The organism is Enterobacter asburiae, assembly GCA_011754535.1.
GTDB lineage: Bacteria > Pseudomonadota > Gammaproteobacteria > Enterobacterales > Enterobacteriaceae > Enterobacter > Enterobacter cloacae_N.
Map to the genome: position 1 here is coordinate 287,608 of JAAQVN010000001.1, position 57,671 is coordinate 345,278.

Below are 57,671 nucleotides of genomic sequence, written 5' to 3' on the forward strand. Positions count from 1 at the left end.
GTTACTGCGAAGGGGGGACGGAGAAGGCTATGTCAGCCGGGCGACGGTTGTCCCGGTTTAAGCGTGTAGGTGTGTGTTCCAGGCAAATCCGGTTCACTTTAACACTGAGGCGTGATGACGAGGCACTACGGTGCTGAAGTGATAAATGCCCTGCTTCCAGGAAAAGCCTCTAAGCATCAGGTAACACGAAATCGTACCCCAAACCGACACAGGTGGTCAGGTAGAGAATACCAAGGCGCTTGAGAGAACTCGGGTGAAGGAACTAGGCAAAATGGTGCCGTAACTTCGGGAGAAGGCACGCTGATATGTAGGTGAAGCCCCTGCGGGTGGAGCTGAAATCAGTCGAAGATACCAGCTGGCTGCAACTGTTTATTAAAAACACAGCACTGTGCAAACACGAAAGTGGACGTATACGGTGTGACGCCTGCCCGGTGCCGGAAGGTTAATTGATGGGGTTAGCGGCAACGCGAAGCTCTTGATCGAAGCCCCGGTAAACGGCGGCCGTAACTATAACGGTCCTAAGGTAGCGAAATTCCTTGTCGGGTAAGTTCCGACCTGCACGAATGGCGTAATGATGGCCAGGCTGTCTCCACCCGAGACTCAGTGAAATTGAACTCGCTGTGAAGATGCAGTGTACCCGCGGCAAGACGGAAAGACCCCGTGAACCTTTACTATAGCTTGACACTGAACACTGGTCCTTGATGTGTAGGATAGGTGGGAGGCTTTGAAGCGTGGACGCCAGTCTGCGTGGAGCCGTCCTTGAAATACCACCCTTTAATGGCTGGTGTTCTAACGTGGACCCGTAATCCGGGTTGCGGACAGTGTCTGGTGGGTAGTTTGACTGGGGCGGTCTCCTCCCAAAGAGTAACGGAGGAGCACGAAGGTTAGCTAATCCTGGTCGGACATCAGGAGGTTAGTGCAATGGCATAAGCTAGCTTGACTGCGAGAGTGACGGCTCGAGCAGGTGCGAAAGCAGGTCATAGTGATCCGGTGGTTCTGAATGGAAGGGCCATCGCTCAACGGATAAAAGGTACTCCGGGGATAACAGGCTGATACCGCCCAAGAGTTCATATCGACGGCGGTGTTTGGCACCTCGATGTCGGCTCATCACATCCTGGGGCTGAAGTAGGTCCCAAGGGTATGGCTGTTCGCCATTTAAAGTGGTACGCGAGCTGGGTTTAGAACGTCGTGAGACAGTTCGGTCCCTATCTGCCGTGGGCGCTGGAGAATTGAGGGGGGCTGCTCCTAGTACGAGAGGACCGGAGTGGACGCATCACTGGTGTTCGGGTTGTCATGCCAATGGCACTGCCCGGTAGCTAAATGCGGAAGAGATAAGTGCTGAAAGCATCTAAGCACGAAACTTGCCCCGAGATGAGTTCTCCCTGAGACTTTAAGTCTCCTGAAGGAACGTTGAAGACGACGACGTTGATAGGTCGGGTGTGTAAGCGCAGCGATGCGTTGAGCTAACCGATACTAATGAACCGTGAGGCTTAACCTTACAACGCCGAAGGTGTTTTGGCGGAAGAGACAGAAGATTTTCAGCCTTGATACAGATTAACAGAATTTGCCTGGCGGCTTTAGCGCGGTGGTCCCACCTGACCCCATGCCGAACTCAGAAGTGAAACGCCGTAGCGCCGATGGTAGTGTGGGGTCTCCCCATGTGAGAGTAGGGAACTGCCAGGCATCAATCAAGAAGAACCCCGTACCGTAAGGTGCGGGGTTTTTTGCTTTTATTTTTCCTCTCTCTCCCTGAAACTTTCTCACCTTCAACTTGCAGACTCGACATTCCGATAGTTTCTGGGTATCGTTAGCTATCTGGATGTCTAAACGTTTATACGTATGCTGTGAGGATATTAAGTTATGCCGATTCGGGTGCAGGACGAGCTACCAGCCGTCAATTTCTTGCGTGAAGAAAACGTCTTCGTGATGACGGCTTCGCGTGCGACAGGTCAGGAAATTCGCCCGCTGAAGGTGCTTATTCTCAATCTGATGCCAAAAAAGATCGAAACAGAAAACCAGTTCCTGCGTCTTCTGTCGAACTCCCCGCTGCAGGTCGATATTCAGCTGCTGCGTATTGATGCCCGTGAGTCACGTAACACGCCCTCTGAGCATCTGAATAACTTCTACTGTAACTTCGAAGATATTCAGGGGGAAAACTTCGACGGACTGATTGTAACCGGCGCGCCGCTTGGCCTGGTGGAATTTAACGATGTCGCCTACTGGCCGCAGATCAAACAGGTGCTGGAGTGGGCAAAAGATCACGTCACGTCTACGCTGTTTGTCTGTTGGGCCGTACAGGCTGCACTCAACATTCTCTACGGTATTCCCAAACAGACCCGCACTGAAAAGCTCTCCGGCGTATACGAACACCACATTCTTCATCCACACGCGCTGTTGACGCGCGGGTTTGACGACTCCTTCCTGGCCCCGCATTCTCGCTACGCCGATTTCCCGGCCCAGCTGATTCGTGACTACACCGATCTGGAGATCCTGGCCGAAACGGAAGATGGAGATGCTTATCTGTTTGCCAGCAAGGATAAACGGATTGCATTCGTGACCGGGCATCCTGAGTACGATCCGCATACCCTTGCGTCAGAGTATTTCCGTGATGTCGAAGCGGGTCTTAATCCGGATGTACCGTACAACTATTTCCCGAAAGACGACCCGCAAAACAAACCGAGAGCGACCTGGCGCAGTCACGGGAATTTGCTTTTTACCAACTGGCTCAACTATTACGTCTATCAGATAACGCCATACGATCTGCGTCACATGAATCCGACGCTGGAGTAATCTTCTGCACTAAACGATCCTAAAGCGTTTCAGCTATTCAAATCAGGCACCTTCGGGTGCCTTTTTTATTTCCGAAATATCACTCACCGTTCGATCCAACTTTAATCCCAATGAAATCAATAAATTAATTGCGATAAACAATTAAAATGGAAATTGTTTTTGATTTTAGAAAAAATATAGATAGTCTTAATTCTGCTGAGCGAAAACTACCCAACGATCTTTCGTTCGCATCGGGGGCGTGATTTTGGATCTTTGATGAGGAGCAGATTAATGACTCAACAGGCAACGACGGTCGATGAACTGGCCTTTACCCAGCCGTATGGCGAGCAAGAACAGCAAGTGTTGACGGCGGAAGCGGTAGAATTTCTGACTGAACTGGTGACCCGCTTTACGCCACAGCGTAATAAGCTGCTGGCGGCACGCATTCATCAGCAGCAGGAAATTGACGATGGCAAGTTGCCTGGCTTCATTTCGGAAACCGCTTCCATTCGCCGCGGTGAGTGGAAAATCCGCGGCATCCCTGAAGATTTACAGGATCGTCGCGTTGAGATCACCGGTCCGGTAGAGCGCAAAATGGTGATCAACGCCATGAACGCCAACGTTAAAGTCTTTATGGCCGATTTTGAAGACTCGCTGGCACCAGACTGGAACAAAGTTATCGACGGGCAGATCAACCTGCGCGACGCCGTGAACGGCACCATCAGCTATACCAACGAAGCCGGGAAAATCTACCAGCTCAAACCGAACCCGGCGGTGCTGATCTGTCGCGTACGCGGTCTGCACCTGCCTGAAAAACATGTCACATGGCGTGGGGAAGCCATTCCGGGCAGCCTGTTTGATTTCGCACTCTATTTCTTCCACAACTACAAGAACCTGCTGGCAAAAGGTAGCGGTCCCTATTTCTACCTGCCAAAAACGCAGGCCTGGCAGGAAGCGGCCTGGTGGAGTGAAGTATTCAGCTACGCGGAAGATCGTTTCAACCTGCCGCGCGGCACCATCAAGGCCACGCTGCTGATTGAAACGCTGCCAGCCGTGTTCCAGATGAATGAAATTCTGCACGCCCTGCGCGACCACATTGTCGGCCTGAACTGTGGACGCTGGGACTATATCTTCAGCTACATCAAAACTCTCAAAAATTATCCCGATCGCGTGCTGCCGGATCGTCAGGTTGTGACCATGGATAAACCGTTCCTGAGCGCCTACTCGCGTCTGCTGATCAAAACCTGCCATAAGCGCGGCGCCTTTGCGATGGGCGGCATGGCGGCTTTTATCCCGAGCAAAGACGCGGAGCGCAATAATCAGGTGCTCAACAAGGTGAAAGCCGATAAAGAGCTTGAAGCCCGTAACGGTCACGACGGCACGTGGATTGCACATCCGGGTCTGGCCGATACGGCGATGGAGGTCTTCAACCGCGTGCTCGGCGATAACAAAAACCAGCTGTTTGTCACGCGCGAAGAAGATGCCCCAACGGCTGAAGAACAGCTGCTGGCTCCGTGTGCGGGCGAGCGGACGGAAGAGGGCATGCGTGCCAATATCCGCGTCGCGGTCCAGTACATCGAGGCGTGGATCTCCGGAAACGGCTGCGTGCCTATCTACGGCCTGATGGAAGATGCCGCCACGGCGGAAATCTCTCGTACCTCCATCTGGCAGTGGATCCACCATCAAAAAACGCTCAGCAACGGCAAGCCGGTGACAAAAGCGCTGTTCCGCCAGATGCTGGCCGAAGAGATGCGGGTGATCCAGGACGAGCTGGGTGAACACCGCTTCAGCAGCGGACGTTTTGATGACGCCGCGCGCCTGATGGAGCAAATCACCACATCAGATGACTTAATCGACTTCCTGACCCTGCCGGGCTACCGCTTCCTGGCGTAACTCACCACATAACAATATGGAGCATCTGCACATGAAAACCCGTACCCAACAAATCGAAGAGTTAAAGAAAGAGTGGACACAACCTCGCTGGGAAGGCATCCGCCGTCCTTACAGCGCGGAGGAAGTGGTGAAATTACGCGGCTCGGTCAACCCGGAATGCACGCTGGCACAGAACGGTGCGGCGAAAATGTGGAAGCTGCTGCACGGCGGCTCTAAAAAAGGCTACATCAATAGCCTCGGCGCGCTGACCGGCGGTCAGGCGCTGCAGCAGGCGAAGGCCGGTATTGAAGCTATCTACCTCTCCGGCTGGCAGGTCGCGGCGGACGCCAACCTGGCCTCCAGCATGTACCCGGATCAGTCGCTCTATCCGGCAAACTCCGTGCCGTCGGTGGTGGATCGGATCAACAATACCTTCCGTCGTGCGGATCAGATCCAGTGGGCCGCCGGTATCGAACCTGGCGATCCACGCTTTACTGACTACTTCCTGCCGATCGTCGCGGATGCGGAAGCGGGCTTCGGCGGTGTGCTGAACGCCTTCGAGCTGATGAAATCGATGATTGAGGCCGGTGCAGCGGCCGTTCACTTCGAAGACCAACTGGCGTCAGTGAAAAAATGCGGACACATGGGCGGTAAGGTGCTCGTTCCGACTCAGGAAGCGATTCAGAAGCTGGTTGCCGCGCGTCTGGCTGCTGACGTGCTCGGCGTGCCGACGCTGGTGATTGCCCGTACCGATGCGGACGCGGCGGACCTGATCACCTCTGACTGCGACCCGTACGACAACGAATTCATTACCGGCGAGCGCACCAGCGAAGGCTTCTACCGCACCCATGCCGGCATTGAACAGGCGATCAGCCGCGGCCTGGCGTACGCCCCCTATGCGGACCTGGTCTGGTGTGAAACCTCTACGCCGGATCTGGCGCTGGCAAAACGCTTTGCCGACGCCATTCACGCGAAGTTCCCGGGAAAACTGCTGGCCTACAACTGCTCGCCGTCCTTCAACTGGCAGAAAAAGCTGGATGACAAAACCATCGCCAGCTTCCAGCAGCAGCTGTCCGACATGGGCTACAAATACCAGTTCATCACCCTGGCAGGCATCCACAGCATGTGGTTCAACATGTTCGACCTGGCGCATGCCTATGCGCAGGGCGAGGGCATGAAGCACTACGTTGAGAAGGTGCAGCAGCCGGAGTTTGCCGCGGGTAAAGACGGCTACACCTTCGTGTCTCACCAGCAGGAGGTGGGCACCGGCTACTTTGATAATGTGACCACGATTATTCAGGGCGGCACCTCCTCCGTCACCGCCTTAACGGGTTCAACGGAAGAAGCACAGTTCTAATCTTTTCCCCCTCTCCCCTCCGGGGAGAGGGTTGGGTAAGGGGAATATATGTCGCGTGGCCTGGAATTACTGATTGCCCAAACTATTTTGCAGGGCTTCGATGCCCAGTATGGTCGTTTTCTTGAAGTGACATCCGGCGCGCAGCAGCGCTTCGAACATGCAGACTGGCATGCGGTTCAGCAGGCCATGAAGCAGCGTATCCATCTCTACGACCACCACGTGGGTCTGGTGGTGGAGCAGCTGCGCTGTATTACCGACGGTAAAAGCCCGGACGCGGAATTTTTACTGCGCGTGAAAGAGCATTACACCCATCTGTTACCCGACTACCCTCGCTTCGAGATTGCGGAGAGCTTTTTCAACTCCGTCTATTGCCGGTTATTTGACCACCGCTCGTTATCTCCTGAGCGGTTATTTATTTTTAGCTCCCAGCCGGAGCGACGCTTTCGTTCCATTCCGCGTCCGCTGGCGAAAGACTTCTTTCCCGATCGCGGATGGGAAAAGCTCCTGCACCGCGTATTAACCGATTTGCCGCTGCGCCTGCCCTGGGAGAATAAAGCCCGGGATATCGGCTATATCCACGCGCATCTCAATGAAACCTTCGGCGAGGCGGCGCTTAGCCGTAGCCATTTGCAGGTTGCCAACGAGCTTTTCTACCGTAATAAAGCCGCCTGGCTGGTGGGCAAATTGGTTACGCCGACGGCCATCGTGCCGTTTCTGTTACCGATCCACCGTACCGACAACGGGGAACTGTTTGTCGATACCTGCCTGACTACCAGCGCCGAGGCCAGCATCGTGTTTGGCTTCGCCCGCTCCTATTTCATGGTATACGCCCCGCTGCCTGCCGCCCTTGTGGAGTGGCTGCGCGAGATCCTGCCCGGTAAAACCACCGCCGAGCTGTATATGGCGATTGGCTGCCAGAAGCACGCCAAAACGGAAAGCTACCGGGAATACTTGCGCTACGTCACCACGGCCGATGAGCAGTTTATCGAAGCGCCCGGCATTCGCGGTATGGTGATGCTGGTCTTCACGCTTCCGGGTTTTGACCGGGTCTTTAAGGTGATAAAAGACAGATTCGCGCCGCAGAAAGAGATGAGCGCCGCGCACGTCCGCGCCTGCTATCAGCTGGTTAAAGAGCACGACCGCGTCGGGCGCATGGCGGATACTCAGGAGTTCGAAAACTTTGTGCTGGATAAACAGCAGATCGACCCGGCGCTGATGACGCTTTTGATGCAGGAAGCGCCCGCGAAAATTACCGATCTGGGTGACAAAATTGTGATAAGCCATCTCTACATTGAGCGCCGCATGGTGCCGCTAAATATCTGGCTTGAGCAGTCCGACGGTCAGGCGCTGCGGGATGCCATTGAAGAATACGGCAACGCGATTCGCCAGCTGGCCGCCGCCAATATTTTCCCGGGAGACATGCTGTTTAAAAACTTCGGCGTCACCCGGCACGGGCGGGTAGTGTTCTACGATTACGACGAAATTTGCTACATGACCGAAGTGAACTTCCGCGATATCCCAGCACCACGTTACCCGGAGGATGAGCTCTCCAGCGAGCCGTGGTACAGCGTTTCACCGGGAGATGTGTTTCCTGAAGAGTTTCGCCACTGGCTGTGTGCCGACCCGCGCATCGGCCCGCTATTTGAAGAGATGCATGAGGATCTGTTCCGCGCCAGCTACTGGCGCGGGCTGCAAACGCGGATCAAAAATGGGCACGTGGAAGATGTGTATGCCTACCGCCGCAAGCAGCGGTTTTGCATCCGGTTTTCTCCCTCTCCCTGTGGGAGAGGACTGGGGTGAGGGCATCAGGCCGCACTCAATCTTAACGAATCCCACCGTACGCCAGCGTCACCTCTTTTGCCGCCTTAATCACCAGCGCACCCAACTCGGTCACGCGGTCGTCGGTCATACGTGAGATGGGGCCAGAGATGGAGATCGCGGCGAACGGCTCGCGATGCTCGTCAAAAATGCAGGACGCCAGGCAGCGCAGGCCCAGGGCATGTTCTTCATCATCAAACGAATAGCCGCGCTTGCGGGTTAACGCCAGATCTTCTTTCAGATGCACCGGCGACACCAGCGTGGCGTGGGTGTAGGCGTGCAGACCTTTGCGGTGCAGCAGCCCCGTCACCTGCTCTTCGCTCAGCTGCGAGAGAAACGCTTTCCCTGCGCCGGAGGCGTGCATCGGCAGTTTGCCGCCAATCGGTGCGGACATACGCATCAGCTGCGTACACTGCACCTGATCGATGATAATCGCCTGATGGTCGCTCTGGTCCAGCACCGCCAGGTTCACCGTCTCGCCGGACTCCTCCATCAGCTTGCGCAGAATCGGATGCACAATCGCCAGCAGGTTGCGGCTCTGCAGGAAGCTGCTGCCCACGATAAACGCGTGTGCGCCCACCGCCCAGTGCCCCAGCTCGCCTACCTGGCGGACAAAGCCCAACTGCTGCATAGTGGTCAGCAGGCGGTGCGTGGTGGAGTTCGGCAGGCCAGCCTGCTGGGCCAGCTCCGTCAGTGCTACGCTGCCGTGCGACTCGGCTATCCATTCCAGCAGCTTCAAACCGCGCGTGAGCGACTGAACCTGTCCGCCAGGTTGTGCGGCAGTGGTGGCGGCAGGTTTTCTGCCGCGTTTAGCGGGAACGGTCGCGACCATGACGATCTCCTTTTTCTGTATCGTGGAAATCATTTTCGTTTTATTTGGTGGATTTGCAACCGCTTTCCTGACTGATCGGAGGAGTGATGGTGAACATGTCTCATGTTACCGCAGTGTGACTTTTCCACCCTGCGAGATTGTGCCAGTATGGAACGCAGCCTTTTGGCCTAGTTGAGCGTTGTCGGGAGCAAGTGTGAGCAGCAAAGTAGAGCAACTGCGTGCGCAGTTAAATGAACGAATTCTGGTGCTGGACGGCGGCATGGGCACCATGATCCAGGGCTATCGTCTGAGTGAAGACGATTTCCGCGGCGAGCGCTTTGCCGACTGGCCCTGCGACCTCAAAGGGAACAACGACCTGCTGGTGCTCAGCAAGCCGTCCGTGATTAAGGATATCCACAACGCCTACTTCGAAGCGGGTGCGGATATCGTTGAAACCAACACCTTTAACTCGACAACCATCGCCATGGCGGATTACCAGATGGAATCCCTGTCGGCGGAGATCAACTTTGAAGCCGCGAAGCTAGCGCGCGCCTGCGCCGACGAGTGGACGGCCCGCACGCCGGATAAGCCGCGCTACGTTGCCGGGGTGCTGGGCCCGACGAACCGCACCGCGTCGATTTCACCGGACGTCAATGACCCGGCGTTTCGTAATATCACCTTTGACCAGTTGGTTGCCGCCTACCGAGAATCGACCAAAGCGCTGGTGGAAGGTGGTTCCGACCTGATCCTGATTGAAACCGTATTCGACACCCTCAACGCCAAGGCCGCGATTTACGCGGTGAAAGAGGAGTTCGAGGCGCTGGGCGTTGACCTGCCGATCATGATTTCCGGCACCATCACCGACGCCTCCGGCCGTACCCTGTCCGGCCAGACAACCGAAGCGTTTTATAACTCCCTGCGTCACGCCGAAGCGCTCTCCTTCGGCCTGAACTGCGCGCTGGGGCCGGACGAACTGCGCCAGTACGTGCAGGAGCTTTCGCGCATCGCGGAATGCTACGTCACCGCCCACCCGAACGCTGGTCTTCCGAATGCATTCGGTGAATACGATCTGGATGCCGACACTATGGCGGCGCAAATCCGCGAGTGGGCCGAGTCTGGCTTCCTGAATATCGTCGGCGGCTGCTGCGGCACCACGCCGGAGCACATCGCCGCCATGAGCCATGCGGTAGCGGGTCTTCCGCCGCGCAAGCTGCCCGAGCTTCCGGTTGCCTGTCGCCTGTCCGGCCTTGAGCCGTTGACCATCGGCGACGACAGCCTGTTTGTGAACGTGGGTGAACGTACTAACGTCACCGGGTCTGCAAAGTTCAAGCGTCTGATCAAAGAAGAGAAGTACAGCGAGGCGCTGGACGTTGCCCGCCAGCAGGTGGAAAGCGGCGCACAGATTATCGATATCAACATGGACGAGGGGATGCTCGACGCCGAAGCGGCGATGGTGCGTTTCCTCAACCTGATCGCCGGTGAGCCGGACATCGCCCGCGTGCCGATCATGATCGACTCCTCCAAGTGGGAAGTCATCGAAAAAGGGCTGAAGTGCATTCAGGGTAAAGGCATCGTCAACTCTATCTCGATGAAAGAAGGCGTTGATATCTTTATCCACCACGCGAAGATGGTCCGCCGCTACGGTGCCGCCGTGGTAGTGATGGCCTTCGACGAAGTGGGCCAGGCGGATACCCGCGAGCGCAAAATCGAGATTTGCCGCCGCGCGTACAAGATTTTGACCGAAGAGGTGGGCTTCCCGCCGGAAGACATCATCTTTGACCCGAACATCTTCGCCGTCGCGACCGGGATTGAAGAGCACAATAACTACGCCCAGGACTTTATCGGGGCGTGTGAAGATATTAAACGCGAGCTGCCGCATGCGCTGATCTCCGGCGGCGTGTCGAACGTGTCGTTCTCCTTCCGCGGCAACGATCCGGTGCGAGAAGCGATCCACGCCGTGTTCCTCTATTACGCCATCCGCAACGGGATGGACATGGGGATCGTCAACGCCGGACAGCTGGCGATTTATGACGACCTCCCTGCCGAGCTGCGCGACGCCGTCGAGGACGTGATCCTTAACCGCCGCGACGACGCGACCGAGCGGTTGCTGGATTTGGCCGAAAAATACCGTGGCAGCAAGTCGGATGACGCAGCCAACGTTCAGCAGGCCGAATGGCGCTCCTGGGACGTGAAAAAGCGTCTGGAATACTCGCTGGTGAAAGGGATTACCGAGTTCATTGAGCAGGATACCGAGGAAGCGCGTCAGCAGGCAGCCCGTCCGATTGAAGTGATTGAAGGCCCGCTGATGGACGGCATGAACGTGGTCGGCGATCTGTTCGGCGAGGGCAAAATGTTCCTGCCGCAGGTGGTGAAATCCGCCCGCGTCATGAAGCAGGCCGTCGCCTATCTGGAACCGTTTATCGAAGCCAGCAAAGAGAAAGGCTCCAGCAACGGTAAAATGGTTATCGCCACCGTGAAGGGCGACGTGCACGACATCGGCAAAAATATCGTCGGCGTGGTGCTGCAGTGTAATAACTACGAAATTATCGACCTTGGCGTGATGGTCCCGGCGGATAAAATTCTCAAGACCGCGCGCGAAGTGAACGCCGACCTGATTGGTCTCTCCGGGCTGATCACCCCGTCGCTGGACGAGATGGTCAACGTGGCTAAGGAGATGGAGCGTCAGGGCTTCACCATTCCGTTATTGATTGGCGGGGCGACCACCTCGAAAGCGCACACGGCGGTGAAAATCGAGCAGAACTACAGCGGCCCGACGGTCTACGTGCAGAACGCCTCGCGCACGGTGGGCGTGGTCTCCGCGCTGCTCTCCGACGCCCAGCGCGACGACTTTGTGGCGCGCACCCGCAAAGAGTACGAAACCGTCCGCATCCAGCACGGACGTAAGAAACCGCGCACCCCGCCTGTTTCACTTCAGGCGGCGCGCGATAACGATCTGGCCTTTGACTGGTCCAGCTATACGCCACCGGTCGCGCACCGTCTGGGTGTGCAGGACGTGACGGCCAGCATCGAAACGCTGCGTAACTACATCGACTGGACGCCGTTCTTTATGACCTGGTCGTTGGCGGGCAAATATCCGCGCATCCTGGAAGATGAGGTGGTAGGCGAGGAGGCGAAGCGCCTGTTTAAAGATGCCAACGACATGCTCGACACGCTGAGCGCAGAGAAAACCCTCAACCCGCGCGGCGTGGTGGGCCTGTTCCCGGCGAACCGCGTGGGCGATGACGTGGAAATCTACCGCGATGAAACCCGCACCCACGTGCTGGCGGTCAGCCGCCATCTGCGCCAGCAAACCGAAAAAGTGGGCTTTGCCAACTACTGCCTGGCCGATTTCGTCGCGCCGAAGCTGAGCGGGAAAGCCGACTATATCGGTGCGTTTGCGGTAACCGGCGGGCTGGAAGAAGACGCTCTGGCGGACGCGTTCGAAGCGCAGCACGATGATTACAATAAAATCATGGTGAAAGCGATTGCCGATCGCCTGGCGGAAGCGTTCGCCGAGTACCTCCACGAGCGCGTGCGCAAGGTGCACTGGGGCTATGCGGCGAATGAGAACCTCAGCAACGAGGAGCTGATCCGCGAAAACTACCAGGGCATTCGCCCTGCGCCGGGCTATCCGGCCTGCCCGGAGCACACCGAAAAAGGCACCATCTGGAAACTGCTGGACGTAGAAGCCCATACCGGCATGAAGCTCACCGAGTCGTTCGCCATGTGGCCGGGCGCGTCCGTGTCCGGCTGGTACTTTAGCCATCCGGACAGCAAGTACTTCGCCGTGGCGCAACTGCAGCGGGATCAGATCGAAGATTACGCCCTGCGCAAAGGCATGAGCGTGTCAGACGTCGAGCGCTGGCTGGCGCCGAATCTGGGCTACGACGCGGACTAACGTCACTTTTCCTTACAACAAACAGGGCACCTCAACGGTGCCCTGTCTCTTTCTTACGTTTAAACCCTTATACTTAATCATAAAATCTATAACGATAAGGAGAACCCACTTCCGTGCTGACGTTGTTACATTTGCTTTCGGCAGTCGCACTGCTCGTATGGGGCACCCATATTGTCCGCACCGGCGTGATGCGCGTGTTTGGCGCGCGCTTACGTACCGTTCTCAGCGGCAGCGTTGAGAAGAAGCCGCTCGCCTTCTGCGCGGGTATCGGCGTGACGGCGCTGGTGCAAAGCAGCAATGCCACCACTATGCTCGTCACCTCGTTCGTGGCGCAGGATCTGGTCGCGCTCGCCCCGGCGCTGGTGATCGTGCTGGGCGCTGACGTCGGCACCGCGCTGATGGCGCGTATCCTGACCTTTGACCTCTCGTGGCTGTCGCCGCTGCTGATTTTTATTGGCGTCATTTTCTTCCTTGGCCGCAAGCAGACGCGTGCCGGGCAGCTCGGACGCGTCGGCATTGGCCTCGGCCTCATCCTGCTGGCGCTGGAGCTGATCGTGCAGGCGGTGACGCCTATCACCCAGGCGAACGGCGTGCAGGTGATCTTCGCCTCGCTGACAGGTGACATCATGCTGGATGCGCTGATCGGGGCAGTGTTTGCCATCATCAGCTACTCCAGCCTGGCAGCCGTGCTGCTGACGGCCACGCTCACCGCAGCAGGCGCGATCTCCTTCCCGGTAGCGCTGTGTCTGGTGATAGGCGCTAACCTCGGCTCTGGCCTGCTGGCAATGCTCAACAACAGCGCCGCCAATGCCGCTGCACGTCGCGTGGCGCTCGGGAGCCTGCTGTTTAAGCTGGTGGGCAGCCTGATGATTCTGCCGTTTGTACACCCGCTGGCGAACCTGATGGACAACCTCCCCCTGCCGAAAGCGGAGCTGGTGATCTACTTCCACGTGTTCTATAACCTGGTGCGCTGTCTGGCGATGGTGCCGTTTGCCGCGCCGATGGCCCGCTTCTGCGAGCGGCTTATCAGCGACGAACCGGAGCTGGACGCGCGCCTTAAGCCGAAGCATCTGGATACTTCCGTGCTGGATACCCCCGCGCTGGCTATCGCTAACGCCGCCCGCGAAACGCTGCGCATGGGCGATGCAATGGAAACCATGCTTGAAGGGCTGCAGAAGGTGATGCACGGCGAGCCGCGCGAGGAAAAAGAGCTGCGCAGGCTGGCGGACGACATCAACGTGCTGTATACCGCCATCAAGCTCTATCTGGCGCGTATCCCGCAGGACGAGCTGGCGGAGGAGGAATCCCGCCGGTGGGCGGAAATCATCGAGATGTCGCTCAACCTCGAGCAGGCCTCGGATATCGTCGAACGTATGGGCAGCGAAATCGCCGATAAATCGCTGGCCGCGCGTCGGGCGTTCTCCGTTGAAGGGCTGAAGGAGCTGGAAGCGCTCCACGAACAACTGGTGAGCAACCTCAAGCTGGCGATGTCGGTCTTCTTCTCCAGCGACGTACCGAGCGCTCGCCGCCTGCGCCGCAACAAGCATCGTTTCCGCATCCTCAACCGCCGCTATTCGCACGCCCACGTTGAGCGTCTGCACCAGCAGAACGTGCAGAGTATCGAAACCAGTTCGCTGCATCTGGGGCTGCTCGGGGATATGAAGCGTCTCAACTCGTTGTTCTGCGCGGTGGCGTACAGCGTGATGGAGCAGCCGGATGAAGACGACGAGCGGGATGAGTATTAATCTCCGGCATGTTTGATTGTTAGCCCAAGACCCAATGCTTTCATGACCGCCAGAGTGGTTTTAAGCGTTGGGTTTCCTTTCTCACTGAACGATCGATACAGTTGTTCTCGTGATAGACCCGTTTGCTGTGAAATAGTCGACATTCCTTTCGCGCGCGCGATGACGCCCAGCGCTTTAGCAATATACGCTGAGTCGCCAGTTTCTAATGCATCAGCCATAAATACGGCGATTTCCTCGTCATCCACCAGCGCGTTTGCTGGATCGTAGGATGTTAATTTATGCATGCTCATTCACTCCTGCCATTGGGATACATTGCTCAGCATTTTTGCCACATGTATGTCTCTGGCCTGGCTGCTTTTGTCACCACCACATAACAGCACGATGATGCAATTGCCCTGGTCTTTAAAATAAATTCTGTAGCCTGGACCATAGTGGATCCTCAGCTCACTTATACCTTCCCCAACGGGTTTAATGTCGCCCGCTAAACCATTTGCCAACCGAAAGAGGCGGGAAGCGATAATGGTCTTCGCTCGCCGATCTTTTAAGTTTTGCTCCCAGCGTTGGAAGGATTCTGTCTGAACAATCTCCTTCATATTACTCCCTGTAATTTATAAACTACAAATTAATTGTTTCTGGAGAGTAAAACTAAAAGGAGTTAGCACAAGGATAAATGGCCTGACGCTAAATCCTGAAAGCGTCTCGCAAACTAAAAAACCCGCTTCAGTTACCTTCAGCTAATCTTTTTTTTCGGCCCAAACCTAAGGTATATTTCGCCCTTCACAGGAGAAACTATGCTGCCAACTCAATCAACCCGATTAAACAAATACATTAGCGAGAGCGGGATCTGCTCACGTCGCGAGGCTGACCGTTACATTGAACAAGGTAACGTGTTTCTTAACGGCAAACGCGCCACCATCGGCGACCAGGTGGTCCCTGGCGATGTGGTTAAAGTTAATGGTCAGCTCATCGAACCGCGTGATGCAGAAGACCTGGTGTTTATCGCGTTGAACAAACCGGTTGGGATTGTCAGCACCACGGAAGACGGCGAGCGGGACAACATCGTTGATTTCGTGAACCACAGCAGCCGCATCTTCCCGATTGGCCGTCTGGATAAAGACTCTCAGGGGCTGATTTTCCTCACCAACCACGGCGATCTGGTCAACAAAATCCTGCGTGCCGGTAACGACCACGAGAAAGAGTACATTGTGACGGTAAATAAGCCGGTCACGGACGAATTTATTCGCGGCATGGGCGCCGGTGTGCCGATCCTCGGTACCGTCACGAAGAAGTGTAAGGTTAAGAAAGAAGCACCGTTCGCGTTCCGCATTACCCTGGTGCAGGGCCTGAACCGCCAGATCCGCCGCATGTGCGAGTACTTCGGCTATGAAGTGACGAAGCTGGAACGCACGCGCATCATGAACGTCAGCCTGTCCGGTATTCCGCTGGGCGAGTGGCGTGACTTAACAGATGACGAGCTGATTGAGTTGTTCAAGCTTATCGAGAACTCCTCGTCCGAGGCGAAGCCGAAAGCTAAAGCAAAACCGAAAACGCAGGCGATTAAGCGCCCGGTGGTGAAGGCGCCGCAGGCGGAAGAGAAAGGGCGAGGCAAGCCGGGCAACGGAAAACGCTTTACCCAGCCGGGGCGTAAAAAGAAAGGGCGCTGATTAGCGCCTGCCACGGGTTGATGTATTGGCGGACCAGGAAAAGGTCGCCTCTGCATCCGGCTTATAAGCCTGCTCTTTTTTCAGCTTGCGGGCTTTTTTGGCCGCAGCCTCACGCTGCGCCATCAGCTTATCGATGTACTCTTTTTTCACCTGATTGGTTTCGGCGTTCGTCAGCGTGCGGCCATGCGCGATGCGGGCGCGGTCGAGAAGCGTTTTAAGTTCACGCTGCTCCGCTTCCGTCATGTCTTTCTGGGTCAAACGTGGTGTAGCCATTGCTGAAGCCTCCTGATAGAGAGGCTTCAGTGTAAAGCAAGCAGCGTAAATTAACCCTGCTTCACCGCATCTTTTTTCGTTTGCTCATCAATCGGTTTGCCGGACCAGTAGCCCGCCAGCAGCGAGCCGGAGAGATTATGCCAGACGGAGAACAGCGCGCCCGGGAGGGCCGCCAGCGGCGAGAAGTAAATTTTACCCAGCGCCGCCGCCAGGCCGGAGTTCTGCATGCCCACCTCGATTGCCAGCGTGCGGCAGGTGGATTCGTCAAAGCCAAACAGCTTCCCGCCCCAGTAGCCGCCCAGCAGGCCAATCGTGTTATGCAGCACCACGGCGACGATCACCACAAAGCCTACGGAAGCAATGTGCGATGCGGAACCCGCCACCACGGCGCTAATGATCGCCAGAATGCAGACCATCGAAAACGCGGGCAGGTACGGCTCAACGGCCTTCACCACGCGCGGGAAAAGATGGTGAATGACCAGCCCCAGCGCAATCGGGATTACTACTATCTGCAAAATGCTGAGCAGCATGCCCATCACGTCCACCTGAATATGCGCATCCACGTACAGGCGGGTTAACAGCGGCGTGGCAATCACGCCCACCAGCGTGGAAACGGAAGAGATGGTAACGGAGAGCGCCACATCACCTTTCGCAAGATAGATCATCACGTTAGATGCCGTACCGCTGGCGACGCTGCCCACCAGCACCATCCCGGCGGAGAGATCGGGCGGCATCTTAAAGGCCATCGCCAGCAGCCAGGCCGCGAGCGGCATCACCAGGTAGTGCAGGAAGATCCCTGCGGCCACCGGCGCCGGGCGCGACAGCACGCGTTTAAAATCATCGATTTTCAGGTGCACGCCCATGCCGAACATAATCAGCATCAGCAGCGTGGTGACCCACGGGCCAATGCCGGTGAACGTGGTGGGCGTGTAATAAGCGAGTACCGAGAGCAGCAGCGCCCATAGCGGGAACAGCCGGGTGATAGCGGATAACATAGTGAATTCCTTGCAGTATTGTCGTGTTGTTTAGTTATAAAAAAGCCGGGTCTGTGCCCGGCTTATAGGTATTGTTTATCGTGCTAACGAATTTTATTCAAACAAATTCTGATGAAGTTTCTGCACCACCTGCTCGGCCTGATCGGCAGGGACCAGGAAGCAGAGGTTGTAGCTGGAGGCACCGTAGCAGATCATACGGATGTTGAACGGGTCGAGCACGCCGAACACCTCTTTGCCCACGCCGCAGGCGCGCGACAGCTTGTTACCGATGATGGCCACCAGCGCCAGGTCTTCTTCCACCTCCACGCGGCACAGTTCAGACAGCTCAATCAGCAGCGACTGCGTCAGCAGGGTGTCGCCGGTCGAGGTGGAGCCAGTGGTGTCCAGCGTCAGCGCAATGCTCACTTCGGAGGTGGTAATCAAATCTACAGAGATGTTATGGCGCGCCAGAATGCCAAACACTTCCGCCAGGAAACCGCGGGAGTGGAGCATATTGTGGCTGTGGAGCGTCACCAGCGTCTGGCGACGGCGCAGGGCCAGGGCGCGGAATAGCGGCGGGTTCTCGGTTTTCTTGCAGACCAGCGTCCCGCCCGCTTTTGGATCTTTACTGGAGCCAACGAAGACCGGAATATCGCTGCGCACGGCGGGCAGCAGCGTTGCCGGATGCAGCACTTTCGCGCCGAAGGTGGCCATTTCCGCCGCTTCTTCAAAGGCGATCACATCAATACGTTTCGCCGCGGAAACGACGCGCGGATCGGTGGTGTAAATACCCGGCACGTCAGTCCAGATATCCACGCGCGTTGCATGCAGGGCCTCGCCCAGCAGCGCGGCGGTGTAGTCGCTGCCGCCACGGCCAAGCGTTGTCGTGCGTCCTTTCGCTTCGCTGCCGATAAAGCCCTGGGTGATCACCATGCCTTCTGCCAGGCGCGGAGCCAGCTGCTGGTTGGTGAGCTCGGCCAACATCTCAACGTCCGGTTCGGCACGGCCAAAGCGATCGCTGGTACGCATCACTTTACGCACGTCAAACCACTGCGCCTGAACGTTACGCTCACGCATGATTTCAACGAACAGCAGGGTAGACATCAATTCACCGTGGCTGACCAGTTCATCGGTCAGGGCGGTAGAGGTGGCCAGAGACGCCGCTTCTGCCAGGGTGGTGATATTTTCCAGCAGGCGTTCCACTTCTTCGCGGATCACGTTTGGATTCTGCAGACGTTCAAGGATGTCGAACTGAATTTTGCGCAGTGCATCCAGCTTTACGAAACGTTCTGTCGCTTCCAGTCCTTCAGACAGAGAAACCAGCAGGTTCGTCACGCCGGCAGATGCAGAGAGCACCACCAGGCGGGTATTCGGATCGGCCAGCACCACATCGGCGCTGCGGTTCATGGCATCGTAATCGGCCACACTGGTGCCGCCAAACTTGGCGACCACAAAACTCGTCATAACAACCTCGTGTCAGGGAATGAATAAGCGACCTTGGCACAAGAGTGAAACGAAAACAGGTGCAGGCGCAAAATACGGCCCTATAAATAAAATGTGGGGGAGGTCCTGTCAATGCTGGGATTATGCGGATTTTTTATGGGGGGGTACCCCTGAGAAACAGGACTTATAACAGGGCCATATTTTATGCTCCATTTTACCCTGTTTTGACCAACATTTCGCCGCCCCGGGAGGGCTCTTCAGCAGCTATACTTTTCGGGTCTTTTCACCTGTGTTTGATACAGGCCAGGGCAATGGCATAAAAACCATCACAATTTTTATTTGCAGGCGCTACAATCGACCGCAGTCACAATTCTCAAATCAGAAGAGTATTGCTAATGAAAAACATCAACCCAACGCAGACCGCTGCCTGGCAGGCACTACAGAAACATTTTGATGAAATGAAGGACGTCACCATCGCGGATCTGTTCGCGAAAGATGCCGATCGTTTCACTAAGTTCTCCGCGACCTTCGATGACCTGATGCTGGTGGATTTCTCCAAGAACCGCATTACCGAAGAGACGCTGGCAAAACTGCAGGATCTGGCAAAAGAGACTGAGCTTGCCGACGCCATCAAATCCATGTTCTCCGGCGAAAAGATCAACCGCACCGAAGACCGTGCCGTGCTGCACGTGGCCCTGCGTAACCGTAGCAATACGCCAATCATCGTTGACGGCAAAGATGTGATGCCGGAAGTAAACGCGGTGCTGGAAAAGATGAAAACCTTCTCCGAAGCGATCATCTCAGGTCAGTGGAAAGGTTACACCGGCAAAGCAATTACGGATGTTGTTAACATCGGTATCGGCGGCTCTGACCTCGGTCCGTTCATGGTGACCGAAGCGCTGCGTCCGTACAAAAACCACCTCAACATGCACTTTGTCTCTAACGTCGATGGTACCCACATCGCCGAAGTGCTGAAGAACGTAAATCCGGAAACCACCCTGTTCCTGGTGGCGTCCAAAACCTTCACTACTCAGGAAACCATGACCAACGCCCACAGCGCGCGCGATTGGTTCCTGAAAACCGCGGGCGACAACAAGCACGTGGCGAAACATTTCGCGGCGCTGTCCACCAACGGTAAAGCCGTCAGCGAGTTCGGTATCGACACCGCGAATATGTTCGAGTTCTGGGACTGGGTTGGTGGCCGCTACTCTCTGTGGTCTGCAATCGGCCTGTCCATCATCCTGTCCGTGGGCTTCGACAACTTCGTTGAGCTGCTCTCTGGCGCGCACGCAATGGACAAACACTTCTCCACCACTGCACCTGAGAAAAACCTGCCGGTGCTGCTGGCGCTGATTGGGATCTGGTACAACAACTTCTTCGGCGCTGAAACCGAAGCAATTCTGCCGTACGACCAGTACATGCACCGCTTTGCGGCCTACTTCCAGCAGGGGAACATGGAATCCAACGGTAAGTACGTTGACCGTAACGGCAACGCGGTGGATTACCAGACTGGACCAATCATCTGGGGCGAACCGGGCACCAACGGTCAGCACGCGTTCTACCAGCTGATTCACCAGGGCACCAAAATGGTACCGTGCGATTTCATCGCGCCGGCGATTACACACAACCCGCTGTCCGACCACCATCCAAAGCTGCTGTCTAACTTCTTCGCACAGACAGAAGCGTTGGCGTTCGGTAAATCCCGCGAGGTGGTAGAGCAGGAATACCGTGACCAGGGTAAAGATCCGGCCACGCTGGAGCACGTTGTGCCGTTCAAAGTGTTCGAAGGCAACCGTCCAACCAACTCCATCCTGCTGCGTGAAATCACGCCATTCAGCCTGGGCGCGCTGATTGCGCTGTACGAGCACAAGATCTTCACTCAGGGCGCTATTCTGAACATCTTCACCTTTGACCAGTGGGGCGTTGAGCTGGGCAAACAGCTGGCAAACCGTATTCTGCCAGAGCTGGGTGACGATAAAGCGATCGACAGCCACGACAGCTCCACCAATGGTTTGATTAACCGTTATAAAGCATGGCGTGCGTAATTAATATGTCATGAAAAATGCCGGCGATATGCCGGCATTTTTTTATCGGATAATTCCTGATGTCTGTTAGTTAACTCAAATTCTGACTCTGAGTTTAATCTGAAAAAGGCGCTTAACCTGCTAATTACTGCGGTTTATTTTAAGAAAATACGCAGAATTAAGATAATAAAATTATATTATAACTTATTGATTTTAATTGTTAATTTATTCTAATATTTTGTTTTTCTTTTCTGTTTTATCCATTAGTCCGAAAACCATCCTCCTATTTCCCCCCACGGTAAACCCACTGCTGTAGTTGTGTATACTCGATTCCGCCTGAATTTCTTTTCGGGCAAATCTCCATTCATTCATTGAAGGGAAATTGTTATGAAGAAAGTACTGTATGGCATTTTTGCCATATCTGCACTTGCGGCGACCTCTGTCTATGCAGCTCCGGTCCAGGTCGGGGAAGCAGCAGGGTCGGCAGCGACGTCTGCGTCTGCGGGAAGTTCTACCGCAGCCAGCACCAGCACCGTAAGTTCAGCCGTGGGTGTCGCGCTGGCGGCAACCGGTGGCGGTGATGGCTCCAATACCGGAACCACGACCACTACGACAACCAGCACCCAGTAATACCGGGTGTTTTAATCATAACCACACTTCGGTGTGGTTATTTCGCCCCTTCGGAGAAGAGTCGTGAAGCGACCTGCAATCATTCTGATTTGCCTGCTGTTGCAGGCGTGCTCAGCCACCACCAAAGGGCTGGGGCATTCACTGTGGGACAGCCTGTTCGGCACACCGGGCGTGCATCTGACCGATGACGAACTTCAGAACATGCCGTACGCCAGCCAGTACATGCAGCTTAATGATGGCCCGCAACTGTTTGTGGTGCTCGCTTTCGATGAAAACGGGCAGCAGAAATGGGTGACGCAGGATCAGGCCACCATCGTGACGCAGCATGGTCGTATTGTGAAAACGCTGCTCGGCGGCGATAACCTGCTCGAGGTGAATAATCTCGCCGAAGACCCGCTCATCAAGCCAAATCAGATCGTCGACGGCGCAGGCTGGACGCGCACCATGGGCTGGACCGAGCACAAGCAGGTGCGCTACGCCACGGCCCGCTCCACCTTCCGCTGGGACGGTACGGATAGCGTGAAGGTGGGCAGCGACGAAACGCAGGTTCGCGTGCTGGATGAGAAGGTGACAACCGACCAGGCCACCTGGCATAACCGCTTCTGGATTGACGAGGAAGGGCAGATCCGTCAGTCCTTACAGTATCTCGGCGCCGGTTTCTTCCCGGTGAAAACCACCCTGATCAAGGCGGCGAAATCATGAAAACGCTCATCTACGCTGCGTTTCTCGCCAGTCTTGCCGCGCCGCTGGCATGGTCAGCAGGAACGGTAAAGGTCTACACGCCGGACAGTGAAAAACCCAAAACCTTAACCAACGCCGAGCATCTGCTCGATCTCGTCGGGCAGCCGAGGCTTGCCAACAGCTGGTGGCCGGGAGCGGTGATTGGCGAGCGTCAGGCGACGGTTAAGGCGGAGCAGGAACACCTTGCCTTGCTGGCCCGACTGACGGGTCTGGCAGAGCAGGAAGACGGCGACGATGCCGCAGCCATTAACAGCGTTCGCCAGCAGCTTCAGGCGCTGAAGGTGACAGGCCGCCAGAAAGTCAATCTTGATCCAGATGAAGTGCGCGTCACGGAAAAGGGCAACCCCACGCTTCAAGGGGAGTACACCCTCTGGCTGCCGGTGAAGCCGACGACGGTGACCGTGATGGGGCTTATCAGCAGCCCGGGTAAAAAGCCCTTTACGCCCGGCCGCGACGTGGCAAGCTATCTTGACGAACAAAGCCTGCTGAGCGGCGCGGATAACAGCTACGCATGGATTATTTATCCCGACGGGCATACGCAAAAAGCGCCGGTGGCGTACTGGAATAAACGCCATATCGAACCCATGCCGGGCAGCATCATTTTTGTCGGTTTTGCCGACCATTTCTGGACGAAGGCATATGACGGGCTTAACGCCGATATCCTTCACTCCCTGACACAGCGGATACCGGAAGAATGAAAAGAACCTATCTCTACAGCATGCTGGCGCTCTGCGTAAGCGCCGCCTGCCATGCAGAAACGTATCCGGCACCTGTTGGCCCGTCTCAGTCAGACTTCGGCGGCGTCGGTTTACTGCAAACGCCTACCGCGCGCATGGCGCGTGAAGGGGAAATTAGCCTGAACTACCGCGATAACGACCAGTATCGCTACTATTCCGCCTCCGTACAGCTTTTCCCGTGGCTCGAAACCACGCTGCGCTACACCGACGTGCGTACGAAACAGTACAGCAGCGTCGACGCCTTCTCCGGCGATCAGACCTACAAAGATAAAGCCTTCGACGTCAAGCTGCGCCTGTGGGAAGAGAGCTACTGGATGCCGCAGGTCTCCGTGGGTGCAAAAGATATCGGCGGGACCGGCCTGTTTGATGCGGAATACATCGTGGCCAGCAAAGCCTGGGGGCCGTTTGACTTCTCTCTGGGGCTTGGCTGGGGTTATCTCGGCACCAGCGGCAACGTCAAAAACCCGTTCTGTACCTACAGCGATAAATTCTGCTATCGCGATAACAGCTACAAGAAAGCGGGCTCCATCAACGGCGATCAGATGTTCCATGGTCCGGCCTCGCTGTTCGGCGGCGTGGAATACCAGACACCGTGGCAGCCGCTGCGCCTGAAGCTGGAGTACGAAGGGAACGACTACTCGCAGGACTTCGCCGGGAAGATTGAGCAGAAGAGCAAGTTTAACGTCGGCGCCATTTATCGCGTCACCGACTGGGCCGACGTTAACCTCAGCTACGAGCGCGGCAACACGGTGATGTTTGGCTTCACGCTGCGCACTAACTTTAACGACATGCGGCCGCACTACAACGATAACGCGCGGCCTGCCTACCGGCCGGAGCCGCAGGATGCGATTCTGCAGCACTCCGTGGTGGCAAACCAGCTGACGCTGTTGAAATACAACGCCGGTCTGGCCGATCCGAAAATTCAGGTGAAAGGCGATACGCTGTACGTCACCGGCGAGCAGGTGAAATACCGCGACTCGCGGGAAGGGATCGAACGCGCCAACCGGATCGTGATGAACGATCTCCCGGACGGGATCCGCACGATCCGCGTGACGGAGAACCGCCTGAATCTGCCTCAGGTTACAACCGAAACCGATGTCGCCAGCCTCAAGCGCCACCTGGAAGGAGAACCGCTCGGGCATGAAACCGAGCTGGTGCAAAAACGCGTAGAGCCGATCGTGCCGGAAACCACCGAGCAGGGCTGGTATATCGACAAATCACGCTTTGATTTCCATATCGATCCGGTGCTGAACCAGTCCGTCGGCGGGCCGGAAAACTTCTACATGTATCAACTGGGTGCGATGGCGACGGCGGATCTGTGGGTCACCGATCACCTGTTGACCACCGGTAGCCTGTTCGGCAACATCGCGAACAACTACGACAAGTTTAACTACACCAACCCGCCGAACGACTCGAAGCTGCCGCGCGTGCGTACCCGCGTGCGTGAATACGTGCAGAACGATGTCTATGTGAATAACCTGCAGGCCAACTACTTCCAGTATTTCGGCAACGGCTTCTACGGCCAGGTTTACGGGGGCTACCTGGAGACTATGTTCGGTGGCGCGGGAGCGGAGGTGCTGTATCGTCCCGTCGACAGCAACTGGGCGTTCGGGATTGATGCCAACTACGTTAAGCAGCGTGACTGGCGCAGCGCGCAGGACATGATGAAGTTCACCGACTACAGCGTCAAAACCGGCCACCTGACCGCCTACTGGACGCCGTCGTTCGCGCAGGACGTACTGGTGAAAGCCAGCGTCGGCCAGTATCTGGCGGGCGATAAGGGCGGCACGCTGGATATCTCCAAACACTTCGACAGCGGCGTCGTGGTGGGCGGCTACGCCACCATCACCAACGTCTCGCCGGACGAATACGGGGAAGGGGACTTCACCAAAGGGGTCTACGTGTCGATTCCGCTGGATCTCTTCTCGTCAGGTCCGACCCGCAGCCGCGCGGCGGTGGGCTGGACGCCGCTGACGCGTGACGGGGGCCAGCAGCTTGGGCGTAAGTTCCAGCTGTATGACATGACCAGCGATAAGAACATTAACTTCCGCTGATGCTTCACGCCGGGCGGCACTGCGTTTGCCCGGCCTACGGTTTTTGTAGGCCCGGTAAGCGCAGCGCCACCGGGCGAATGCGCCAAACATAAACAAAAAATATAGATCTCCGTCACATTTTTGCGTTATACAGGAATCTCGCCCTGGAGAATGAGGTGCTGTATGACATCCCTGACTCGCCCGCGCGTTGAGTTTATCTCAACCATCCTCCAGACCGTGCTGAACCTCGGTCTGTTGAGCCTTGGCCTGATCCTGGTCGTCTTTCTCGGTAAAGAGACGGTGCATCTGGCGGATGTGCTGTTCGCCCCTGAGCAAACCAGCAAATATGCGCTGGTGGAAGGCCTGGTGGTCTACTTTCTCTACTTTGAATTTATCGCCCTGATTGTGAAGTACTTTCAGTCCGGCTTTCACTTCCCGCTGCGCTATTTTGTCTACATTGGCATCACTGCGATTGTGCGGCTGATCATCGTCGATCATAAGTCTCCGCTCGACGTGCTGATCTACTCGGCGGCGATCCTGCTGCTGGTGATTACCCTCTGGCTGTGCAATTCGAAGCGGCTGAAACGGGAATAAAAAAATGGCGGCCCGAAGGCCGCCGAATAACAGTCACAAGTTGGGTCAATACAATACGTCTAAAGTTGAGGGTTGCAGTGGCATAACAGATGAAACTTAACCTTTCACGCCGCCCGCCGTCAGGCCGTTGACCAGCCAGCGCTGGGCCAGCAGGAACACCACGGTAATCGGGATGGCGGAGAGTACGGCCGCCGCGGCAAAATCGCCCCACAGGTAGTTTTGCGGGTTGAGGTATTGTTGCATGCCTACGGCCAGGGTGTAGCTGTTCACATCGCGCAGTAACAGTGAGGCAACCGGTACTTCGGTGATCGCCGCGATAAACGACAGGATAAACACCACCGCCAGAATCGGCACGGACAGCGGCAGCAGCACCAGACGGAACGCCTGCCACGGGGTGGCACCGTCCAGCGACGCCGCCTCTTCCAGCGAGCCGTCGATGGTTTCGAAATAGCCTTTGATGGTCCACACGTGCAGGGCAATACCGCCGAGATAGGCGAAGATCACGCCGCCGTGGGTATTCAGGCCGATAAACGGTACGTACTGGCCGAGACGGTCAAACAGAGCATACAACGCGACCAGAGACAGCACGGCCGGGAACATCTGGAAAATCAGCATGCCTTTTAGCAGCGTCGCTTTGCCCGGGAAACGCATGCGGGCAAAGGCATAAGCACAGGTGGTGGAGAGCGTCACGATGCCGATCGCGGTGATGGTCGCCACTTTCACCGAGTTCCACAGCCACAGCAGCACCGGGAACGGCGGCGGCGTGACGCGGCCATCCGCGTGCTCCACGCTGAAGCCCAACGCGAGCTTCCAGTGCTCCCAGGAGATTTCATCCGGGATCAGGCTCCCGGTGGCGAAGTTGCCCGAACGCAGGGAGATGGCGATGACCATCAGCAGCGGGAACATAATCGCCGCGATGAAAATCAGCAGGCCCAGGTGCGTCGCCAGGAGGCGCAGTTTCTGAGATTTGGGTTGTACCATTGCCATGTTCAGTGCCCTCCTTAGTCAAATTTCATACGTGTGGCTTTCAGGTTCACAATCGCCAGGGCGCCAACCAGCAGGAAGATCAGGGTGGCAATCGCTGCCGCCAGGCCGAAGTCCTGACCGCCGCCGCCCTCGAAGGCGATACGGTAGGTGTAGCTCACGAGCAGGTCGGTATAACCTGCCGGCGTCGTGGTGCCAAGGCGGTCCGGACCACCGTTGGTCAACAGCTGAATCAGCACGAAGTTGTTAAAGTTAAAGGCGAAGCTGGCAATCATCAGCGGCGTCAGCGGCTTAATGAGCAGCGGCAGCGTAATTTTAAAGAAATTCTGGAACGGACCTGCGCCATCCATCGCCGAGGCTTCATACAGATCGTCCGGGATAGCCTTCAGCAGGCCCATGCACAGGATCATCATGTACGGATAACCCAGCCAGGTGTTCACGATGATAATCATCGAACGGGCGGTGGTCGGGTCGCTGAACCAGGCCGGTTTGATACCGAACAGCGCGCTCAGCATCATGTTGATTTCACCGAAGCTCTGGTTAAACAGTCCTTTGAAAATCAGAATCGAGATAAACGACGGTACGGCGTAGGGCAGAATCAGCAGCACGCGGTAAATCGCTTTGCCTTTCAGCGACTCCCACTGCACGAGACAGGCCAGCACCATGCCCACGGCCACGGTCAGGATCACCGTCAGCACCGAGAACACCACCGTCCAGACGAAGATGGCAAAGAACGGTTTCTGGATGCCTTCGTCGGTAAACACGCGGGTAAAGTTGTCCCAGCCGATGGTGACGGTGTAGCCCGGGCTGAGCTTGTCATCACCCCATTTTCCGTCGGCGGTAATGGATTGATAGAAACCAATGTCGTTATTCGGACGGTACTTCACGCCGCTCTGGTTGTTGGTCAGCGTACCGTCATCCGCCAGGGTATAAAGCGGCTGCGTGCCGGAGAACTGGCGCAGCGAGCTCATGGTGACTTTGCTTTCGTCTGGCAGCACGGCGGTGAGCTGGGTCAGCGCCTGACGGTTCTGGGTGATGATACGCAGGTTGGCACGTTCACCTTCCGGCAGGGCCGCAGCCTCTTTTAAGGCCAGCTTCTGCTCGCCGCCAAATTTGAACGCGTCGGAAATATAGTTTTTGCCGCTCTCACCGTCGGTAAGCGCTAACTTCCACTCGTCACCCGCAGGATAAAGGCCGAAGTTAAAGGTTTTACCCGCCTGATAAGAGCGATCAAGAAGCACCTGCTGGGCGCGTTCCTGCGCAAGCTGGTTGGTGCTGCTGTAGTTGGTGAACGCAATGGCGATGGTGCAGATCAGTGGGAACAGGACAAACAGCCCCATCCCGGCCACGCCCGGGTAAACATAACGCCAGGCATAGGCTTTACGGTTGGCGAAAATATACAGGCCAGCAGAGCTCAGGATCAGCGTCATGATGGCAAACAGATATTCCCCTTGTACGTACATTAAAACAACAAGGTAACCCACCAGCAGACACAGCAGACCGATCGCTGACCACTTCAGCGCGTCGCTTTGCCACCAGTGCTTCTTTTTAATGACATCCATGGGGTTCTTCCTCTACAACGTTTGATCTTTTCTCCCTCTCCTGGGGTAGAGGGCCGGGGTGAGGGCGTGCGGATAGCGACAACCCTCACCCTAACCCTCTCCCAGAGGGAGAGGGGACTACGGCATTACTTAGTAATACGACCCTGAGCATCTTTCAGTGCGGCATCGACAGTCTGACGACCGCTTGCAGCGTTGATGACCGCAGTACGGGTGGCGTACCAGAACGCAGCCATCTGCGGGATGTTCGGCATGATTTCGCCTTTCTGGGCGTTATCCATGGTGGCCGCGATGCGTGGATCTTTCGCCAGCTGATCCTGGAAGGATTTCAGCGCAACGGCACCCAGCGGTTTGTCCTTGTTCACTTCACCCAGGCCCTGATCGGTCAGCAGGTAGTTTTCCAGGAACTCTTTCGCCAGCTCTTTGTTCGGGCTGGCGGCGTTGATGCCCGCGCTCAGCACGCCCACGAACGGTTTAGACGGCTTGCCGTTGAAGGTTGGCAGCAGCGTCACGCCGTAGTTGATTTTGCTCTTGTCGATGTTGGTCCAGGCCCACGGACCGTTGATGGTCATCGCGGTTTCGCCTTTGTTGAACGCCGCTTCCGCGATGGAGTAGTCGGTATCCGCGTTCATGTGTTTGTTCTTAATCAGGTCAACCAGGAAGGTCAGGCCTTTTTTCGCGCCCGCGTTATCCACGCCCACGTCTTTCACGTCATATTTGCCGTTTTCAAACTTGAACGCGTAACCGCCGTCGGCAGCAATCAGCGGCCAGGTGAAATACGGTTCTTGCAGGTTGAACATCAGGGCGGATTTACCCTTCGCCTTCAGCTCTTTATCCAGTTTCGGGATCTCTTCCCAGGTTTTCGGCGGGTTTGGCACCAGGTCTTTGTTGTAAATCAGAGACAGGGCTTCAACTGCGATTGGGTAAGCGATCAACTTGCCGTTGTAGCGAACGGCATCCCAGGTGAACGGGAACAGTTTGTCCTGGAAAGCTTTGTCCGGGGTGACTTCAGCCAGCAGGCCAGACTGCGCGTAACCGCCGAAACGGTCGTGCGCCCAGAAGATGATGTCCGGGCCGTCACCGGTTGCTGCAACCTGCGGGAACTTCTCTTCCAGCTTGTCCGGGTGTTCTACGGTAACTTTGATACCGGTGTCTTTTTCGAATTTTTTGCCCACTTCGGCCAGGCCGTTATAGCCCTTGTCGCCGTTAATCCAGATAACCAGCTTGCCTTCTTCAATTTTGGCGAGCGCTGGGGCGGAAATCATCATTGCTGCAAGGGCGGACAATGCGAAAACGCGTGCGCCAGTCTTGATATTCATATCTGCCATCCTTTTTGGTGATGTGCTCGTGGATACATAAGGTGGTTCAACGTGACTCAGTCTCCTTATTTGACATCCTCTTTCCATCCTCCCAACCCCTACGCCCCACCCCCTGTTTGTGTGATCTCCGTTGCATAAATTTAAGTTATGAGTGCTGGCGCACATAAAAACCCACCGAATTTTGCAGGCGGCTTCACGAATTTCGCCTCAGCCCTCCGGCTGCGGTCGCAGAGCCTGCTCTCTCATCCTCCCGCCTCCTCCCCCATAAAAAAGCCGGGGGGTGGAGGATTCACGAAAGTAATGGATACCCCATAGTGAACTTATCTTGAATGTTTCTGTCGGTGACAGGTTGTAACGAAGGGAGAAGGGCATGGCGAGCGTACAGCTGCGTAATGTAACGAAAGCCTGGGGCGACGTAGTGGTGTCGAAAGACATCAATCTGGACATCACTGAAGGCGAATTCGTGGTGTTTGTGGGCCCATCAGGCTGTGGTAAATCTACTCTGCTGCGTATGATTGCCGGTCTTGAAACCATCACCAGCGGCGATTTGCTGATCGGTGATACCCGAATGAACGACATCCCGCCTGCCGAACGTGGCGTAGGCATGGTGTTCCAGTCTTATGCACTTTATCCCCATCTTTCCGTTGCCGAGAACATGTCTTTTGGCCTGAAGCTGGCCGGGGCAAAAAAAGAGGTCATTAACCAGCGCGTTACGCAGGTGGCGGAAGTGTTACAGCTGGCGCACCTGCTGGAGCGTAAACCGAAAGCGCTTTCCGGTGGTCAGCGTCAGCGTGTGGCGATTGGCCGTACGCTGGTGGCCGAGCCGCGCGTGTTCCTGCTCGATGAACCTCTCTCTAACCTGGATGCCGCGCTGCGCGTCCAGATGCGTATCGAAATCTCCCGTCTGCACAAGCGTCTTGGCCGCACGATGATTTACGTCACCCACGATCAGGTCGAAGCGATGACTCTGGCTGACAAAATCGTGGTGCTGGACGCCGGTCGCGTGGCGCAGGTGGGCAAACCGCTGGAGCTCTATCACTACCCGGCAGACCGCTTTGTTGCGGGCTTTATTGGCTCGCCAAAGATGAACTTCCTGCCCGTTAAAGTGACGGCGACGGCGATTGAACAGGTACAGGTGGAGCTGCCAAACCGTCAGCAAGTCTGGCTACCGGTGGACAGCGCCAACGTACAGGTCGGGGCAAATATGTCCCTCGGTATCCGTCCTGAGCATCTGCTGCCAAGCCACATTGCGGATGTGACGCTGGAAGGTGAAGTTCAGGTCGTCGAACAGCTTGGTCACGAAACACAGATTCATATCCAGATCCCCGCCATCCGTCAGAACCTGGTCTACCGCCAGAATGACGTGGTGTTGGTAGAAGAGGGTGCCACATTCGCTATCGGCTTGCCGCCAGAGCGTTGCCATCTGTTCCGTGAGGATGGCACTGCATGTCGTCGGCTGCATAAAGAGCCAGGCGTTTAAGCAATCCCAAAAGAAGACACGAAACCGACAGGTGAAGTGTTCAAAGAAAAGCAATGATCTCAGGAGATAGAATGATGATTACTCTGCGCAAACTTCCTCTGGCAGTTGCCGTCGCAGCGGGCGTAATGTCTGCTCAGGCGCTGGCCGTGGATTTCCATGGTTATGCTCGTTCCGGTATCGGCTGGACGGGTAGTGGCGGCGAACAACAGTGCTTCCAGGCAACCGGTGCCCAAAGTAAATACCGTCTTGGTAACGAATGTGAAACCTATGCGGAACTGAAGCTGGGCCAGGAAGTGTGGAAAGAAGGCGACAAGAGCTTCTACTTCGACACCAACGTAGCGTACTCCGTGGCGCAGCAGAACGACTGGGAAGCCACTGACCCGGCGTTCCGTGAAGCTAACGTGCAGGGTAAAAACCTGATCGAATGGCTGCCAGGTTCCACCATCTGGGCCGGTAAGCGATTCTATCAGCGTCATGACGTCCACATGATCGACTTCTACTACTGGGATATTTCAGGTCCTGGTGCGGGTCTGGAAAACATTGACGTTGGTTTCGGTAAGCTCTCTCTGGCTGCAACCCGTTCTTCTGAAGCCGGTGGTTCTTCCTCCTTCGCCAGCAACAGTATTTATGATTACACCACCCGCACAGCGAACGATGTCTTTGACGTCCGTTTAGCGCAGATGGAGATCAACCCAGGCGGTACGCTGGAGCTTGGCGTTGACTACGGTCGCGCAAACCCACGTGATGATTATCATCTGATCGATGGCGCATCCAAAGACGGCTGGATGTTCACTGCTGAACACACGCAGAGCATGCTGAAAGGCTACAACAAGTTCGTTCTGCAATATGCAACTGACTCTATGACCTCTCAGGGCAAAGGTCTGTCGCAAGGTTCGAACATCGGTACCACCGACGATATCAACTACGGCATCAACAACAATGGTCACCTGTGGCGCGTACTTGACCACGGTGCTATTTCTCTGGGCGATAGCTGGGACCTGATGTATGTCGGTATGTACCAGGATATCAACTGGGATAACAACAACGGTACCAAATGGTGGACCGTGGGCGTTCGTCCTATGTACAAATGGACGCCAATCATGAGCACCTTGCTGGAAGTGGGTTACGACAACGTCAAATCCCAGGAAACCGGCGAAACCAACGATCAGTATAAAATTACTCTGGCACAACAGTGGCAGGCAGGCGACAGCATCTGGTCACGTCCTGCAATCCGCGTATTCGCAACCTATGCGAAGTGGGATGAGAAGTGGGGTTATGCGCCAACCGGTAAAAACTCCGTTGCAGGTTACACCCCAGGCATGGCCTATAGCGATACCACTGCGAAAAGCTTCAGCCGTGGCGACAACGACGAGTGGTCCTTCGGCGCCCAGATGGAAATCTGGTGGTAATCCCGTCTTAATCTGACGTAATGACCAAACTGAGGGGCGCAAGCCCCTCAATCCTTGGGACGGCGCGCTATTGCCTGGCTACCGCTGAACCTGTGCATTTTGAGGTGATAACAATGAAAATGAACAAAACTCTCCTTGCCCTTTGTTTATCCGCAGGGCTGCTGGCAAGCGCGCCTGCCGTGACGCTCGCTAACGTCAATTTCGTTCCGCAAAACACAACATCTGCGCCAGCTATTCCGACAGCGGCACTGCAACAGCTTGTCTGGACGCCTGTCGATCAGTCTAAAACCCAGACTACCCAGCTCTCAACGGGCGGCCAGTCGCTTAATGTTCCGGGTATAACCGGCCCGGTCGCTGCTTATAGCGTACCCGCCAATATCGGTGAGCTGGCCATTACCCTGACCAGTGAAGTTAACAAGCAGACGAGCGTATTTGCGCCTAACGTGCTGATTCTCGATCAGAACATGACGCCATCAGCCTTTTTCCCAAGCGAATACTTTACCTACCAGGAGCCTGGCGTGATGAGCGCCGATCGTCTGGAAGGCGTCATGCGCCTGACCCCTGCGCTGGGCCAGCAAAAACTCTACGTGCTGGTCTTTACCACCGAGCAAGACCTCCAGAAGACCACCACGCTGCTCGATCCGGCTAAAGCCTACGCAAAAGGCACCGGTAACGCGGTTCCTGATATTCCAGACCCGATCGCTCGTCACGTCACCGACGGAACGTTAAAGCTGAAGGTGAAAACGAACAGCGGTTCCAGCGTGCTGGTCGGCCCGCTGTTTGGCTCCTCCGGTAACGGCCCTGTGACCGTGGGCAATACCGCAGCACCTGCTTACACCGCGCCTGCTGCCACGGCAGCCGCACCGGTCGCCGCCGCAGCGCCAGCCCCGGCGAAGAAAGCAGAGCCGGTACTGAACGACACCGAAGAGTACTTCAACAACGCCATTAAGCAGGCGGTGAAGCGCGGCGATGTCGATAAAGCGCTGAAGCTGCTTGATGAAGCCGAACGTTTAGGTTCAACCACTGCCCGTTCCACCTTTATCAGCAGTGTAAAAGGCAAGGGGTAACCGTTTCCCCACAGTGCTGATTTGTTAGTAGTTTAGTGCGCCTGAGTGGGCGCACTTTTTTTCGTATCCGCCATGCTGTTGCGCCCATGTTGCGATCGTGATCGTTAAATAACGTTTGGCCCCCCTCAATCCGTGTTTCTGCGATACAATGCCATTACGTTATGTATCGGAGAGTCTGGCATGTCACACCCTGCGCTAACGCAACTGCGTGCGCTGCGCTATTTCGACCAAATACCTGCGCTTGATCCGCAGCAACTGGACTGGTTGTTGCTGGAAGATTCCATGACGAAACGTTTTGAGCAACAGGGTAAAACGGTCACGGTGACCCTGATTCAGGAAGGGTTTGTCTCTGGCGATGAGATCGCCAGCGAGCTGCCGCTGCTGCCGCAGGAGGAACGCTACTGGCTGCGCGAAATTTTGCTCTGTGCCGATGGCGAACCCTGGCTTGCCGGGCGCACGGTGGTGCCCGAATCAACGCTTTCCGGGCCTGAGCTGGCGCTGCAGCGGCTGGGGAAAACGCCGCTGGGACGTTATCTCTTCACCTCATCTGAGCTGACCCGTGATTTTATTGAGATTGGTCGTGATGCCGAACTGTGGGGGCGCCGTTCCCGCCTTCGCCTGAGCGGTAAGCCGTTAATCCTGACGGAGCTTTTTTTACCGGCATCACCGTTGTACTAAGAGGAAGAAAAAAATGGAGTGGAGCCTGACGCAGAATAAGCTGTTGGCGTATCACCGCTTAATGCGTACCGATAAACCCATTGGCGCGTTGCTGCTGCTGTGGCCGACCTTATGGGCGCTGTGGGTGGCCACGCCGGGCGTGCCGCCGCTGTGGATCCTGGGCGTGTTTGTTGCCGGCGTCTGGCTGATGCGCGCGGCGGGCTGCGTGGTGAATGACTATGCCGATCGTAAATTTGACGGCCACGTAAAGCGTACTGCCAACCGCCCGCTACCCAGCGGCCAGGTGACCGGAAAAGAAGCCCGCGTGCTGTTCATCGTTCTGGTGCTGCTCTCTTTCCTGCTGGTGTTAACTCTGAACACCATGACGATTCTGCTGTCCGTCGCAGCGCTGGCTCTGGCCTGGGTCTATCCCTTTATGAAGCGCTATACCCACCTGCCTCAGGTGGTGCTGGGGGCGGCGTTTGGCTGGTCGATTCCGATGGCGTTTGCAGCGGTTAGTGAGTCCTTACCGCTTAGCTGCTGGCTGATGTTCCTGGCAAATATTCTCTGGGCCGTAGCGTATGACACGCAATATGCGATGGTTGACCGCGACGATGACCTGAAAATAGGCATTAAATCGACCGCCATCCTCTTTGGTCGTCAGGACAAACTCATTATTGGCATTCTGCAGGTTGCGGTACTGGCGCTGATGGTCGCGATTGCGCGCCTGAACGGGCTGAACTGGGAATTTTACTGGTCGATACTGGTGGCGGGATTGCTGTTTGCCTACCAGCAGAAGCTGATTGCAAAACGCGAACGCGAAGCCTGTTTTAAGGCGTTTATGAACAATAACTATGTCGGTCTGGTGCTGTTTTTAGGGCTGGTCATGAGCTATTTTTCCTGATCGACGCGCGGTCGTGCCCTGCCGGGTATGACCGCATCATCATCCTGCATTACCGCCCTCACAAATTTAAACCGTCGTTTCATAAATTCGCGCTTTTGTGAGGCGCTTCACCTACGCTTCTCCCGGGCTAGTCTATTTTCTAAGCGTAAAAAAATAAAACACTGTTTTAACGCTGACATCACTACCCTGGAGCTGACTCAATGAAAACGACCCTCAAGCCGTTACTGGCCGCGCTGTGCCTGTCTGCTTTTGCCTGCACCGTTTCTGCCCAAACCATCAAAGCTGCCGATGTGCATCCTGAAGGCTACCCGAACGTGGTCGCGGTTCAGCACATGGGTGAAAAACTCAAACAGCAAACCGACGGCAAGCTGGAGATTAAGGTTTTCCCGGGCGGCGTGCTGGGGGATGAAAAGCAGATGATAGAGCAGGCGCAGATGGGGGCGATTGACATGATCCGCGTCTCCATGGCGCCGGTTGCCGCCATCCTGCCGGATATTGAAGTCTTCACGCTGCCATACGTCTTCCGCGATGAGGACCACATGCACAAGGTGATCGACGGGGAGATCGGCAAGCAGATTGGCGACAAGCTGACCGCGAACCCGAAATCGAAGCTGGTCTTCCTCGGCTGGATGGATTCCGGCACCCGTAACCTCATCACCAAAGAGCCGATCGTGAAGCCGGAAGATCTGAAAGGGAAGAAAATCCGCGTGCAGGGTAGCCCGGTAGCGCTTGCCACGCTGAAGGATATGGGGGCGAACTCGGTGGCGATGGGCGTCAGCGAAGTTTACAGCGGTATGCAGACCGGCGTGATTGACGGCGCGGAGAACAACCCGCCCACCTTTATCGCTCACAACTACATGCCGGTTGCTAAAAACTACACTCTTAGCGGCCACTTTATCACCCCGGAAATGCTGCTCTATTCAAAAGTGAAATGGGACAAGCTGAGCGCTGACGAACAGCAAAAAATCCTGACGCTGGCCCGTGAAGCGCAGTTCGAACAGCGTAAGCTATGGAATGCGTATAACGACCAGGCGCTGGCAAAAATGAAGGCGGGCGGCGTGCAGTTCCACGATATCGATAAGACGGTATTCATCAAGGCCACAGAGCCGGTGCGCGCGCAGTATGGCGACAAGCATCAGGATCTGATGAAAGCCATCGCTGACGTCCAGTAAGCCGGAGTACGTATGTCCGAACTCTACCTGAAGTGGATGGACCGTCTGTACCTGCTCGCCATGGCGGTGGCGGGTATTTCGCTGCTGGTGATGACGATTGTCATCCCCATCGGCATCTTTTCACGCTACGTGCTCAATCGCGGCGAATCCTGGCCGGAGCCGATCGCCATTATCTGCATGGTGACGTTCACCTTCATCGGCGCGGCGGTGAGCTACCGCGCCGGATCGCATATCGCGGTCAACATGCTGACCGACCGTTTGCCCGCGTCGCTGCAACGGCTGTGCGCGCGGGTGGTTGATCTGCTGATGCTGCTGATCTCCGGCCTGATGTGCTGGTACAGCTACTGGCTGTGCGTCGAACTGTGGGAGCAGCCGGTGGCGGAGTTCCCCATCCTGACCTCCGGCGAAAGCTATCTTCCGCTGCCGATTGGGTCGGCGATTTTGATCCTGTTTGTGCTTGAACGCCTGCTGTTTGGCTCACAGGAAAACCGTCCGGTCGTGCTGATCGGCAATCACAGTTAAGGGGTGAACGATGGATGCTTTTGTTTTGTTATTCACCCTCGCCATTTTGCTGGCGCTGGGAATGCCGGTGGCCTTTGCCGTGGGCTTAAGCGCCGTAGCGGGGGCATTGTGGATTGACCTGCCTCTGGAGGCGCTGATGATCCAGATAACCAGCGGGGTGAACAAATTTACCCTGCTGGCGATCCCGTTCTTTATCCTTGCCGGGGCGATCATGGCGGAAGGGGGCATTGCCCGACGGCTGGTCAACTTTGCCTACGTTTTTGTCGGCTTCATTCGCGGCGGGCTGTCGTTGGTGAACATCGTCGCCTCGACGTTCTTCGGCGCGATTTCTGGTTCGTCGGTGGCGGATACGGCGTCCATCGGCAGCGTGATGATCCCGGAAATGGAGAAGAAGGGCTATCCGCGCGAATACGCGGCGGCGGTCACGGCGAGTGGGTCGGTGCAGGCGATTCTCATCCCGCCCAGCCACAACTCGGTGATTTACTCGCTGGCGGCGGGTGGCACGGTCTCCATCGCCACGCTGTTCATTGCGGGCGTCCTGCCGGGCCTGCTGCTTGGCGTGAGTCTGATGGTGCTCTGCCTGTGCTTCGCCCGCAAGCGCGGCTATCCGAAAGGGGACAAAATCCCTCTCAAACAGGCGCTGAAAATCATGCTCGACGCACTGTGGGGGCTGATGACAGTGGTCATTATCCTTGGCGGGATCTTGTCAGGGATTTTTACCGCCACCGAATCAGCCGCCGTGGCCTGCCTGTGGGCGTTCTTCGTCACCATGTTCATCTACCGTGACTACCAGTGGAACGAACTGCCGAAGCTGATGTGCCGCACGGTCAAAACGGTCACCATCGTGATGATTTTGATTGGCTTTGCCGCGGCGTTTGGCGCGGTGATGACCTACATGCAGCTGCCGATGCGCATCACCGAGTTCTTCACGTCGCTGTCCGATAACAAGTACGTGATCCTGATGTACCTCAACATTATGCTGCTGCTGATCGGCACGCTGATGGACATGGCACCGATCATCCTGATCCTCACCCCGGTTCTGCTGCCGGTGACCAACTCGCTGGGGATTGACCCGGTGCATTTCGGGATGATCATGATGGTCAATTTGGGGATCGGGCTGATCACCCCGCCGGTCGGGTCGGTGCTGTTCGTGGCGAGCGCGGTGAGCAAGCAGAAGATCGAGCACGTTGTGCGGGCGATGCTGCCGTTCTACGGCATGCTGCTGGTAGTGCTGGGGATGGTGACGTACATCCCGGCGATCTCATTATGGTTGCCGGGGGTGTTAGGGATGCAGTGACGCCTTTTTATGCCGGGTGGCGGCTACGCCTTACCCGGCCTACGGTTCGATAACGATTTTATTTCCGACGCAACAGCCGCAGCGCGTTCGCCGTGACCAGCACCGTCGCCCCGGTGTCCGCCAGCACCGCCAGCCACAGCCCGGTCATACCGAGCAGCGTGGTGACGAGAAATATCCCCTTCAGACCCAGCGCAATGCCGATGTTCTGGCGGATATTGGCGCGCGTCGCCCGCGCCAGGCTAATCATCTGTGCCAGCCCGGTCAGGCGGTTATGGGTCAGCGCCGCATCGGCCGTTTCCAGCGCCACATCGGTACCGCTGCCCATCGCAATACCGAGGGTTGCGGCCTTCATCGCCGGGGCATCGTTAATTCCGTCACCCACCATCGCCAGCGGCGCGCGGCTGTTTAGCTCGGTTACCGCGCTGACCTTATCCGCAGGCAGCAACCCGGCCTTAAACTCGAGCCCCAGCTCGCCGGCAATCGCTGCCGCCGCGCGCGGGTTATCACCGGTCAGGATCACGCCCTGTACGCCTAGTTGATGCAGCTCCGCCACGGCGTCTTTTGCATCATCGCGCAGGGTATCGCGCAGTGCCAGCATGCCCAGCGGCGCGCCGTCCTGCATCACGGCAACGACCGTCTGACCGGCCTGCTCTAATGCCTCAACCTGTGGATGAGATAATGTGCCCGCCGCAACAATCAGTACCTTTTTACCGTCGACGACGGCCTCAATTCCTGACCCGACCAGCGCCCGCTGGGCGGTTGCCGAAGGGATATTCAGCCCGCGTCCCTGCGCTTCACGCACAATCGCCTGCGCCAGCGGGTGAGCGGAGCCCTGTTCCACGGCGGCGGCCAGCGCCAGCAGTTCGTCTTCACCGATCGCCTGCGGGTAGACGCCCGTCACCTGCGGCTTGCCGACGGTCAGCGTACCCGTTTTATCGAAGGCGATATGCCGGATCTGACTGAGCTGTTCCAGCGCCGCGCCGCCCTTAATCAGCGCCCCGCGACGGGCCGCCGCCGCCAGTCCCGAGGTAATCGCCGCCGGCGTGGAGATCACCAGCGCGCACGGGCAGCCGATCAGCAGCAGGGTCAGCCCTTTATAAATCCAGCCCTCCCACGGCGCGCCGAAAAACAGCGGTGGAATCACGGTAACCAGCAGGGCAACCAGCATGATAGCGGGGGTGTAAATCCGGCTGAAGCGGTCGATGAAACGCTCGACGGGCGCGCGGCGTTCTTCGGCTTCTTCAATCAGCTTCAGGATGCGGTCGATGGCGCTATCGCCCGGTTCGGACAGGACTTTGAGCTGTACCAGGCGGTCAACGCTGGTGGCACCGGCAGGGACTTTTTCGCCTGCGGCACGCTCTACCGGAATGGATTCTCCGGTCAGGGCGCTTTCGTCAAAGCTTGCGGTGGCGGTGAGCAGCGTACCGTCGGCTGGCAGGCGTCCGCCCGCGGCCACTTCAATCACATCGCCCGGTCGCAGCGTGCTGATGGCGACAGTTTCACGTTTGCCTTCATTAACCCGCGTGGCGGTTTCGGGCTTCAGCGCCATCAGCGCGCTTACCCCTTTGCGCGCCCGGCTCGCCGCCCAGCCCTCAAGCCGTTCGCCGATTAAGAACAGCAGCAGGACCATCGCCGCTTCCGCCGTCGCGCCGATAAACAGCGCGCCGATGGCCGCCACGCTCATCAGCGTTTCGATGGCGAACCAGCTGCCGCTTCTTATCAGGCGCAGAGCCTGACGGGCTATCGGGAAGAGCCCTACCAGGGTAGTGGCGATAAACGCCATGTTACCGAACGGGTGGTTAATCTGCTCCAGACCCCAGCTGACCGCCATCATGATGATGAGCGTGATAAGGGGCAGGTTTTCTTTAAACGGGGAGGTTTTTTCAGCGGGAGCCGTTTCGCTGCGCAGGGTATAGCCCGCCTTGCTGACGGCAGCTTCAACCTGCTTCATGACGTCGCTATCGGCGCTGACCAGCAGCTTTTCGGTAGCGAACAGCACCTGAACGTAGTTCACGCCCGCCACCTGCTTCACTGCATTTTCCACTTTGCGGGCGCAGGCCGCGCAGTCCATGCCGCTGACCATCCAGCTGTAGCGGTTGCCGCTTTCAGGAGGCGCCTGAGTTTGCGTTTCGCACGCGCCTTCGCAGCAGCAGTCGTCTTTCGGCGGAACCGGACTGAGCTTAAGCGCCGAAAATTGTGGAACTTTTTTAGATGTTTCTGGAGTCGACATGGCAGTCTCCGGTAATGATAATTTTCTCATTAACCGCAGCATACACTCTGGAGTCGACTCCAGAGTCAAGGCTTATTTAAATATACAGCGAACGCACAATCAGGAAATGCCCGGCAAAGTAGCAGGCGGCGGCAATCGCGTTATCCGCCCGGAAGCGGCGGCGATAGTGGCTGCCCAGCCAGACGATATTGCCGAGTAACAGCAGCGCCGCACCGAAGAAGGCGGACATCGCCGGGGCGGTTGGACGGAAGAACCATAGCTCCCCGGCCAGCCACACCATCACCAGCGTCATAGCGATAAACGTACAGACCGGCAGACGCATCTCTTCCAGACGCGACCAGATGACTGCTATCAGCAGGGCGCCAATCACCAGCAGCACCAGCGGCAGAGGCCAGAAGAAGGAGAGCGTCATCTGGCTGGCAAAATAGATGGTATACAGCAGATGCGACAGGAAGAACGCCCCCACGGCGTACAGCAGGCGCTGGCGCGGCAGCAGGGTTAAGGCATCGCCAATCAGGGAGGCACACAGCCCGGCGAGCACCAGATAGCTGATGGCGTTAAACATCGGGGCTTGCCAGGCTAAAAGCAGAAGCAACAGCAGCGTAACGGGTTTAAACAACCAGCGCTGCCAGGCTGGACCGCGATAGGACGCATCGACGTAAAGCCATGCGGAAAAACAGACAGCGATAAATGACCAAAGCATATTAACTCCCTGTAACTGTTGAGGCTGAATAATCAGTTTCTGATCCAGTGTAGTGACGCGGGCGGGCGTTTGGCAATGCCGGGGCAGGCGAGGTATCCTGAATTCCGCATAATCTGATGGGATGTTTTAATGAGCAAAATGCCGCTGTTTTTCATTATCGTGGTGGCGATTATCGTCATTGCCGCCTCGTTCCGCTTCGTGCAACAGCGCCGCGAGAAGGCGGATAACGATGCCGCACTGCTGATGCAAAAGCGCGTGGTGGTGACCAACAAACGTGAGAAGCCGCTCAACGACCGCCGCTCGCGCCAGCAGCAGGTGACGCCTGCGGGCACAACAATGCGCTATGAAGCGAGCTTTAAGCCAGAAACGGGCGACCTGGAGATGACCTTCCGCCTGGAGGCGCAGCAGTACCATCGGCTGACGGTGGGAGAGAAAGGAACGCTGAGCTACAAAGGATCGCGTTTTGAAGGGTTTGAACCGGAGCGGTAATTTTCCCCTCCCCCCGGCCCTCTCCCAGAGGGAGAGGGTGTAATCGTCCCCTCTCCCTCTGGGAGAGGGTGAGGGCATCAGGCCGCACCTTACTTCTTCACCTGCGCCTTAAACTTCTTCATCCACACCAGCAGTTCAAACACGCCAAAAATAAACACCCGTAGCTGCTGCCAGCCGGTCATCGGCGGGCCATCTTTTGGCAGACCGTTTTTCAGCATCACCATCTGCAGGGCGTGCATGAACGAGGTGAAAATCAGCGCCACGTTAACGAAGATATTCAACGGGCGCGGGAACGGGTGCACCAGATTCAAAATCAAAAATGCCCAGACGCCCAGCATCAGCAAGCGTCCCAGGTTAATCAGTACCGGCATCGGATCCTCCTTGTGCCTGACGGTGATAAAGACGATAAGCCACCTGGCCTGCGACCTTTTCGCGGTGCAGATCCCAGTGAACGGGAACGGGTGGCAGGCCGTTTTCCACTTCGCTTTCTACATAAATTAGCGCGTCATCCGCCAGCCAGCCATTGTGCTCCAGCAGGGATAACGTCTCTTCCAGTAGCCCCTTGCGGAACGGTGGGTCAACAAACACGACGTTATGCGGCGTGCCCTGTTGCGCGAGGAAGCTTAGCGTATTGGTATTTACCACTTTCGCATTCGTCGCCTTCAGCGTCGCCAGATTTTGCTGCAGGGTCTGCGCGACGCCGCGCTCCATCTCCAGCAGCGTGGCGCTGGCAGCATAGCGCGACAGCGCCTCCAGCCCTAAGGCACCGCTTCCGGCGAAGCAGTCCAGGCAATGGGCGTCTACCATTGACGGGGCAAGCCAGTTAAACAGCGTCTCGCGAACGCGGTCGGTGGTGGGGCGTAAACCGGGGCTGTCCGGCACCGGTAATTTCCGGCCTCGCCACTGGCCGCCGATAATGCGAATTTGACCGGCCGGGGCGCGGGTGGGTTTCTTCATCTCTGGAAAGCTCTGTTAACCATTGCCCTGCGATTGCGGGCGGTGATGTCAATTAAGTAAAGTGTTAGACTATTTCATCATTTTTTTAGCTTCCCTGTATATAGCGCCGCGAGGAGTGTAGTCGCAGATGGCAAAACAAAAAAAACGTGGCTTCTTTTCCTGGTTGGGTTTCGGTGAAAAAGAGCAAGAAACAGAACAGAAAACCGAAGAACAACAGGTTGCAGAAGAGCAGTCACAGCCTGAAACGCCAGTAGAAACCGCTGCGATTGTCGAAGCGGAAGAGCCTGCCCACAGCAAAGAAGAGATTGAATCCTTTGCTGAAGAGGTGGTTGAGGTTACTGAACAGGTTCAGGAGAGCGAGAAGCCAGAGCCGGTCGTCATTGAGACCGTTGCCGATGCGCCTCAGGCCGCAACAGAACATGAAGAGCTGCCGCTACCGGAAGAGGTCAACGCCGAAGAGGTGTCTGCCGAAGAGTGGCAGGCCGAAGCGGAAACCGTTGAAATCGTTGAGGCGGTGGAAGAAGAGGCGGCACTTGAGCCAGAGCTGACCGACGAAGAGCTGGAAGCCCAGGCGCTGGCGGCGGAAGCCGCGGAAGAGTCGGTCATCGTTGTGCCGGTGGAAGAGCAGGCCGAAGAAGAGATCGTGCAGGAGCAGGAAAAACCGACCAAAGAAGGTTTCTTCGCGCGCCTGAAGCGCAGCCTGCTCAAAACCAAAGAAAACTTAGGTTCCGGATTTATCAGTCTGTTCCGCGGCAAGAAGATCGACGACGATCTGTTTGAAGAGCTGGAAGAGCAACTGCTGATTGCGGACGTGGGCGTGGAGACCACCCGTAAGATCATCACCAACCTGACCGAAGGGGCGAGCCGCAAACAGCTGCGCGACGCCGAGGCGCTGTACGGCCTGCTGAAAGACGAGATGGGTGAAATTCTCGCAAAAGTTGACGAACCGCTTAATATTGAAGGCAAAACGCCATTTGTTATTCTGATGGTTGGCGTTAACGGCGTGGGTAAAACCACCACCATCGGCAAGCTGGCGCGTCAGTTTGAGCAGCAGGGCAAATCGGTGATGCTGGCGGCGGGCGATACCTTCCGTGCGGCAGCGGTTGAGCAGCTCCAGGTGTGGGGCCAGCGCAACAACATTCCGGTGATTGCCCAGCACACCGGCGCGGATTCCGCGTCCGTGATTTTCGACGCCATCCAGGCGGCGAAGTCGCGCAACGTGGACGTGCTGATCGCCGACACCGCAGGGCGTTTGCAGAACAAATCGCACCTGATGGAAGAGTTGAAGAAAATCGTCCGCGTCATGAAGAAGCTGGACGAAGATGCACCGCATGAAATTATGCTGACTATCGACGCCAGCACCGGGCAGAACGCCATTAGCCAGGCGAAGCTGTTCCATGAAGCGGTAGGACTGACGGGGATCGCGCTGACCAAGCTGGACGGCACCGCGAAAGGCGGGGTGATCTTCTCCGTGGCCGACCAGTTCGGCATTCCTATCCGCTACATCGGTGTGGGCGAGCGTATTGAGGATTTGCGTCCGTTTAAGGCGGACGACTTTATTGAGGCATTATTTGCCCGAGAGGACTAACAATGATTCGCTTTGAACACGTCAGCAAGGCCTATCTCGGTGGGAGACAAGCGCTGCAGGGGGTGACATTCCACCTGCAGCCGGGCGAGATGGCATTCCTGACCGGCCATTCCGGCGCGGGGAAAAGTACCCTGCTCAAGCTTATCTGTGGGATAGAACGGCCAAGCGCCGGGAAAATCTGGTTCAGCGGCCACGAAATTAGCCGTCTGAAAAACCGCGAAGTGCCGTTTCTGCGTCGTCAGATCGGCATGATTTTCCAGGATCACCACCTGCTGATGGATCGCACCGTTTTCGATAACGTGGCGATCCCGCTGATTATTGCCGGCGCCAGCTATGACGATATCCGTCGTCGCGTCTCTGCGGCGCTGGATAAGGTCGGGCTGCTGGACAAAGCGAAGAACTTCCCGATCCAGCTCTCCGGCGGTGAACAGCAGCGCGTCGGCATCGCCCGCGCGGTGGTGAACAAGCCTGCGGTACTGCTGGCGGATGAACCGACCGGTAACCTGGACGATGCCCTGTCCGAAGGGATTTTGCGTCTGTTTGAGGAATTCAACCGCGTAGGGGTAACGGTACTGATGGCGACGCACGATATGGGGCTCATTTCTCGTCGTTCGTACCGCATGCTGACCCTGAGCGACGGGCATTTGCACGGAGGCCACGGTGAACAAGCGTGATGCAATGAACCAGATTCGGCAGTTCGGGAACCGGTTTGACCGTTTCCGTAAGCCGCAGGGCGGCGGTGACGGCAATCGTAATGCGCCTAAGCGCCAGAAAGCGGCGCCGAAGCCGGCTTCCCGCAAGACCAACGTGTTTAACGAGCAGGTGCGTTACGCCTTCCACGGCGCGCTGCAGGACCTGAAAAGCAAACCGCTGGCGACGTTCCTGACGGTGATGGTGATTGCCATCTCCCTGACGCTGCCAAGCGTCTGCTACATGGTCTATAAGAACGTCAACCAGGCGGCGTCGCAGTATTATCCGTCACCGCAGATCACCGTTTATCTGGATAAAGCGCTCGACGATAACGCGGCGGCGCAGGTGGTCGGGCAAATCCAGGCCGAGCAGGGCGTGGAAAAGGTCAATTATCTTTCCCGTGAAGAAGCGCTGGGCGAGTTCCGTAACTGGTCAGGCTTTGGCGGCGCGCTGGATATGCTCGAAGAGAACCCGCTGCCTGCGGTGGCGGTGGTGATCCCGAAGCTTGATTTCCAGGGCACCGATTCGCTGAATACCCTGCGCGACCGCATCACCCGCATCAACGGGATTGATGAAGTACGCATGGACGACAGCTGGTTTGCCCGTCTTGCGGCACTGACCGGGCTGGTGGGACGCGTGTCGGCGATGATCGGCGTGCTGATGGTGGCGGCGGTGTTCCTCGTCATCGGTAACAGCGTGCGCCTGAGCATCTTTGCGCGCCGCGATACCATCAACGTGCAGAAACTGATTGGCGCAACGGACGGTTTCATCCTGCGTCCGTTCCTTTACGGCGGCGCACTGCTCGGTTTCTCCGGCGCATTTCTTTCACTGATATTGTCAGAAATTTTGGTGATGCGGCTTTCGTCTGCCGTCACTGAAGTGGCGCAGGTTTTCGGAACTAAGTTTGATATCAGTGGTTTAGGCTTCGATGAGTGCCTGCTGTTGCTGCTGGTGTGCTCCATGATCGGCTGGATTGCCGCATGGCTGGCAACGGTTCAACATTTACGCCACTTTACTCCCGACTAATAAAAGCGTGATATAATCTTTCCCTGCACCGAGATGTTCGCTCTGCAGGGAAAGCGTCCCTGTTGTCTCTTCCCCTGTTATCATCTCCATGTCACATTTTGTGCGTAATTTATTCACCGTTGCACCTGGAACTTGTGGATAAAATCACTGTCTGATAAAAGAGTGAATGCTAATCTCGTTGCTCAAACGCTTTGGCATGGTTGTTGCCTGACGGGGACAGCCTGGACCAGAAGAAACATTGAGAGGAATGAATGACCAAAGAAATGCAAACTTTAGCTTTAGCCCCTGTTGGTAACCTGGAATCCTATATCCGGGCTGCGAACACCTGGCCGATGTTAACGGCCGAGGAAGAAAAGGAGCTTGCTGAAAAGCTGCATTACCAGGGCGATCTGGAAGCAGCGAAGAAGCTGATCCTGTCTCACCTGCGCTTTGTTGTTCACATTGCTCGTAACTATGCGGGCTATGGCCTGCCGCAGGCGGACTTGATTCAGGAAGGTAACATCGGCCTGATGAAGGCTGTACGTCGCTTTAACCCGGAAGTGGGTGTGCGACTGGTCTCCTTCGCCGTACACTGGATCAAAGCAGAAATTCATGAATACGTGCTGCGCAACTGGCGTATCGTGAAGGTCGCCACGACAAAAGCGCAACGTAAGCTGTTCTTCAACCTGCGTAAAACCAAGCAGCGTCTGGGCTGGTTCAATCAGGATGAAGTGGAAATGGTGGCGCGTGAGCTGGGCGTATCCAGCAAAGACGTGCGTGAGATGGAATCCCGTATGGCCGCGCAGGACATGACTTTCGATATGTCCTCCGACGACGACGCATCTGACAGCCAGCCGATGGCACCGGTACTGTATCTGCAGGATAAAACCTCTAACTTTGCCGACGGCATCGAAGAGGATAACTGGGAAGATCAGGCCGCGAACAAGCTGACCCATGCGATGGAAGGCCTCGACGAACGTAGCCAGGACATCATCCGCGCCCGCTGGCTGGACGAAGACAACAAGTCCACGCTGCAGGAGCTGGCCGACCGCTACGGCGTTTCTGCGGAACGTGTTCGTCAGCTTGAAAAGAACGCCATGAAAAAACTTCGTGCCGCTATCGAAGCGTAATTACCGCGAATTACACCGAGAACCCCTGGATGAGAGTCTGGGGGTTTTGTTTTTTTAGCGCCCGCTCTGGCGAATTCCCTCCCCCTGGCAAACACTTACTGATGCGCTAAGCAGGCGACTTCTCAGGGGGACAGGGTGAAAAATAACGAACTGAACGACCGGCGTTTACAGGCGACGCCGCGCGGCATCGGCGTCATGTGTAACTTCTATGCCGACAAAGCCGAAAACGCCACGGTGTGGGACGTGGAAGGCAATGAGTACATCGACTTCGCCGCCGGGATCGCGGTGCTGAATACCGGCCATCGCCATCCCAAAGTCATCTCCGCTTTAGAAAAACAACTCCACGCGTTTACCCACACGGCCTACCAGATTGTGCCGTACGAAGGCTACGTGGCGCTTGCCGAGCGCATCAACCAGCGCGTGCCGATTGACGGTCCGGCCAAAACCGCGTTCTTCTCGACGGGGGCTGAGGCAGTCGAAAACGCGGTCAAAATTGCCCGCGCGTACACCAGGCGCCCTGGCCTTATCACCTTCGGCGGCGCGTTCCACGGCCGCACTTTTATGACCATGGCGCTGACCGGTAAAGTCGCGCCGTACAAGCTCGGCTTCGGCCCGTTCCCCGGCTCGGTGTATCACGCGCAGTATCCGAACGAGCTGCACGGCGTCAGCACGGCGGAAGCGTTGAAAAGCCTGGAACGCATCTTCAAAGCGGATATCGCTCCTGACCAGGTCGCGGCCATTATTCTCGAACCGGTTCAGGGGGAGGGCGGTTTCAACATCGCGCCCGCTGATTTTATGCAGGCCCTTCGCGCCCTGTGCGATACCCACGGCATTTTGCTGATTGCTGACGAGGTACAAAGCGGCTTCGCCCGCACCGGCAAGCTTTTCTCGATGGAACACCACTGCGTGAAGCCGGACCTGATCACCATGGCAAAAAGCCTGGCGGGCGGGATGCCGCTTTCAGCGGTATCGGGCCGTGCCGACGTGATGGACGCGCCTGCGCCGGGCGGGCTGGGCGGCACCTACGCGGGTAATCCGCTGGCGATTGCCGCAGCGCACGCGGTGCTGGACGTGATTGATGAGGAAGATCTCTGCACGCGCTCGGCGCATCTCGGTCATCACCTGGTGGAAGTGCTCAATAAAGCCAAGGAACACTGCCCATATATCGCTGACATTCGCGCACAGGGCTCGATGGTGGCGGTAGAGTTTAACGATCCGCAATCCGGGCAGCCTTCGCCGGAATTCACCCGCCAGGTGCAGGAACGCGCGTTGAACGAAGGGCTGCTTCTGCTGAGCTGCGGCGTGTATGGCAACGTTATCCGCTTCCTCTATCCGCTTACCATCCCAGAAGCGCAGTTCCGTAAAGCGCTGGATATTATCTCCGCGTCGCTGACACGTTAAAGCCACAAGCCCGGCGGTAAATCCTGTCGGGCTTATCATATATTCATTTCAAATTAGCTATTCCAAAAACATAAAAATGGGGTATGTTTTAGCAGAGTATGCTGAAAAAGCGCGAACAGCACACCAATAACTGAAATAAAGCGCTGCACAACAACATCACAACAATCGTAATAACCATAATAATGGGGAATCTCAGGATGAACATGAAGGGTAAAGCGTTACTGGCAGGATGTATCGCGTTGGCATTCAGCACCATGGCACAGGCAGATATAAAAGTGGCTGTTGTGGGCGCAATGTCCGGTCCGGTAGCACAGTACGGCGACCAGGAGTTTACGGGCGCTGAACAGGCGGTTGCAGACATTAATGCTAAGGGCGGCATCAAGGGCGAAAAACTGCAGATCGTAAAATACGACGATGCCTGTGACCCGAAGCAAGCGGTCGCGGTGGCGAACAAAGTGGTGAACGACGGGATCAAATACGTTATCGGTCACCTCTGCTCCTCCTCTACTCAGCCAGCGTCTGACATCTACGAAGACGAAGGTATTCTGATGATCACTCCGGCTGCAACTGCACCAGAGCTGACCGCGCGAGGCTATAAGCTGACCCTGCGCACCACGGGTCTGGACTCCGATCAGGGCCCAACGGCGGCTAAGTACATTCTGGAAAAAGTGAAGCCGCAGCGTATCGCGATTGTTCACGACAAACAGCAGTATGGTGAAGGTCTGGCCCGTGCGGTGCAGGACGGTCTGAAAAAAGGCAATGCCAACGTGGTCTTCTTTGACGGGATCACCGCCGGTGAGAAAGACTTCTCCACGTTGGTGGCGCGTCTGAAGAAAGAGAATATTGATTTCGTTTACTACGGCGGCTACCACCCTGAAATGGGCCAGATCCTGCGTCAGGCGCGTGCGGCGGGTCTGAAAACCCAGTTCATGGGGCCGGAAGGCGTGGCGAACGTGTCTTTGTCTAACATCGCGGGTGAATCAGCCGAAGGCCTGCTGGTAACCAAGCCGAAGAACTACGACCAGGTGCCAGCGAACAAACCTATCGTGGATGCCATCAAGGCGAAGAAACAGGATCCAAGCGGCGCGTTCGTCTGGACTACCTACGCTGCGCTGCAGTCCCTGCAGGCGGGTCTGAACCAGTCAGCCGATCCGGCTGAGATTGCTACCTGGCTGAAAGCGAACACGGTCGAAACCGTCATGGGGCCGCTGTCCTGGGATGCGAAGGGCGATCTGAAGGGCTTCGAGTTCGGCGTGTTTGACTGGCATGCGAACGGCACGGCGACAGACGCCAAATAAAAGCAAAAAGGCAACGTAAGTTGCCTTTTTTAATGTTTTCTCCCTCTCCCTGTGGGAGAGGGCCGGGGTGAGGGCATCAGGCCGCACAGATCAGGCCGCACAAATCAACTCTGGCGCTTCTCCCACCCGCTCTCCTGCGCCGTAAACCCTAACGCCTGCATAAACGCCGCCATCACGCCGCGGTCTTCCACGCCCACGTCGGCCATCCACCATGAGTTCACGTTCGGGTTTTCGCGGATCACTTCTTCAATTAAATACTGTCCCACACCGCGACGACGGGTCACGTCGCGCACGCGCAGCGAGTCCAGCGCCCCCTCCGTGCCGCTCAGGGTCACGCGAACCGCAGCCAGCAGGCGCTCGTTAAAGCGCGCGGCATAAATGCGATGGTTCTCGTCGACATGCAGTGACGAAGGGGAATATTCCGGCCAGATCTTGCCCAGGTCGATATGATCCTGGTCGCTAAAGGTCACCAGACGCACGATAGTCAGTTTCATTAGCTACTTGTCCAAATCAAATTGAGTAGGGGCAGTGTACTCAATTTATTCACTCAGCGGCTTCCTCTTTTTATTCTCATTAACCAGGTGATTAGTTTTTTAGCAATGCAATGGGCAGTGTGAAAACACATGGATCGAAAAATAAGCAGAATTTTAACCTGAAAGGCAGTGTTTTATTCGGCGCTTTGTACCGTTATTTTATGCTGCAAACTGCACTTTTATTTGTTTATCTCTGCCTGATTTCAGAATATTATCTTTGCTTAATCGCCTGAAAAATAGAGATTTTAGTCTGGTTTTTGACAAAAGCCTGCGCTAAACCATTAAAGGCACTGGTAAAAATAGCGTTGTTCATTAAAAGTACAGAATGCTTTTTAACCATAATAAAACAAAATATAAACACGACATCACGAATGGGGATTCAGAGATGAAAAGGAACGCGAAGACGTTAATCGCGGGGATGGTCGCACTGTCGATCTCGCATGCCGCTATGGCGGAGGACATTAAAGTTGCGGTAGTGGGTGCGATGTCCGGCCCTGTTGCCCAGTGGGGTGACATGGAGTTCAACGGCGCGCGCCAGGCCATTAAAGACATCAACGCTAAGGGCGGCATCAAGGGCGACAAGCTGGTGGGCGTGGAATATGACGACGCGTGCGATCCGAAACAGGCTGTCGCGGTCGCCAACAAAATCGTCAACGACGGTATCCAGTACGTGATCGGCCACCTGTGTTCATCCTCCACCCAGCCGGCGTCTGATATCTACGAAGACGAAGGCATCCTGATGATCACTCCTGGAGCAACTAACCCTGAGCTGACCCAGCGCGGATACCAGCACATCATGCGTACCGCCGGTCTGGACTCCTCGCAGGGGCCCACCGCGGCGAAATACATTCTCGACACCGTTAAGCCAAAGCGTATTGCTATCATTCATGACAAACAGCAGTACGGCGAAGGCCTGGCGCGCTCCGTTCAGGACGGCCTGAAAAAAGGCGGCGCGAACATCGTCTTCTTCGACGGCATTACCGCCGGTGAGAAAGACTTCTCCGCGCTGATAGCCCGTCTGCAAAAAGAGAATATCGACTTCGTTTACTACGGCGGCTACTACCCGGAAATGGGTCAAATGCTGCGCCAGGCGCGCGCCACCGGTCTGAAAACCCAATTTATGGGGCCAGAGGGCGTGGGCAACGCCTCCCTGTCAAACATCGCGGGGGATTCTGCCGAAGGCATGCTGGTGACGATGCCAAAACGCTATGACCAGGATCCGGCCAACAAGGCTATCGTGGATGCGCTCAAGGCGCAGAAGAAGGATCCGAGCGGTCCATACGTCTGGATCACCTACGCGGCCGTGCAGTCTCTGGCGACGGCCCTGGATCGTACCGGCAGCAAAGAACCGCTGGATCTGGTGAAAGATTTAAAAGCGCACGGGGCGAACACCGTGATTGGGCCGCTGAACTGGGATGAGAAAGGCGATCTGAAGGGATTTGAGTTTGGTGTCTTTAAGTGGCACGCCGACGGTTCGTCCTCGGCCGCCAAATAATTATCCCACCGCCCGGCTCACCGGGCGGGTATAAAAAGGTTTGCATATGTCCGAGCAGTTTCTCTATTTCCTGCAGCAGATGTTTAACGGCGTCACGCTGGGAAGCACCTACGCGCTGATCGCCATCGGCTACACGATGGTTTACGGCATTATCGGTATGATCAACTTCGCCCACGGCGAGGTGTACATGATCGGTAGCTACGTCTCCTTTATGATCATTGCCGCGCTGATGATGATGGGCATCGACAGCAGCTGGCTGCTGGTCGCCGCCGGGTTTGTCGGCGCGATTGTGATTGCCAGCGCCTACGGCTGGAGCATTGAGCGCGTGGCCTACCGGCCGGTGCGCAGCTCCAAGCGTCTGATTGCGCTGATCTCCGCGATCGGGATGTCCATCTTCCTGCAAAACTACGTCAGCCTGACCGAAGGCTCGCGTGACGTGGCGCTGCCAAGCCTGTTTAACGGCCAGTGGATTGTAGGGGCCAGCGAAAACTTCTCGGCCTCTATCACCACCATGCAGCTGGTTATCTGGGTCGTGACCTTTATCGCCATGCTCGCCCTGACCCTGTTCATTCGCTACTCACGCATGGGACGCGCCTGCCGCGCCTGCGCGGAAGACCTGAAGATGGCGAGCCTGCTCGGCATCAACACTGACCGCGTGATTGCCCTGACCTTCGTGATTGGCGCGGCGATGGCGGCGGTGGCGGGTGTCCTGCTCGGCCAGTTCTACGGCGTGATTAACCCGTACATCGGCTTTATGGCCGGGATGAAAGCCTTCACCGCGGCGGTACTGGGCGGTATCGGCAGTATTCCGGGCGCGATGATCGGTGGCCTGATCCTGGGCGTGGCGGAAGCGCTCTCCTCGGCGTACCTGAGCACGGAATATAAAGACGTGGTGTCGTTTGCCCTGCTGATTCTGGTTCTGCTGGTGATGCCTACCGGTATTCTGGGCCGTCCGGAGGTAGAGAAAGTATGAAACCGATGCATTTTGCAATGGCGCTGCTCTCTGCCGCTATGTTCTTCGTGCTGGCCAGCGTCTTTATGGGCGTCCAGCTTGAGCTGAATGGCACCAAACTCGTTGTCGATACCGCGGCTGATATTCGCTGGCAGTGGGTATTTATCGGCACTGCCGTAGTATTCCTGTTCCAACTGCTGCGCCCGCTGTTCCAGAAGACGCTGAAAAATGTCTCCGGACCGAAATTCGTGCTGCCGGCAATCGACGGCTCTACCATTAAGCAGAAGCTGTTCCTCGTGGCGCTGCTGGTGGCCGCCGTGGCGTGGCCGTTTGTGGTGTCGCGTGGCACCGTGGATATCGCCACCCTGACCATGATCTACGTAATTCTCGGTCTCGGTCTGAACGTGGTGGTGGGGCTCTCTGGCCTGCTGGTGCTGGGCTACGGCGGCTTTTACGCCATCGGCGCCTACACCTTCGCGCTGCTGAACCACTACTACGGCCTCGGCTTCTGGACCTGCCTGCCGCTGGCGGGGCTGGTCTCTGCCGCCGCGGGCTTCCTGCTCGGTTTCCCGGTGCTGCGCCTGCGCGGTGACTACCTGGCGATTGTGACCTTAGGCTTCGGAGAAATCGTCCGTATCCTGCTGCTGAATAACACCGAAGTGACCGGCGGCCCGAACGGCATCAGCCAGATCCCGAAACCGACCTTCTTCGGCCTGGAATTTAGCCGTACCGCACGCGAAGGCGGCTGGGACACCTTCAGCAACTTTTTTGGCATCAAGTATGACCCGTCCGACCGCGTGATCTGGCTTTACCTGGTGGCGCTGCTGCTGGTGGTGATTACCCTGTTCGTGATCAACCGTCTGCTGCGCATGCCACTGGGCCGCGCGTGGGAAGCGCTGCGTGAAGATGAGATCGCCTGCCGCTCTCTGGGCCTGAACCCGACCCGCATCAAGCTGACCGCGTTTACCATCAGCGCCGCGTTTGCCGGTTTCGCCGGGACGCTGTTTGCCGCGCGTCAGGGCTTCGTCAGCCCGGAATCGTTCACCTTTGCCGAATCTGCCTTTGTGCTGGCGATTGTGGTGCTTGGCGGGATGGGCTCGCAGTTTGCCGTTATCCTCGCGGCCATCCTGCTGGTGGTCTCGCGCGAGCTGATGCGCGACTTTAACGAATACAGCATGCTGATGCTGGGTGGTTTGATGGTGCTGATGATGATCTGGCGTCCGCAGGGCCTCCTGCCGATGACCCGTCCACAGCTGAAGCTGAAGAACGGGCAAGCGAAAGGAGAGCAGGCATGAGTCAGCCATTATTATCCGTTAACGGTCTGATGATGCGTTTTGGCGGCCTGCTGGCAGTCAACAACGTGAATCTTGACCTGCACAAGAAAGAGATTGTCTCCCTGATTGGCCCGAACGGGGCGGGGAAAACCACGGTCTTCAACTGCCTGACCGGCTTCTACAAGCCGACGGGCGGCACCATCATGCTGCGCGATCAGCACCTTGAAGGGCTGCCGGGCCAGCAGATTGCCCGCATGGGCGTGGTGCGTACCTTCCAGCACGTGCGTCTGTTCCGCGAGATGACGGTGATTGAGAACCTGCTGGTGGCGCAGCATCAGCAGCTGAAAACCGGGCTGTTCTCCGGCCTGCTGAAAACCCCGGCCTTTCGCCGCGCGCAGGATGAAGCGCTCGATCGCGCCGCCACCTGGCTCGACCGGATTGGCCTGCTGCAGCACGCCAACCGTCAGGCGAGCAATCTGGCCTATGGCGATCAGCGTCGCCTGGAGATTGTGCGCTGCATGGTCACCCAGCCTGAAATCCTGATGCTCGACGAACCGGCGGCAGGGCTCAACCCGAAAGAGACCAAAGAGCTGGACGAGCTGATTGCCGAGCTGCGCGATAGTCACGACACCACCATCCTGCTGATTGAGCATGACATGAAGCTGGTGATGGGCATTTCGGACCGTATCTACGTGGTAAACCAGGGCACGCCGCTGGCGAACGGCACGCCGGAAGAGATCCGCAACAACCCGGACGTGATCCGCGCATACCTTGGTGAGGCATAAGATGGAAAAAGCGATGTTAACGTTCGACAAGGTCAACGCGCACTACGGCAAGATCCAGGCGCTGCACGACGTCAGCCTGCACATCAATCAGGGTGAAATCGTCACTCTGATAGGCGCCAACGGCGCGGGCAAAACCACGCTGCTCGGCACCCTGTGCGGCGACCCGCGCGCAACCAGCGGGCAGATAGTGTTCGATGGTAAAGACATTACTGACTGGCAGACCGCCAGAATCATGCGCGAGGCGGTGGCGATTGTTCCGGAAGGGCGTCGCGTGTTCTCACGCATGACGGTGGAAGAGAACCTGGCGATGGGCGGCTTCTTCGCTCACCGCGATGAATACCAGACCCGCATCAAGTGGGTATACGAGCTTTTCCCGCGCCTGTGGGAGCGCCGCATTCAGCGTGCGGGTACCATGTCCGGCGGTGAGCAGCAGATGCTGGCGATTGGCCGCGCGCTGATGAGCCAGCCGCGCCTGCTGCTGCTGGACGAACCGTCGCTCGGTCTGGCACCGATCATCATTCAGCAGATTTTCGACACCATTGAGCAGCTGCGTAAAGAGGGGATGACCATCTTCCTCGTCGAGCAGAACGCCAACCAGGCGCTGAAGCTCGCTGACCGTGGCTACGTGCTGGAGAACGGCCGCGTGGTGCTGGAGGATACTGGCGACGCGCTGCTGGCTAACGAAGCGGTGCGGAGCGCTTACCTGGGCGGATAGGTAAAAGCAAAAAGGCAACGCAAGTTGCCTTTTTTAGTGTTTGCTCCCTCTCCCTGTGGGATAGGGGCGGGGTGAGGGCACCAGACCGCACGAGGTAAAAGCAAAAAGGCAACGCAAGTTGCCTTTTTTAGTGTTTTCTCCCTCTCCCTGTGGGAGAGGGACGGGGTGAGGGCACCAGACCGCACCCAATCCATCACCCCCAACCCCCTTCACACAACCATCATCACCCTGACGCCTGGCTGTCACTTATCTGTAAACAAACAGTTATTTTTTTGTCATTCGAGCATGGCATGTTACCTCGCGAGCATAAAACGCGTGATATCGCGCATCCGGCACAATAAGAGAGATGACAATGACATCGTTACGACACACAGCTTTGGGTCTGGCACTGGGTCTGGCTTTTGCGACGAACGCAATGGCTGTCACCACCATTCCATTCTGGCATTCCATGGAAGGGGAGTTGGGTAAAGAGGTTGACTCCCTGGCGCAGCGTTTCAACGACACCCACCCGGATTACAAAATTGTGCCGGTGTACAAAGGCAACTACGAGCAGAGCCTGAGCGCGGGCATCGCCGCCTTCCGTACCGGCAACGCACCGGCCCTGTTACAGGTTTATGAAGTGGGTACCGCCACCATGATGGCCTCCAAAGCCATCAAGCCGGTGTATGAAGTGTTCAAAGAAGCGGGCATCAACTTCGACGAATCCCAGTTCGTGCCGACCGTAGCGGGTTACTACACGGATTCCAAAACCGGCCATCTGCTGTCCCAGCCATTTAACAGCTCCACGCCGGTGCTGTACTACAACAAAGACGCCTTCAAAAAAGCCGGTTTAGACCCGGAGCAGCCGCCAAAAACCTGGCAGGATCTGGCCGAGTACACCGCGAAGCTGAAAGCGGCGGGAATGAAGTGCGGCTACGCCAGCGGCTGGCAGGGCTGGATCCAGATTGAAAACTTCAGCGCCTGGCACGGCCTGCCGGTTGCCACCAAAAACAACGGCTTCGACGGCACCGACGCGGTACTGGAGTTCAACAAGCCGGAGCAGGTGAAGCACATCGCGCTGCTTGCCGATCTGAACAAGAAGGGCGACTTCAGCTACTTCGGGCGTAAAGACGAATCCACCGAGAAGTTCTACAACGGCGACTGCGCCATTACCACCGCCTCGTCCGGCTCGCTGGCGGATATCCGTCACTACGCCAAATTCAACTACGGCGTGGGCATGATGCCATACGACGCAGACGTGAAGGGCGCGCCGCAGAACGCCATCATCGGCGGGGCGAGTCTGTGGGTGATGCAGGGTAAAGATAAGGGCACCTATAAAGGCGTCGCCGAATTCCTGGACTTCCTGGCCAAGCCTGAAAACGCCGCCGAGTGGCACCAGAAGACCGGCTACCTGCCCATCACCAAAGCCGCGTATGACCTGACCCGCGAGCAGGGCTTCTATAGCAAGAACCCGGGCGCGGATATCGCGACGCGTCAGATGCTGAACAAGCCGCCGTTGCCGTTCACCAAAGGGCTGCGTCTGGGCAACATGCCGCAGATCCGCACCATCGTGGATGAAGAGCTGGAAAGCGTGTGGACCGGTAAGAAAACGCCACAGCAGGCGCTGGACTCTGCGGTAGAGCGCGGGAATCAGCTGCTGCGTCGCTTTGAGCAGTCGACTAAATCGTAATCGCTGAAACGCCCGGTGGCGCTTCGCTTACCGGGCCTACGATGTGCCCCATGTAGGCCGGGTAAGGCGTAGCCGCCACCCGGCATTGCTCAGGAACCAAATCTCAATGTCATCATCCCGTCCGGTGTTCCGTTCCCGCTGGCTGCCGTACCTGCTGGTCGCGCCGCAGCTGGCCATCACCGTTATTTTCTTTATCTGGCCTGCGGGCGAAGCGCTGTGGTACTCGGTACAAAGCGTCGATCCGTTCGGGCTTTCCAGCCAGTTTGTTGGCCTGGACAACTTCACCGCGCTGTTCCATGACAGCTACTACCTGGACTCCTTCTGGACGACGATGAAGTTCAGCGCGCTGGTCACCGTCAGCGGCCTGGTTGCCTCGCTGTTTTTCGCCGCGCTGGTGGATTACGTGGTGCGCGGCAGCCGCCTGTATCAGACCCTGATGCTGCTGCCTTATGCCGTAGCGCCCGCCGTCGCCGCCGTGCTGTGGATCTTCCTGTTTAACCCGGGACGCGGGTTGATTACCCATTTTCTGGCCGAACTGGGCTACGACTGGAACCACGCCCAGAACAGCGGCCAGGCGATGTTCCTGGTGGTGTTCGCCTCGGTGTGGAAGCAGATCAGCTACAACTTCCTGTTCTTCTTTGCCGCGCTGCAGTCCATCCCGCGCTCGCTGGTGGAAGCGGCGGCAATTGACGGCGCAGGGCCCATTCGCCGCTTCTTCAGGCTGTCGCTGCCGCTGATCGCACCGGTGAGTTTCTTCCTGCTGGTGGTTAACCTCGTGTACGCCTTCTTCGACACCTTCCCGGTGATCGACGCGGCCACCGCAGGCGGCCCGGTGCAGGCGACAACGACGCTTATCTATAAGATCTACCGCGAAGGCTTCGCCGGTCTGGATCTCTCTGCCTCCGCCGCGCAGTCCGTCGTGCTGATGTTCCTCGTCATCATCCTCACGGTGGTGCAGTTCCGCTACGTTGAAAGTAAGGTGCGCTACCAATGATTGAGAACCG

At 56.8% G+C, this 57,671-nt stretch carries 50 protein-coding genes and 2 rRNA genes (2 of these 52 only partly in view); 38 read left to right on the forward strand and 14 right to left on the reverse strand.

The window, feature by feature from the left end; genetic code table 11:
* From HBM95_01285 to aceK, 6 genes are all read left to right on the forward strand, one after another.
* Nucleotides 1–1,516: ribosomal RNA gene (locus HBM95_01285) — 23S ribosomal RNA — on the forward strand; it begins 1,415 nt to the left of the window's first position.
* Nucleotides 1,517–1,567: 51 nt separating this feature from the next.
* A 5S ribosomal RNA gene (rrf, locus tag HBM95_01290) occupies nucleotides 1,568–1,683 on the forward strand.
* Nucleotides 1,684–1,860: 177 nt separating this feature from the next.
* On the forward strand, nucleotides 1,861–2,790 hold the full coding sequence (gene metA, locus HBM95_01295) for a homoserine O-succinyltransferase (protein ID NIH41582.1): 930 nt from the start codon (nucleotides 1,861–1,863) through the stop codon (nucleotides 2,788–2,790).
* A gap of 270 nt (nucleotides 2,791–3,060) precedes the next feature.
* On the forward strand, nucleotides 3,061–4,662 hold the full coding sequence (aceB, locus tag HBM95_01300; protein ID NIH41583.1) for a malate synthase A: 1,602 nt from the start codon (nucleotides 3,061–3,063) through the stop codon (nucleotides 4,660–4,662).
* A gap of 31 nt (nucleotides 4,663–4,693) precedes the next feature.
* Nucleotides 4,694–5,998: an isocitrate lyase gene (gene aceA / locus HBM95_01305; GenBank protein NIH41584.1), complete on the forward strand. Its 1,305-nt coding sequence runs from the start codon at nucleotides 4,694–4,696 to the stop codon at nucleotides 5,996–5,998.
* A gap of 48 nt (nucleotides 5,999–6,046) precedes the next feature.
* Entirely contained in the window at nucleotides 6,047–7,798 is a 1,752-nt protein-coding gene (aceK, locus tag HBM95_01310) for a bifunctional isocitrate dehydrogenase kinase/phosphatase (protein NIH41585.1), read from the forward strand.
* Nucleotides 7,799–7,820: 22 nt separating this feature from the next.
* On the opposite strand, the gene iclR is transcribed toward aceK, so the two are convergent.
* The gene (iclR, locus tag HBM95_01315) at nucleotides 7,821–8,648 is read right to left on the reverse strand and encodes a glyoxylate bypass operon transcriptional repressor IclR (GenBank protein NIH41586.1); all 828 of its coding nucleotides are present in this window, start codon (nucleotides 8,646–8,648) and stop codon (nucleotides 7,821–7,823) included.
* A 193-nt stretch (nucleotides 8,649–8,841) separates the two neighbouring features.
* On the opposite strand from iclR, the gene metH reads away from it, so the two are divergent.
* Nucleotides 8,842–12,525 (forward strand): methionine synthase, encoded by a 3,684-nt coding sequence (metH, locus tag HBM95_01320; GenBank protein ID NIH41587.1) that lies wholly within the window; start codon nucleotides 8,842–8,844, stop codon nucleotides 12,523–12,525.
* A gap of 113 nt (nucleotides 12,526–12,638) precedes the next feature.
* Nucleotides 12,639–14,270: a Na/Pi cotransporter family protein gene (locus HBM95_01325; GenBank protein NIH41588.1), complete on the forward strand. Its 1,632-nt coding sequence runs from the start codon at nucleotides 12,639–12,641 to the stop codon at nucleotides 14,268–14,270.
* Here the strand turns inward: HBM95_01325 and HBM95_01330 are convergent.
* Nucleotides 14,267–14,554: a putative addiction module antidote protein gene (locus HBM95_01330; protein ID NIH41589.1), complete on the reverse strand. Its 288-nt coding sequence runs from the start codon at nucleotides 14,552–14,554 to the stop codon at nucleotides 14,267–14,269. The genes HBM95_01325 and HBM95_01330 overlap by 4 nt on opposite strands.
* Before the next feature lie 6 nt (nucleotides 14,555–14,560).
* Entirely contained in the window at nucleotides 14,561–14,863 is a 303-nt protein-coding gene (locus HBM95_01335) for a type II toxin-antitoxin system RelE/ParE family toxin (GenBank protein ID NIH41590.1), read from the reverse strand.
* Nucleotides 14,864–15,061: 198 nt separating this feature from the next.
* Here HBM95_01335 and rluF point away from each other — a divergent pair, with 198 nt between their 5' ends.
* A complete protein-coding gene (gene rluF, locus HBM95_01340) occupies nucleotides 15,062–15,934 on the forward strand; it encodes a 23S rRNA pseudouridine(2604) synthase RluF (protein ID NIH41591.1) in 873 nt (290 codons plus the stop codon).
* Here rluF and HBM95_01345 read toward each other — a convergent pair whose 3' ends face one another.
* From HBM95_01345 to lysC, 3 genes are all read right to left on the reverse strand, one after another.
* Nucleotides 15,935–16,207: a DUF3811 domain-containing protein gene (locus HBM95_01345; protein ID NIH41592.1), complete on the reverse strand. Its 273-nt coding sequence runs from the start codon at nucleotides 16,205–16,207 to the stop codon at nucleotides 15,935–15,937. It lies immediately after the preceding gene.
* Nucleotides 16,208–16,257: 50 nt separating this feature from the next.
* The gene (panS, locus tag HBM95_01350) at nucleotides 16,258–17,202 is read right to left on the reverse strand and encodes a ketopantoate/pantoate/pantothenate transporter PanS (GenBank protein NIH41593.1); all 945 of its coding nucleotides are present in this window, start codon (nucleotides 17,200–17,202) and stop codon (nucleotides 16,258–16,260) included.
* Between the two features lie 93 nt (nucleotides 17,203–17,295).
* Complete coding sequence (gene lysC / locus HBM95_01355; protein ID NIH41594.1) at nucleotides 17,296–18,645, reverse strand: lysine-sensitive aspartokinase 3; 1,350 nt, start codon at nucleotides 18,643–18,645, stop codon at nucleotides 17,296–17,298.
* Between the two features lie 374 nt (nucleotides 18,646–19,019).
* Here lysC and pgi point away from each other — a divergent pair, with 374 nt between their 5' ends.
* From pgi to psiE, 6 genes are all read left to right on the forward strand, one after another.
* On the forward strand, nucleotides 19,020–20,669 hold the full coding sequence (gene pgi, locus HBM95_01360) for a glucose-6-phosphate isomerase (protein ID NIH41595.1): 1,650 nt from the start codon (nucleotides 19,020–19,022) through the stop codon (nucleotides 20,667–20,669).
* Nucleotides 20,670–21,035: 366 nt separating this feature from the next.
* On the forward strand, nucleotides 21,036–21,278 hold the full coding sequence (locus HBM95_01365; protein ID NIH41596.1) for a hypothetical protein: 243 nt from the start codon (nucleotides 21,036–21,038) through the stop codon (nucleotides 21,276–21,278).
* 33 nt (nucleotides 21,279–21,311) lie between these two features.
* A complete protein-coding gene (locus tag HBM95_01370; GenBank protein NIH41597.1) occupies nucleotides 21,312–21,980 on the forward strand; it encodes a YjbF family lipoprotein in 669 nt (222 codons plus the stop codon).
* Entirely contained in the window at nucleotides 21,977–22,717 is a 741-nt protein-coding gene (locus tag HBM95_01375) for a capsule biosynthesis GfcC family protein (protein ID NIH41598.1), read from the forward strand. Before HBM95_01370 ends, HBM95_01375 begins: the two co-directional genes overlap by 4 nt.
* Nucleotides 22,714–24,810, forward strand: a complete 2,097-nt coding sequence (locus HBM95_01380; protein NIH41599.1) for a YjbH domain-containing protein — start codon at nucleotides 22,714–22,716, stop codon at nucleotides 24,808–24,810. Before HBM95_01375 ends, HBM95_01380 begins: the two co-directional genes overlap by 4 nt.
* A gap of 162 nt (nucleotides 24,811–24,972) precedes the next feature.
* Nucleotides 24,973–25,383 (forward strand): phosphate-starvation-inducible protein PsiE, encoded by a 411-nt coding sequence (gene psiE, locus HBM95_01385; GenBank protein NIH41600.1) that lies wholly within the window; start codon nucleotides 24,973–24,975, stop codon nucleotides 25,381–25,383.
* Nucleotides 25,384–25,479: 96 nt separating this feature from the next.
* Here the strand turns inward: psiE and malG are convergent, their stop codons facing one another.
* The 3 genes from malG to malE all read right to left on the reverse strand — a co-directional run bounded on the left by malG (nucleotide 25,480) and on the right by malE (nucleotide 29,245).
* Entirely contained in the window at nucleotides 25,480–26,370 is an 891-nt protein-coding gene (gene malG, locus HBM95_01390) for a maltose ABC transporter permease MalG (GenBank protein ID NIH41601.1), read from the reverse strand.
* 14 nt (nucleotides 26,371–26,384) lie between these two features.
* Entirely contained in the window at nucleotides 26,385–27,929 is a 1,545-nt protein-coding gene (gene malF / locus HBM95_01395; GenBank protein ID NIH41602.1) for a maltose ABC transporter permease MalF, read from the reverse strand.
* 125 nt (nucleotides 27,930–28,054) lie between these two features.
* Nucleotides 28,055–29,245 carry a maltose/maltodextrin ABC transporter substrate-binding protein MalE gene (gene malE / locus HBM95_01400; GenBank protein NIH41603.1) on the reverse strand — a complete coding sequence of 397 codons (1,191 nt, stop codon included), beginning with the start codon at nucleotides 29,243–29,245 and terminating at the stop codon, nucleotides 28,055–28,057.
* A 370-nt stretch (nucleotides 29,246–29,615) separates the two neighbouring features.
* On the opposite strand from malE, the gene malK reads away from it, so the two are divergent.
* From malK to HBM95_01440, 8 genes are all read left to right on the forward strand, one after another.
* Nucleotides 29,616–30,725: a maltose/maltodextrin ABC transporter ATP-binding protein MalK gene (gene malK / locus HBM95_01405; protein ID NIH41604.1), complete on the forward strand. Its 1,110-nt coding sequence runs from the start codon at nucleotides 29,616–29,618 to the stop codon at nucleotides 30,723–30,725.
* A gap of 71 nt (nucleotides 30,726–30,796) precedes the next feature.
* Nucleotides 30,797–32,134: a maltoporin gene (locus HBM95_01410; GenBank protein ID NIH41605.1), complete on the forward strand. Its 1,338-nt coding sequence runs from the start codon at nucleotides 30,797–30,799 to the stop codon at nucleotides 32,132–32,134.
* A 113-nt stretch (nucleotides 32,135–32,247) separates the two neighbouring features.
* Nucleotides 32,248–33,201 (forward strand): maltose operon protein MalM, encoded by a 954-nt coding sequence (gene malM, locus HBM95_01415; protein NIH41606.1) that lies wholly within the window; start codon nucleotides 32,248–32,250, stop codon nucleotides 33,199–33,201.
* 180 nt (nucleotides 33,202–33,381) lie between these two features.
* Nucleotides 33,382–33,879 carry a chorismate lyase gene (gene ubiC / locus HBM95_01420; protein ID NIH41607.1) on the forward strand — a complete coding sequence of 166 codons (498 nt, stop codon included), beginning with the start codon at nucleotides 33,382–33,384 and terminating at the stop codon, nucleotides 33,877–33,879.
* A 13-nt stretch (nucleotides 33,880–33,892) separates the two neighbouring features.
* The gene (ubiA, locus tag HBM95_01425; GenBank protein ID NIH41608.1) at nucleotides 33,893–34,762 is read left to right on the forward strand and encodes a 4-hydroxybenzoate octaprenyltransferase; all 870 of its coding nucleotides are present in this window, start codon (nucleotides 33,893–33,895) and stop codon (nucleotides 34,760–34,762) included.
* A 200-nt stretch (nucleotides 34,763–34,962) separates the two neighbouring features.
* Nucleotides 34,963–35,934 (forward strand): TRAP transporter substrate-binding protein, encoded by a 972-nt coding sequence (locus tag HBM95_01430; GenBank protein NIH41609.1) that lies wholly within the window; start codon nucleotides 34,963–34,965, stop codon nucleotides 35,932–35,934.
* A 12-nt stretch (nucleotides 35,935–35,946) separates the two neighbouring features.
* Entirely contained in the window at nucleotides 35,947–36,456 is a 510-nt protein-coding gene (locus HBM95_01435; protein NIH41610.1) for a TRAP transporter small permease, read from the forward strand.
* 10 nt (nucleotides 36,457–36,466) lie between these two features.
* Nucleotides 36,467–37,753 (forward strand): TRAP transporter large permease, encoded by a 1,287-nt coding sequence (locus HBM95_01440; GenBank protein ID NIH41611.1) that lies wholly within the window; start codon nucleotides 36,467–36,469, stop codon nucleotides 37,751–37,753.
* A gap of 58 nt (nucleotides 37,754–37,811) precedes the next feature.
* On the opposite strand, the gene zntA is transcribed toward HBM95_01440, so the two are convergent.
* Complete coding sequence (gene zntA / locus HBM95_01445; protein NIH41612.1) at nucleotides 37,812–39,983, reverse strand: Zn(II)/Cd(II)/Pb(II) translocating P-type ATPase ZntA; 2,172 nt, start codon at nucleotides 39,981–39,983, stop codon at nucleotides 37,812–37,814.
* Nucleotides 39,984–40,059: 76 nt separating this feature from the next.
* A complete protein-coding gene (locus HBM95_01450) occupies nucleotides 40,060–40,686 on the reverse strand; it encodes a lysoplasmalogenase (protein ID NIH41613.1) in 627 nt (208 codons plus the stop codon).
* A gap of 129 nt (nucleotides 40,687–40,815) precedes the next feature.
* Between HBM95_01450 and HBM95_01455 the strand changes: the two genes are divergently transcribed.
* Nucleotides 40,816–41,175, forward strand: coding sequence for a DUF2500 domain-containing protein (locus HBM95_01455; protein ID NIH41614.1), 360 nt, complete (start codon nucleotides 40,816–40,818; stop codon nucleotides 41,173–41,175).
* 89 nt (nucleotides 41,176–41,264) lie between these two features.
* On the opposite strand, the gene HBM95_01460 is transcribed toward HBM95_01455, so the two are convergent.
* A complete protein-coding gene (locus HBM95_01460) occupies nucleotides 41,265–41,546 on the reverse strand; it encodes a DUF1145 family protein (protein NIH41615.1) in 282 nt (93 codons plus the stop codon).
* Nucleotides 41,530–42,132, reverse strand: a complete 603-nt coding sequence (gene rsmD / locus HBM95_01465) for a 16S rRNA (guanine(966)-N(2))-methyltransferase (protein ID NIH41616.1) — start codon at nucleotides 42,130–42,132, stop codon at nucleotides 41,530–41,532. The genes HBM95_01460 and rsmD overlap by 17 nt, the downstream gene beginning before the upstream one ends.
* Before the next feature lie 127 nt (nucleotides 42,133–42,259).
* Here rsmD and ftsY point away from each other — a divergent pair, with 127 nt between their 5' ends.
* The 6 genes from ftsY to livJ all read left to right on the forward strand — a co-directional run bounded on the left by ftsY (nucleotide 42,260) and on the right by livJ (nucleotide 49,244).
* Nucleotides 42,260–43,720: a signal recognition particle-docking protein FtsY gene (gene ftsY, locus HBM95_01470; GenBank protein ID NIH41617.1), complete on the forward strand. Its 1,461-nt coding sequence runs from the start codon at nucleotides 42,260–42,262 to the stop codon at nucleotides 43,718–43,720.
* 2 nt (nucleotides 43,721–43,722) lie between these two features.
* Nucleotides 43,723–44,394 (forward strand): cell division ATP-binding protein FtsE, encoded by a 672-nt coding sequence (gene ftsE / locus HBM95_01475; GenBank protein NIH41618.1) that lies wholly within the window; start codon nucleotides 43,723–43,725, stop codon nucleotides 44,392–44,394.
* Entirely contained in the window at nucleotides 44,381–45,436 is a 1,056-nt protein-coding gene (ftsX, locus tag HBM95_01480) for a cell division protein FtsX (protein NIH41619.1), read from the forward strand. The genes ftsE and ftsX overlap by 14 nt, the downstream gene beginning before the upstream one ends.
* A 251-nt stretch (nucleotides 45,437–45,687) precedes the next feature.
* On the forward strand, nucleotides 45,688–46,545 hold the full coding sequence (rpoH, locus tag HBM95_01485) for an RNA polymerase sigma factor RpoH (protein NIH41620.1): 858 nt from the start codon (nucleotides 45,688–45,690) through the stop codon (nucleotides 46,543–46,545).
* Between the two features lie 135 nt (nucleotides 46,546–46,680).
* Nucleotides 46,681–47,946, forward strand: coding sequence for a 4-aminobutyrate--2-oxoglutarate transaminase (locus HBM95_01490; GenBank protein ID NIH41621.1), 1,266 nt, complete (start codon nucleotides 46,681–46,683; stop codon nucleotides 47,944–47,946).
* Nucleotides 47,947–48,143: 197 nt separating this feature from the next.
* A complete protein-coding gene (gene livJ / locus HBM95_01495) occupies nucleotides 48,144–49,244 on the forward strand; it encodes a branched chain amino acid ABC transporter substrate-binding protein LivJ (GenBank protein NIH41622.1) in 1,101 nt (366 codons plus the stop codon).
* A 104-nt stretch (nucleotides 49,245–49,348) separates the two neighbouring features.
* Here livJ and panM read toward each other — a convergent pair whose 3' ends face one another.
* Nucleotides 49,349–49,738 carry an aspartate 1-decarboxylase autocleavage activator PanM gene (panM, locus tag HBM95_01500; GenBank protein ID NIH41623.1) on the reverse strand — a complete coding sequence of 130 codons (390 nt, stop codon included), beginning with the start codon at nucleotides 49,736–49,738 and terminating at the stop codon, nucleotides 49,349–49,351.
* A gap of 424 nt (nucleotides 49,739–50,162) precedes the next feature.
* Here panM and livK point away from each other — a divergent pair, with 424 nt between their 5' ends.
* From livK to ugpE, 8 genes are all read left to right on the forward strand, one after another.
* Complete coding sequence (livK, locus tag HBM95_01505) at nucleotides 50,163–51,272, forward strand: high-affinity branched-chain amino acid ABC transporter substrate-binding protein LivK (protein ID NIH41624.1); 1,110 nt, start codon at nucleotides 50,163–50,165, stop codon at nucleotides 51,270–51,272.
* Between the two features lie 46 nt (nucleotides 51,273–51,318).
* Nucleotides 51,319–52,245 carry a high-affinity branched-chain amino acid ABC transporter permease LivH gene (livH, locus tag HBM95_01510; GenBank protein NIH41625.1) on the forward strand — a complete coding sequence of 309 codons (927 nt, stop codon included), beginning with the start codon at nucleotides 51,319–51,321 and terminating at the stop codon, nucleotides 52,243–52,245.
* The gene (locus HBM95_01515; protein ID NIH41626.1) at nucleotides 52,242–53,519 is read left to right on the forward strand and encodes a high-affinity branched-chain amino acid ABC transporter permease LivM; all 1,278 of its coding nucleotides are present in this window, start codon (nucleotides 52,242–52,244) and stop codon (nucleotides 53,517–53,519) included. The genes livH and HBM95_01515 overlap by 4 nt, the downstream gene beginning before the upstream one ends.
* Nucleotides 53,516–54,283 (forward strand): high-affinity branched-chain amino acid ABC transporter ATP-binding protein LivG, encoded by a 768-nt coding sequence (gene livG / locus HBM95_01520; protein NIH41627.1) that lies wholly within the window; start codon nucleotides 53,516–53,518, stop codon nucleotides 54,281–54,283. Before HBM95_01515 ends, livG begins: the two co-directional genes overlap by 4 nt.
* Nucleotide 54,284: 1 nt before the next feature.
* On the forward strand, nucleotides 54,285–54,998 hold the full coding sequence (gene livF / locus HBM95_01525) for a high-affinity branched-chain amino acid ABC transporter ATP-binding protein LivF (protein ID NIH41628.1): 714 nt from the start codon (nucleotides 54,285–54,287) through the stop codon (nucleotides 54,996–54,998).
* A gap of 352 nt (nucleotides 54,999–55,350) precedes the next feature.
* Nucleotides 55,351–56,667: a sn-glycerol-3-phosphate ABC transporter substrate-binding protein UgpB gene (gene ugpB, locus HBM95_01530; protein ID NIH41629.1), complete on the forward strand. Its 1,317-nt coding sequence runs from the start codon at nucleotides 55,351–55,353 to the stop codon at nucleotides 56,665–56,667.
* A gap of 106 nt (nucleotides 56,668–56,773) precedes the next feature.
* Entirely contained in the window at nucleotides 56,774–57,661 is an 888-nt protein-coding gene (gene ugpA, locus HBM95_01535; GenBank protein ID NIH41630.1) for a sn-glycerol-3-phosphate ABC transporter permease UgpA, read from the forward strand.
* A protein-coding gene (ugpE, locus tag HBM95_01540) for a sn-glycerol-3-phosphate ABC transporter permease UgpE (protein NIH41631.1) crosses the window boundary here: on the forward strand, nucleotides 57,658–57,671 show its 5' end (the start). 832 nt of this gene lie beyond the right edge of the window; only the first 14 of its 846 coding nucleotides appear in the window; it begins with the start codon at nucleotides 57,658–57,660; its stop codon lies beyond the right edge, outside the window. Before ugpA ends, ugpE begins: the two co-directional genes overlap by 4 nt.

Coding starts and splice junctions, on each gene's coding strand:
- HBM95_01410 (NIH41605.1), top strand. CDS start 30,797: ATGATGATTACTCTGCGCAAACTTCCTCTGGCAGTTGCCGTCGCAGCG.
- aceA (NIH41584.1), top strand. CDS start 4,694: ATGAAAACCCGTACCCAACAAATCGAAGAGTTAAAGAAAGAGTGGACA.
- ugpB (NIH41629.1), top strand. CDS start 55,351: ATGACATCGTTACGACACACAGCTTTGGGTCTGGCACTGGGTCTGGCT.
- lysC (NIH41594.1), bottom strand. CDS start 18,645: ATGACGAGTTTTGTGGTCGCCAAGTTTGGCGGCACCAGTGTGGCCGAT.
- malG (NIH41601.1), bottom strand. CDS start 26,370: ATGGCAATGGTACAACCCAAATCTCAGAAACTGCGCCTCCTGGCGACG.
- livF (NIH41628.1), top strand. CDS start 54,285: ATGGAAAAAGCGATGTTAACGTTCGACAAGGTCAACGCGCACTACGGC.
- HBM95_01460 (NIH41615.1), bottom strand. CDS start 41,546: ATGCCGGTACTGATTAACCTGGGACGCTTGCTGATGCTGGGCGTCTGG.
- zntA (NIH41612.1), bottom strand. CDS start 39,983: ATGTCGACTCCAGAAACATCTAAAAAAGTTCCACAATTTTCGGCGCTT.
- HBM95_01455 (NIH41614.1), top strand. CDS start 40,816: ATGAGCAAAATGCCGCTGTTTTTCATTATCGTGGTGGCGATTATCGTC.
- ugpA (NIH41630.1), top strand. CDS start 56,774: ATGTCATCATCCCGTCCGGTGTTCCGTTCCCGCTGGCTGCCGTACCTG.
- ftsE (NIH41618.1), top strand. CDS start 43,723: ATGATTCGCTTTGAACACGTCAGCAAGGCCTATCTCGGTGGGAGACAA.
- HBM95_01430 (NIH41609.1), top strand. CDS start 34,963: ATGAAAACGACCCTCAAGCCGTTACTGGCCGCGCTGTGCCTGTCTGCT.
- aceB (NIH41583.1), top strand. CDS start 3,061: ATGACTCAACAGGCAACGACGGTCGATGAACTGGCCTTTACCCAGCCG.
- HBM95_01330 (NIH41589.1), bottom strand. CDS start 14,554: ATGCATAAATTAACATCCTACGATCCAGCAAACGCGCTGGTGGATGAC.
- livG (NIH41627.1), top strand. CDS start 53,516: ATGAGTCAGCCATTATTATCCGTTAACGGTCTGATGATGCGTTTTGGC.
- livK (NIH41624.1), top strand. CDS start 50,163: ATGAAAAGGAACGCGAAGACGTTAATCGCGGGGATGGTCGCACTGTCG.
- aceK (NIH41585.1), top strand. CDS start 6,047: ATGTCGCGTGGCCTGGAATTACTGATTGCCCAAACTATTTTGCAGGGC.
- malE (NIH41603.1), bottom strand. CDS start 29,245: ATGAATATCAAGACTGGCGCACGCGTTTTCGCATTGTCCGCCCTTGCA.
- malK (NIH41604.1), top strand. CDS start 29,616: ATGGCGAGCGTACAGCTGCGTAATGTAACGAAAGCCTGGGGCGACGTA.
- HBM95_01440 (NIH41611.1), top strand. CDS start 36,467: ATGGATGCTTTTGTTTTGTTATTCACCCTCGCCATTTTGCTGGCGCTG.
- ubiC (NIH41607.1), top strand. CDS start 33,382: ATGTCACACCCTGCGCTAACGCAACTGCGTGCGCTGCGCTATTTCGAC.
- HBM95_01345 (NIH41592.1), bottom strand. CDS start 16,207: ATGGCTACACCACGTTTGACCCAGAAAGACATGACGGAAGCGGAGCAG.
- livH (NIH41625.1), top strand. CDS start 51,319: ATGTCCGAGCAGTTTCTCTATTTCCTGCAGCAGATGTTTAACGGCGTC.
- panM (NIH41623.1), bottom strand. CDS start 49,738: ATGAAACTGACTATCGTGCGTCTGGTGACCTTTAGCGACCAGGATCAT.
- panS (NIH41593.1), bottom strand. CDS start 17,202: ATGTTATCCGCTATCACCCGGCTGTTCCCGCTATGGGCGCTGCTGCTC.
- rsmD (NIH41616.1), bottom strand. CDS start 42,132: ATGAAGAAACCCACCCGCGCCCCGGCCGGTCAAATTCGCATTATCGGC.
- ubiA (NIH41608.1), top strand. CDS start 33,893: ATGGAGTGGAGCCTGACGCAGAATAAGCTGTTGGCGTATCACCGCTTA.
- malF (NIH41602.1), bottom strand. CDS start 27,929: ATGGATGTCATTAAAAAGAAGCACTGGTGGCAAAGCGACGCGCTGAAG.
- HBM95_01450 (NIH41613.1), bottom strand. CDS start 40,686: ATGCTTTGGTCATTTATCGCTGTCTGTTTTTCCGCATGGCTTTACGTC.
- psiE (NIH41600.1), top strand. CDS start 24,973: ATGACATCCCTGACTCGCCCGCGCGTTGAGTTTATCTCAACCATCCTC.
- metA (NIH41582.1), top strand. CDS start 1,861: ATGCCGATTCGGGTGCAGGACGAGCTACCAGCCGTCAATTTCTTGCGT.
- iclR (NIH41586.1), bottom strand. CDS start 8,648: ATGGTCGCGACCGTTCCCGCTAAACGCGGCAGAAAACCTGCCGCCACC.
- HBM95_01365 (NIH41596.1), top strand. CDS start 21,036: ATGAAGAAAGTACTGTATGGCATTTTTGCCATATCTGCACTTGCGGCG.
- HBM95_01380 (NIH41599.1), top strand. CDS start 22,714: ATGAAAAGAACCTATCTCTACAGCATGCTGGCGCTCTGCGTAAGCGCC.
- livJ (NIH41622.1), top strand. CDS start 48,144: ATGAACATGAAGGGTAAAGCGTTACTGGCAGGATGTATCGCGTTGGCA.
- HBM95_01515 (NIH41626.1), top strand. CDS start 52,242: ATGAAACCGATGCATTTTGCAATGGCGCTGCTCTCTGCCGCTATGTTC.
- HBM95_01435 (NIH41610.1), top strand. CDS start 35,947: ATGTCCGAACTCTACCTGAAGTGGATGGACCGTCTGTACCTGCTCGCC.
- malM (NIH41606.1), top strand. CDS start 32,248: ATGAAAATGAACAAAACTCTCCTTGCCCTTTGTTTATCCGCAGGGCTG.
- rluF (NIH41591.1), top strand. CDS start 15,062: ATGCTGCCAACTCAATCAACCCGATTAAACAAATACATTAGCGAGAGC.
- HBM95_01375 (NIH41598.1), top strand. CDS start 21,977: ATGAAAACGCTCATCTACGCTGCGTTTCTCGCCAGTCTTGCCGCGCCG.
- pgi (NIH41595.1), top strand. CDS start 19,020: ATGAAAAACATCAACCCAACGCAGACCGCTGCCTGGCAGGCACTACAG.
- HBM95_01335 (NIH41590.1), bottom strand. CDS start 14,863: ATGAAGGAGATTGTTCAGACAGAATCCTTCCAACGCTGGGAGCAAAAC.
- ftsY (NIH41617.1), top strand. CDS start 42,260: ATGGCAAAACAAAAAAAACGTGGCTTCTTTTCCTGGTTGGGTTTCGGT.
- rpoH (NIH41620.1), top strand. CDS start 45,688: ATGACCAAAGAAATGCAAACTTTAGCTTTAGCCCCTGTTGGTAACCTG.